This is a genomic window from Pseudomonas sp. TWI929 (assembly GCF_039673335.1).
Taxonomy (GTDB): Bacteria; Pseudomonadota; Gammaproteobacteria; order Pseudomonadales; family Pseudomonadaceae; genus Aquipseudomonas.
In genome coordinates this window covers 57,495-114,832 of sequence record NZ_JBDJLK010000004.1, presented here as the reverse complement: position 1 = coordinate 114,832, position 57,338 = coordinate 57,495, and the positions used below count along the sequence as shown (strand labels likewise).

The 57,338-nt window shown below is 58.7% G+C and carries 52 protein-coding genes, 1 tRNA gene and 1 pseudogene (2 of these 54 cut by a window edge); 30 read left to right on the top strand and 24 right to left on the bottom strand.

All coding sequences use genetic code 11. The features are described 5' to 3' along the window. From ABE456_RS03635 to ABE456_RS03620, 4 genes are all read right to left on the bottom strand, one after another. Window positions 1-436, bottom strand: partial view of a copper chaperone PCu(A)C gene (locus ABE456_RS03635; RefSeq protein WP_346642742.1) — the 5' portion only. 38 nt of this gene lie to the left of the window's left edge; 436 of the gene's 474 nt are visible here — the first part of the coding sequence; its start codon is at window positions 434-436; the stop codon falls past the left edge of the window. Between the two features lie 15 nt (window positions 437-451). Continuing rightward, the gene (locus ABE456_RS03630; protein ID WP_346642741.1) at window positions 452-1,447 is read right to left on the bottom strand and encodes an SCO family protein; all 996 of its coding nucleotides are present in this window, start codon (window positions 1,445-1,447) and stop codon (window positions 452-454) included. Window positions 1,448-1,555: 108 nt separating this feature from the next. Further along, entirely contained in the window at window positions 1,556-4,972 is a 3,417-nt protein-coding gene (locus ABE456_RS03625) for an Ig-like domain-containing protein (RefSeq protein ID WP_346642740.1), read from the bottom strand. A gap of 590 nt (window positions 4,973-5,562) precedes the next feature. Continuing rightward, window positions 5,563-6,237 (bottom strand): GntR family transcriptional regulator, encoded by a 675-nt coding sequence (locus ABE456_RS03620; protein WP_346642739.1) that lies wholly within the window; start codon window positions 6,235-6,237, stop codon window positions 5,563-5,565. Window positions 6,238-6,460: 223 nt separating this feature from the next. On the opposite strand from ABE456_RS03620, the gene ABE456_RS03615 reads away from it, so the two are divergent. The 6 genes from ABE456_RS03615 (at window position 6,461) to ABE456_RS03590 (ending at window position 12,520) form a co-directional block, all read left to right on the top strand. Beyond that, window positions 6,461-7,264: a shikimate dehydrogenase gene (locus tag ABE456_RS03615; protein WP_346642738.1), complete on the top strand. Its 804-nt coding sequence runs from the start codon at window positions 6,461-6,463 to the stop codon at window positions 7,262-7,264. 36 nt (window positions 7,265-7,300) lie between these two features. Beyond that, a complete protein-coding gene (locus ABE456_RS03610) occupies window positions 7,301-7,993 on the top strand; it encodes an SDR family oxidoreductase (protein WP_346642737.1) in 693 nt (230 codons plus the stop codon). A gap of 143 nt (window positions 7,994-8,136) precedes the next feature. Continuing rightward, on the top strand, window positions 8,137-9,228 hold the full coding sequence (locus ABE456_RS03605) for a glycerol dehydrogenase (protein WP_346642736.1): 1,092 nt from the start codon (window positions 8,137-8,139) through the stop codon (window positions 9,226-9,228). 48 nt (window positions 9,229-9,276) lie between these two features. Then, window positions 9,277-10,164: a transketolase gene (locus ABE456_RS03600; protein ID WP_346642735.1), complete on the top strand. Its 888-nt coding sequence runs from the start codon at window positions 9,277-9,279 to the stop codon at window positions 10,162-10,164. A 2-nt stretch (window positions 10,165-10,166) separates the two neighbouring features. After that, window positions 10,167-11,147 carry a transketolase C-terminal domain-containing protein gene (locus ABE456_RS03595; protein WP_346642734.1) on the top strand — a complete coding sequence of 327 codons (981 nt, stop codon included), beginning with the start codon at window positions 10,167-10,169 and terminating at the stop codon, window positions 11,145-11,147. A gap of 65 nt (window positions 11,148-11,212) precedes the next feature. Next, window positions 11,213-12,520 carry an MFS transporter gene (locus ABE456_RS03590; protein ID WP_346642733.1) on the top strand — a complete coding sequence of 436 codons (1,308 nt, stop codon included), beginning with the start codon at window positions 11,213-11,215 and terminating at the stop codon, window positions 12,518-12,520. Between the two features lie 467 nt (window positions 12,521-12,987). Here the strand turns inward: ABE456_RS03590 and ABE456_RS03585 are convergent, their stop codons facing one another. After that, entirely contained in the window at window positions 12,988-13,155 is a 168-nt protein-coding gene (locus tag ABE456_RS03585) for a hypothetical protein (protein ID WP_346642732.1), read from the bottom strand. Window positions 13,156-13,791: 636 nt separating this feature from the next. Here ABE456_RS03585 and ABE456_RS03580 point away from each other — a divergent pair. The 8 genes from ABE456_RS03580 to ABE456_RS03545 all read left to right on the top strand — a co-directional run bounded on the left by ABE456_RS03580 (window position 13,792) and on the right by ABE456_RS03545 (window position 24,372). Then, window positions 13,792-14,721: a dynamin family protein gene (locus ABE456_RS03580; RefSeq protein WP_346642791.1), complete on the top strand. Its 930-nt coding sequence runs from the start codon at window positions 13,792-13,794 to the stop codon at window positions 14,719-14,721. Then, window positions 14,718-16,976 (top strand): dynamin family protein, encoded by a 2,259-nt coding sequence (locus tag ABE456_RS03575; protein ID WP_346642731.1) that lies wholly within the window; start codon window positions 14,718-14,720, stop codon window positions 16,974-16,976. Before ABE456_RS03580 ends, ABE456_RS03575 begins: the two co-directional genes overlap by 4 nt. Before the next feature lie 11 nt (window positions 16,977-16,987). Further along, window positions 16,988-17,920 carry a hypothetical protein gene (locus ABE456_RS03570; protein WP_346642730.1) on the top strand — a complete coding sequence of 311 codons (933 nt, stop codon included), beginning with the start codon at window positions 16,988-16,990 and terminating at the stop codon, window positions 17,918-17,920. Between the two features lie 4 nt (window positions 17,921-17,924). Continuing rightward, a complete protein-coding gene (locus ABE456_RS03565; RefSeq protein ID WP_346642729.1) occupies window positions 17,925-21,188 on the top strand; it encodes an ATP-binding protein in 3,264 nt (1,087 codons plus the stop codon). Beyond that, window positions 21,185-21,772, top strand: coding sequence for an HNH/ENDO VII family nuclease (locus ABE456_RS03560; RefSeq protein WP_346642728.1), 588 nt, complete (start codon window positions 21,185-21,187; stop codon window positions 21,770-21,772). Before ABE456_RS03565 ends, ABE456_RS03560 begins: the two co-directional genes overlap by 4 nt. A 12-nt stretch (window positions 21,773-21,784) precedes the next feature. Next, window positions 21,785-22,192, top strand: a complete 408-nt coding sequence (locus ABE456_RS03555) for an SMI1/KNR4 family protein (protein ID WP_346642727.1) — start codon at window positions 21,785-21,787, stop codon at window positions 22,190-22,192. 151 nt (window positions 22,193-22,343) lie between these two features. After that, entirely contained in the window at window positions 22,344-23,408 is a 1,065-nt protein-coding gene (locus tag ABE456_RS03550; protein ID WP_346642726.1) for a WYL domain-containing protein, read from the top strand. Window positions 23,409-23,736: 328 nt separating this feature from the next. Beyond that, the gene (locus tag ABE456_RS03545) at window positions 23,737-24,372 is read left to right on the top strand and encodes a hypothetical protein (protein ID WP_346642725.1); all 636 of its coding nucleotides are present in this window, start codon (window positions 23,737-23,739) and stop codon (window positions 24,370-24,372) included. A 25-nt stretch (window positions 24,373-24,397) separates the two neighbouring features. On the opposite strand, the gene ABE456_RS03540 is transcribed toward ABE456_RS03545, so the two are convergent. Continuing rightward, window positions 24,398-24,847, bottom strand: a complete 450-nt coding sequence (locus ABE456_RS03540; protein WP_346642724.1) for a hypothetical protein — start codon at window positions 24,845-24,847, stop codon at window positions 24,398-24,400. Between the two features lie 241 nt (window positions 24,848-25,088). Between ABE456_RS03540 and ABE456_RS03535 the strand changes: the two genes are divergently transcribed. Further along, complete coding sequence (locus ABE456_RS03535; RefSeq protein WP_346642723.1) at window positions 25,089-26,366, top strand: bifunctional O-acetylhomoserine aminocarboxypropyltransferase/cysteine synthase; 1,278 nt, start codon at window positions 25,089-25,091, stop codon at window positions 26,364-26,366. 64 nt (window positions 26,367-26,430) lie between these two features. Next, the gene (locus ABE456_RS03530) at window positions 26,431-27,195 is read left to right on the top strand and encodes a hypothetical protein (RefSeq protein WP_346642722.1); all 765 of its coding nucleotides are present in this window, start codon (window positions 26,431-26,433) and stop codon (window positions 27,193-27,195) included. Window positions 27,196-27,593: 398 nt separating this feature from the next. On the opposite strand, the gene ABE456_RS03525 is transcribed toward ABE456_RS03530, so the two are convergent. Genes ABE456_RS03525 through ABE456_RS03510 form a run of 4 tightly spaced genes read right to left on the bottom strand, consistent with a single transcriptional unit; the run spans window position 27,594 to window position 30,785 of the window. Further along, on the bottom strand, window positions 27,594-28,250 hold the full coding sequence (locus ABE456_RS03525) for a hypothetical protein (protein ID WP_346642721.1): 657 nt from the start codon (window positions 28,248-28,250) through the stop codon (window positions 27,594-27,596). A gap of 13 nt (window positions 28,251-28,263) precedes the next feature. Then, window positions 28,264-28,959, bottom strand: a complete 696-nt coding sequence (locus tag ABE456_RS03520) for a hypothetical protein (RefSeq protein WP_346642720.1) — start codon at window positions 28,957-28,959, stop codon at window positions 28,264-28,266. Between the two features lie 46 nt (window positions 28,960-29,005). Continuing rightward, complete coding sequence (locus ABE456_RS03515) at window positions 29,006-29,782, bottom strand: NAD-dependent deacylase (RefSeq protein WP_346642719.1); 777 nt, start codon at window positions 29,780-29,782, stop codon at window positions 29,006-29,008. After that, complete coding sequence (locus ABE456_RS03510; RefSeq protein ID WP_346642718.1) at window positions 29,769-30,785, bottom strand: WYL domain-containing protein; 1,017 nt, start codon at window positions 30,783-30,785, stop codon at window positions 29,769-29,771. Before ABE456_RS03510 ends, ABE456_RS03515 begins: the two co-directional genes overlap by 14 nt. A 58-nt stretch (window positions 30,786-30,843) precedes the next feature. Between ABE456_RS03510 and ABE456_RS03505 the strand changes: the two genes are divergently transcribed. From ABE456_RS03505 to ABE456_RS03485, 5 genes and pseudogenes are all read left to right on the top strand, one after another. Continuing rightward, window positions 30,844-31,671 carry a hypothetical protein gene (locus tag ABE456_RS03505; protein ID WP_346642717.1) on the top strand — a complete coding sequence of 276 codons (828 nt, stop codon included), beginning with the start codon at window positions 30,844-30,846 and terminating at the stop codon, window positions 31,669-31,671. After that, window positions 31,671-31,799 (top strand): annotated as a pseudogene (locus ABE456_RS03500) (ATP-binding protein); the annotation flags it as partial. The gene ABE456_RS03505 and the pseudogene ABE456_RS03500, both read left to right, overlap by 1 nt. Window positions 31,800-31,873: 74 nt before the next feature. Next, window positions 31,874-33,574: an FAD-dependent monooxygenase gene (locus ABE456_RS03495; protein WP_346642716.1), complete on the top strand. Its 1,701-nt coding sequence runs from the start codon at window positions 31,874-31,876 to the stop codon at window positions 33,572-33,574. Window positions 33,575-33,585: 11 nt separating this feature from the next. Beyond that, window positions 33,586-33,768, top strand: coding sequence for a DUF2783 domain-containing protein (locus tag ABE456_RS03490; protein ID WP_346642715.1), 183 nt, complete (start codon window positions 33,586-33,588; stop codon window positions 33,766-33,768). A 126-nt stretch (window positions 33,769-33,894) separates the two neighbouring features. Next, a complete protein-coding gene (locus tag ABE456_RS03485) occupies window positions 33,895-35,181 on the top strand; it encodes an MFS transporter (RefSeq protein WP_346642714.1) in 1,287 nt (428 codons plus the stop codon). A 246-nt stretch (window positions 35,182-35,427) separates the two neighbouring features. Here ABE456_RS03485 and ABE456_RS03480 read toward each other — a convergent pair whose 3' ends face one another. The 3 genes from ABE456_RS03480 to ABE456_RS03470 all read right to left on the bottom strand — a co-directional run bounded on the left by ABE456_RS03480 (window position 35,428) and on the right by ABE456_RS03470 (window position 38,385). Beyond that, complete coding sequence (locus tag ABE456_RS03480) at window positions 35,428-35,958, bottom strand: GNAT family N-acetyltransferase (RefSeq protein ID WP_346642713.1); 531 nt, start codon at window positions 35,956-35,958, stop codon at window positions 35,428-35,430. 130 nt (window positions 35,959-36,088) lie between these two features. Beyond that, the gene (locus ABE456_RS03475) at window positions 36,089-37,480 is read right to left on the bottom strand and encodes an amino acid permease (RefSeq protein WP_346642712.1); all 1,392 of its coding nucleotides are present in this window, start codon (window positions 37,478-37,480) and stop codon (window positions 36,089-36,091) included. 80 nt (window positions 37,481-37,560) lie between these two features. Continuing rightward, window positions 37,561-38,385 (bottom strand): phytanoyl-CoA dioxygenase family protein, encoded by an 825-nt coding sequence (locus ABE456_RS03470; RefSeq protein ID WP_346642711.1) that lies wholly within the window; start codon window positions 38,383-38,385, stop codon window positions 37,561-37,563. A gap of 248 nt (window positions 38,386-38,633) precedes the next feature. Here ABE456_RS03470 and ABE456_RS03465 point away from each other — a divergent pair, with 248 nt between their 5' ends. From ABE456_RS03465 to ABE456_RS03450, 4 genes are all read left to right on the top strand, one after another. Continuing rightward, on the top strand, window positions 38,634-39,542 hold the full coding sequence (locus ABE456_RS03465; RefSeq protein WP_346642710.1) for a LysR family transcriptional regulator: 909 nt from the start codon (window positions 38,634-38,636) through the stop codon (window positions 39,540-39,542). A 516-nt stretch (window positions 39,543-40,058) separates the two neighbouring features. Beyond that, entirely contained in the window at window positions 40,059-40,886 is an 828-nt protein-coding gene (locus ABE456_RS03460) for a helix-turn-helix transcriptional regulator (RefSeq protein WP_346642709.1), read from the top strand. Between the two features lie 981 nt (window positions 40,887-41,867). Beyond that, on the top strand, window positions 41,868-42,110 hold the full coding sequence (locus ABE456_RS03455; protein ID WP_346642708.1) for a hypothetical protein: 243 nt from the start codon (window positions 41,868-41,870) through the stop codon (window positions 42,108-42,110). A gap of 161 nt (window positions 42,111-42,271) precedes the next feature. Continuing rightward, window positions 42,272-42,541, top strand: coding sequence for a DUF3077 domain-containing protein (locus tag ABE456_RS03450; RefSeq protein WP_085600479.1), 270 nt, complete (start codon window positions 42,272-42,274; stop codon window positions 42,539-42,541). 229 nt (window positions 42,542-42,770) lie between these two features. Here the strand turns inward: ABE456_RS03450 and ABE456_RS03445 are convergent, their stop codons facing one another. Next, window positions 42,771-43,214: a very short patch repair endonuclease gene (locus ABE456_RS03445; protein WP_346642707.1), complete on the bottom strand. Its 444-nt coding sequence runs from the start codon at window positions 43,212-43,214 to the stop codon at window positions 42,771-42,773. A 677-nt stretch (window positions 43,215-43,891) separates the two neighbouring features. Here ABE456_RS03445 and ABE456_RS03440 point away from each other — a divergent pair. The 3 genes from ABE456_RS03440 (at window position 43,892) to ABE456_RS03430 (ending at window position 47,520) form a co-directional block, all read left to right on the top strand. Further along, window positions 43,892-44,803, top strand: a complete 912-nt coding sequence (locus tag ABE456_RS03440; protein ID WP_346642706.1) for a DUF3427 domain-containing protein — start codon at window positions 43,892-43,894, stop codon at window positions 44,801-44,803. 584 nt (window positions 44,804-45,387) lie between these two features. After that, complete coding sequence (locus tag ABE456_RS03435) at window positions 45,388-46,599, top strand: DNA cytosine methyltransferase (protein WP_346642705.1); 1,212 nt, start codon at window positions 45,388-45,390, stop codon at window positions 46,597-46,599. 9 nt (window positions 46,600-46,608) lie between these two features. Next, on the top strand, window positions 46,609-47,520 hold the full coding sequence (locus tag ABE456_RS03430; RefSeq protein WP_346642704.1) for an Eco29kI family restriction endonuclease: 912 nt from the start codon (window positions 46,609-46,611) through the stop codon (window positions 47,518-47,520). A 587-nt stretch (window positions 47,521-48,107) separates the two neighbouring features. On the opposite strand, the gene ABE456_RS03425 is transcribed toward ABE456_RS03430, so the two are convergent. From ABE456_RS03425 to thrS, 10 genes are all read right to left on the bottom strand, one after another. Next, on the bottom strand, window positions 48,108-48,497 hold the full coding sequence (locus tag ABE456_RS03425; protein WP_346642703.1) for a hypothetical protein: 390 nt from the start codon (window positions 48,495-48,497) through the stop codon (window positions 48,108-48,110). 549 nt (window positions 48,498-49,046) lie between these two features. Next, a tRNA-Pro gene (locus ABE456_RS03420) sits at window positions 49,047-49,123 on the bottom strand. A gap of 105 nt (window positions 49,124-49,228) precedes the next feature. Then, window positions 49,229-49,585, bottom strand: a complete 357-nt coding sequence (locus ABE456_RS03415; RefSeq protein ID WP_003250681.1) for a MerR family transcriptional regulator — start codon at window positions 49,583-49,585, stop codon at window positions 49,229-49,231. Next, on the bottom strand, window positions 49,566-49,868 hold the full coding sequence (gene ihfA, locus ABE456_RS03410; RefSeq protein WP_003250679.1) for an integration host factor subunit alpha: 303 nt from the start codon (window positions 49,866-49,868) through the stop codon (window positions 49,566-49,568). Before ihfA ends, ABE456_RS03415 begins: the two co-directional genes overlap by 20 nt. Window positions 49,869-49,872: 4 nt before the next feature. After that, entirely contained in the window at window positions 49,873-52,254 is a 2,382-nt protein-coding gene (gene pheT / locus ABE456_RS03405; RefSeq protein ID WP_346642702.1) for a phenylalanine--tRNA ligase subunit beta, read from the bottom strand. A 31-nt stretch (window positions 52,255-52,285) separates the two neighbouring features. Further along, window positions 52,286-53,302 carry a phenylalanine--tRNA ligase subunit alpha gene (gene pheS / locus ABE456_RS03400; RefSeq protein WP_003250674.1) on the bottom strand — a complete coding sequence of 339 codons (1,017 nt, stop codon included), beginning with the start codon at window positions 53,300-53,302 and terminating at the stop codon, window positions 52,286-52,288. Between the two features lie 109 nt (window positions 53,303-53,411). Continuing rightward, window positions 53,412-53,768 (bottom strand): 50S ribosomal protein L20, encoded by a 357-nt coding sequence (gene rplT, locus ABE456_RS03395; protein WP_003250671.1) that lies wholly within the window; start codon window positions 53,766-53,768, stop codon window positions 53,412-53,414. A 27-nt stretch (window positions 53,769-53,795) separates the two neighbouring features. Further along, entirely contained in the window at window positions 53,796-53,990 is a 195-nt protein-coding gene (gene rpmI / locus ABE456_RS03390) for a 50S ribosomal protein L35 (protein ID WP_003250667.1), read from the bottom strand. Between the two features lie 62 nt (window positions 53,991-54,052). Then, window positions 54,053-54,604, bottom strand: a complete 552-nt coding sequence (infC, locus tag ABE456_RS03385; RefSeq protein WP_346642701.1) for a translation initiation factor IF-3 — start codon at window positions 54,602-54,604, stop codon at window positions 54,053-54,055. After that, window positions 54,604-56,526, bottom strand: a complete 1,923-nt coding sequence (gene thrS, locus ABE456_RS03380; RefSeq protein WP_346642700.1) for a threonine--tRNA ligase — start codon at window positions 56,524-56,526, stop codon at window positions 54,604-54,606. The genes infC and thrS overlap by 1 nt, the downstream gene beginning before the upstream one ends. 338 nt (window positions 56,527-56,864) lie before the next feature. Between thrS and ABE456_RS03375 the strand changes: the two genes are divergently transcribed. Beyond that, window positions 56,865-57,170 carry a hypothetical protein gene (locus tag ABE456_RS03375; RefSeq protein ID WP_110743934.1) on the top strand — a complete coding sequence of 102 codons (306 nt, stop codon included), beginning with the start codon at window positions 56,865-56,867 and terminating at the stop codon, window positions 57,168-57,170. A gap of 162 nt (window positions 57,171-57,332) precedes the next feature. Beyond that, a protein-coding gene (locus ABE456_RS03370) for a cold-shock protein (protein WP_003250656.1) crosses the window boundary here: on the top strand, window positions 57,333-57,338 show its 5' portion. It continues 207 nt past the right edge of the window; the window shows 6 of its 213 coding nt (coding positions 1-6); it begins with the start codon at window positions 57,333-57,335; its stop codon lies beyond the right edge, outside the window.

The window sequence follows — 57,338 nt, the reverse complement described above, 5'->3', positions numbered from 1 at the left end:
CGGTCGGCAGAACGCGGACCTGCACTTCTACCTTACCGGCCTTCTCGAACTCCAACGTCAGCGCAAACTGCTCGCCGGCTTTCAGGGGCTCCTCCATCCCGGACAACATCACATGGTTGGCGCCGGGTTGGAACGTCACCTCGGTATGCGCTGGGATCTCCAAGGCAGTCACATGCGTCATGTTCATCAGGCCATCGCTGACGCCTTGGGTATGCAGCTTGCTGACTTGCGCACGCGGGCTGCTGACTGCAATCAGTCGATCGCCATCATCCCCCAGGTTGGTCACGCTGAAATAGGCCGAACCGCCCGGAAGGCCTGCCGGCAGTTCTCGTGACCACGGCTGGCTGACCAGCAACTCGCCGGCTTTGTATTCATTGGCAAAGCTCAGCGCGCTACAGGCGCAGAGAACAGAAAAAGCCATGAGACGGGCAATCATGGGTGCACTCCTTTGTCAGTTGCTTGTTTGCGAGTTGTTGTTCAGCGCAGGCGGCTGCAAACGCTCGGCCTGCTCATCCAGGTAGGTCAACAAGGCGGCAATCTCAACGTCACCCAAGCGCAGGTTGGGCATGGCCAAGCGGTTGTATTGCTCGTACAGCTGCATGGCCAAAGGGTCCTTTTCTGCCAACATGACATTAGGCTCCTTGATCCAGCGGGCAAGCCAGGCCGGGTCCCGTTGCCGTGTCACGCCGAGCAAGTCGGGGCCGATGCTGCGCATCCCGGCATGCTCGGTATCGCCGAGTGTGTGGCAGGAGGAACAGCGGGTGCGGTAGATCTGCTCGCCGACGCTGGGCGGGCGAATGCTTGGGGCGTCGGCATTGCCGTTGGTGTTGGTACTGGCCAGCTTCCAGTTGTGCAGGCTTTTACCCAGCCGGTCTGCCAGTACATAGGGGTTCTCCATGGGAGAGGTTTTCATCCAGCGGCCCGTACTTTGATTACCAATGATCAGGCTGAGGTTATGGTCCTTGGTTTCACCATCATCGACGCCCTTCATGAACAAGCCGAGCTTTTGCCGCAACAACGTGATGTCGTCCTTGTTGCCGGTCAGAAACTGCCAGCCCGGCCCAACCTTGAATTGCTGCGCATAGCGCTTGAGTGCTTCTGGGGTGTCGGTTTCCGGGTCGATACTGATCGAATAGAAGAACACGTCGCGCCCCACACGGTCGCCAAGCAGCTTCTGCACCTGGCGCAGGCGTGCGGTTTCCAGTGGGCATGAGTCTGTACAGGTGGTGAAGATGAAGTTGATAGCCACCACCTTGTCCTTGATCAGGTCATCAAAGAAATGCACCTGCTGGCCATCCTGATTAATCAGCAGGGTATTGGGGAAGTAGTCTTTCCCCCACTGCTGAGCCAGGCCGTTGTCGTTGCTGGCCGCCACCGACCACTGCACGCTAAGCAGCGTAAGCAGCAGCAACCAGCCGTTGAAAGTGCTCCAGGTTTTCCGGGCCATGCTTATCACCCTTGCAAATTGATGATGCGCACCGCGCCACGCCAGTGCGCCTGCTACCGGCCTCCCGCCCAGGCCGGAGTGCCCGGCTGGGCGGGAGGCGACGTGGGTTCAACGTACGGTCACTGGCGCGATGATCACCTTGCCATCGAGTGGCTTGATCGCCACCGTCGGGTTCGCCGAAGGCCCATTACCGGTAGTGGTAACCGACAACCGCCATTGACCACCGCTCAACACTGCCGCAGTACCCAGGCTCAACGGCCCGCTGGTACTCGAAGCCGTGACATCGAGAATGTCGCCTCTTTTCAGCGAGCTGGTACCTGCCAGGTCCCAGGTGTAACGGCTGTTGCTGCGCGGCGTGACGACGGCGCTGGTCACCTTGAGGTTGTGGTCCACTTCCACGACAGCCGGCGTGACTGCAACCGTGACGTTGGCGGCCAACTTCGAAACAGCCCCTCGTGCATCCTTGACCTTGTATTCAAACACCGCGCTGTACGGCTCGCTGACCGTGGCTGGCGGGGTAAAGGTCACCTGGGTGCCGTCGGTGCTGACGCTGCCTTGGCCCGAGTCCGGTTGCCCGAGGCTCACGACCGAGAGCGGCAGGTCGCCATCCGGGTCGCTGTCGTTGGCCAATACCTTGAGTGTGATCGGCTTGCCGGCGGCAGTAGTGCCGCTGTCACTCATGGCCACGGGCAGTTGGTTGTCTTTGTCATCCTCACCCGGGCCCTGGCCATTTTCGTCGCGGAAGTTGGGCAACGCTGCAGAGCTGATGTACTCAACGCCGTCCCAGGTGGGCATGGGCGATGGCATCAACTCGAACTGGCCAGGGTGCTCAAGGTCGAAACGCAGCAACATGGAACTGTCTTCATGCTGGGTGTTGTGGCAATGCTCCATGAACGTGCCGGCGAATTCACGGAAGCGAATGGCAATTTCCAGCTCCCCGGAACTGTCCACTTCCGGCCCTACCCGATAGAGGTCCTTGCGTGCCCATTTCTCCCACGCCGGTGGTGCCTTGCCATCGCGGTTGAGGATGATGCCTTCCTCGAAGTGCACGTGCACCGGATGGCTCCAGCCGTTGCCACCGTTCTTGATCTTCCACACTTCAAGGGTGCCATCGCCGCCGTAACCCGCGTCAGTCGGGCCGGTGGACAGTTGAGGGGCGGCCGTGATGCGCCGGGGGTCCATGGAGTAGCCAAAGCCGCCGTCGGTCTTGATGGTCCAGGGCGCGGTGTCGGTGCCGTCCGAGCGGCCGAACTCGAAGCTGCGGTGGCGGGCCTGCTTGAGCTTGGCCTGCATGTTCGGATCGTTACGATCAATGGTGAGCGGGATCATGCTTTTGCCAGCGGCCTTGCCAGGCTTGGCCGGTTCATAGGCCACCGGGTCCATGCTCAGGTCCTGGCCGCTGTAAGCCTTGACGTTGAACTGCAGGAACTTGCCGATCAGAGGATCACCGTCTCGCCACCTGGGGCCCTTGCTCGTCTGATCGATTACGGCCTTGTATTTCTCGGAAAGCACATCGGCCAGTGACACGGCATCGTCGCTCGGCCCCTTGCCAGTGTCGTGCTCCATGAGGTTGACGAAGAAGATCTTGTCGCCCGTCTTGATCCCATGCTTGGAGAAATTGATGATGACGTCATAGCGCTCGGCGATGGCCATGGTGGGCATGATGCCGTTGTCATCCTTGAGGTCGCCGTTGCCGTTGAGGTCCAGGCTGCCGTCGAACGGAATCGCATGCTCCATGATATTGCCGTCGTTGGCGATCATGTGGAACGGCACCCGGTCGTAGGACACCCCCGAGCCTTTGGGGCCAGGGAACTCGCCAGCACTGCCGCGAATTTCGCGCACCACGGCAATCTTGAAGTAGCGCGACACCGAGCCATTGAGTATGCGCAGGCGATAGCTGCGGGCGCGTACATCGAAGTAGGGTTTGTACAGCCAGTTGACCATCATCTGGTCACCGATAAAGCCGTCGATGTTGAACGGGTTGAACCACAACTGGCCGCTCTGGTCCCAGGCCTTGTCAGCCAGGGTCAGGTTGACGTCATAGTCGCGGTTGCCCCATGGCAGCGCCGAACCGCTGGGCAGGCGCAGGTTTACGCCATCCTCGAACGCTTCGTTGCCACGGTCGAGGGCGCTGTAGTAGTTCATCATCGCCGCGTTGCCCTTGTAGACGTTGTGGGCGGTGAAGTCGAGCATGTGATCGTGGAACCAGTGGGTGCTCATGGTCTCGCGCCAGTCGCCGCGCACCTTGATGCTGCCGTTCTCGCAGGCCTTGAGCCCTGGGTTGCTGTCGTTGACCCACAACGTTTCCCCTGGGCTGCAAGGGAACGCAGCCCGGCGGTCCTGCGCCGTGGTGTTGATGGTGTCATAACCGGCCAGTTGCACGGGCCAGCGGTAGTCGTAGTACTGCCCCGGGAAGAAGAACGCATTGGTGTAGCCATCGCTCTCGGCCGGGTTATGGCCGTTGTGTTCATGCGTGCTGAGCGTATGCAGGCCAAAGCCACCATTGGCTGCCGGGTCGATCGGCAGGGCGTTGTAGTGACGCATCAATATCGGTTGGCCGTAACGGGCCATCAACAGCTTGGGTGGCAGCGTGCCGTCGAACGTCCACAGGGAGTTGTGGTTCTGGATTGGCATGTTGGGGTGGAAACGGATGCCAATGCCTTTGGCCGTGCCTTCAGTGGCCGCAATACCTGCAGTGTTGTGATAGAGCCCGCCAGGGCCGAACTCGCCCTTGGCGTAGCCGTGCATCTGTTTGCTGTCGCGCAGCCCTTGGTTGACCCGCGCACCGGCTTGCGCCGTCTTGATTGCGGCCTGGGGGTAGAACTCGTTCCAACGCTGGTGCGACCAGCCTTTTCCTGGCGGACGGCCCTCTGCGGGGGAGCCCACGGGATGACGGTTGAGGAAGGCTTCGATTTGCACCTTCCAAGGGTTGCGATCCAGCACGTTGGAATATTGCGTCGGGAACGGCAACAGCCCGGGTTGGCGCAGGAAGGCCTCCAGAGCCGCACCCGAGGGGCCACTGCGCGCGACACTGTTGGGGTCTTGCTCGGGGGCAGGCCCCACAGTGGGTACAGGGAATGGAATTGTGCCGGCTTCAACGGTAGGGTCGAGTTTTTCCGGGCCGAATTCCTCGTAAAGCAGCATTTGCTGGGTAAACGGCTGGGCGCCAAACAGCGGGCTGGGCTGGCCATTGGTTGGGTAGTTGAATGAGGTTTGTTGCGCCGGGGGCAGGGCGTTCTCTTTGCGTGGTGTGGTCCGGTCGCCGTATTCACCGTTGGGAAGCGCAAGCGCACCGTGGTTACCTTCAGGCAGCGACTTCAGTGCATCCAGCGCAGCCTGTGCAGCCTGCGGGTCAGCGGGCAAGCGGGTGAACGCCGAAGGGTCGCTTGGCGATGGCGGGCTGACGTCGTCGATTGGCGCAGCTGCAACGTGGCTGGCACCAAGTGCCACCAGCAGCGCTGACGCAATACCTGAGAGTCGGAACACGTCAATCGTTGATCGGCGCTGAATAGATGGGTAGTGCATACGCTCACCTCGCTCATTCCCTGACTGACGGGCGCCGGCCCGCCACTAACACTGGCTATTCGCCACTTAGTTTCGGGAGAGAGCAAAAGTTGCGCCAAGCTGTAATGCGTGGGTGCTGTGCCAATAAATACACTGTCTTTCAGGAAGTTGAGTTTTTTCTCAAGGCTTAATCCAGCAGAAAAAAACTTTAATTGGGTTAGTTAACCCCTTTCTGGGGAATGAAAACCCACAGCGCAATTGAGCTTAGTTTGACAAAGTAGGTTTAGCTGCACCTTCCCTCCTGAGAAATCAGCGCCTTAGCACAAGCCGTTCACACTCATGGCATGGGGAACTCAACCTAGAAACATTTGTTTACAGTTTTTCCAGAGACCTTCCTTACACAGCCGATGGGTTTGCTTACTGCTACAGAGATAGCACTGCCCCTGGTGATTACCCCTTTTACGGTGCGGAAAACCGCACTGCGCCACTTGTTGAAAAACTGCTTACTTCGGTCAGAACAAGTTGATCGGGTACCCTCAGGCGAGAACCGTTGACTCAAGAAGCACAATGGCCGGGGAGCCTAGGTAAGCCACCTGCCGAGCTTTCCGGCCTTAAACCTGCAATGACTTGCGCTCAAGCCACTCCAGCATCAGCTCGCCCCAGGCGATGTCTGCTTGCAGCGCAGCCTTGGCCTTGGCCGAGTCCCGCTTACGCAATGCCTCGAGCACTTCGAAGTGCTTGTGCTTGGCACTGGCCAGTTCGGCCTTGGGCACTTCGGCGTGGAAGGTGCTGAGCAGCGGCCCCATCATCACCCACATGTTTTCCAGGGTCTTGAAGATCACCGGCGTGCGCGCCGCTGCGATCAGGCCGAAATGAAACTCGCGGTTGAGCAACGAAGCCTTCTTGTAATCGACGCTGACCGCCGCCTGGAATGCGGCCTGCACTTCCTCAAGATGGGCCAGTTCGGCATCGGAGATGCGTTCGGCCGCAAGGCCTGCGGCTTCGCCTTCCAGCAGATGGCGAATCAGCTGGATCTCGCGCAGTTGGTTGACCGTCAGCTCCGGAACATAGATTGAGGTGGCGGCTTTCATGTCCAGCGCATGGTCGCTGACCAGGCGGAAGATCGCTTCGCGCACCGGCGTGATCGACACACCAAACTCTTCGGCCAATGCGCTGATGCGCAGGCGGTCCCCAGGTTGGTACTGACCGTCCATCAATGCCGTGCGGATGATGCTGTAGACCCGCTCGCTCAGGTTGCCTTTATCCAGCGGCTTGTGAACTGTCACGCTGATTCTCTCTTGTCTTATGAATGGCCCGGTACCCGCCGGGGTGCGGCTGGGCGATAAGGCATGATACATCATCATGGCGTCCTCGACAGTACAGGGGTTTCTATGCCTATTAAAAACATGATATATCATATTTTAAACCAGCGACTGATGGCACGTACCGAGACCCTGCAACACTCCGCCATCGCCGATGACGCCCCAGCCACCTCATAGGAAGTCCATCATGCCAATCACCGGCGCCACCCAAGTGGTGGTTCACCTGACCTACCCGGCCAAGCACTTGCGTACCCCCTCCTTCTTCAACCCGCTGCTCGAACGCCTGGGCCATGACGCCGTGCTGGTGCCCTGGGAGGTGTCGCCCACCAACCTAGCCAGCGCCTGGGCCGGTTTGCGCGGCATCGAGAACCTTGCCGGGGTGATCGTCACCGTGCCGCACAAACTGGAAGCCGCCGAACTGTGCGACGAACTACAAGGCGTGGCCGCGTCGCTCAACGTATGCAACGTCGCCCGACGCCTGCCCGACGGCCGCTTCAGCGGGCGCATGCTCGATGGCGAGGGCTTTGTCCGCGGCCTGAAAAACCAGGGCCACTCGCTGTCAGGCAAACGCGTACTGCTGCTTGGCGCCGGTGGTGCTGCCACAGGCATCGCCCATGCCCTGCTGGGCGAGCCGCTGGAGTGCCTGGTCATAGCCAACCGCTCCCAAGCCAAGGCCGAGGAACTCGCGGCCCTGTTGCGCACCTTGCTGCCTGGGCGCCAGGTAGCAGCAGGCGCGGCCGACGGGCGCGGTTTCGATGTAGTGATCAATGCCACGGCGCTGGGGCTCAAGGCCGACGACCCATTGCCGCTGCCAGCGCAGACACTCGACAGCGGCACATTGGTCGCCGAAGTGGTGATGAGCCCGGATGTCACTGCCCTGCTGGAAGCGGCCGAGGGCCGTGGCTGCCAAACCCACAAGGGCGTGCACATGATCACCGGCCAGGTCGAACTGCTGGCCGGCTTCCTGTTCGGCCCGGCCAAGCGGCACTGAGCACCGCATCGAGCTTTTCCCACAATGGAGCAACCCATGAACAAGATCGCAATCATCACCGGCGGCGGCTCGGGCATCGGCCTGGCCACCGCACGCCGCCTGCTCGCCGATGGCCATGAAGTTCACACCCTGGGCCTGGGCGAGCCTGAACAACCTGTCGAAGGCATTCATTACCAGGAGCTGGACGTCACCGACGATGGCGCAGTGGCGGATTTCTTCGGCCGCTTCGAGCGCATCGATGCCCTGGTCAATGCCGCCGGGGTCATCGACCACCATCGCGAATGGCAACTCGATGGGTTCAGTCGCGTGCTCGACGTCAACCTGACCGCCGTGATGCGCATCAGCAACGCCGCGCTGCCGGGGCTCAAGCGGGCCCGTGGCGCGGTGGTCAACTTTGCCTCGATGTGGGGCATCTTCGGCTCGGCCAAGACACCGGCCTATGCGTCGAGCAAGGCCGCCATCGGCGAGCTGACCCGCTGCCAGGCCGTGGCCTGGGCCGCCGACGGTGTGCGCGCCAACGCCGTGGCGCCGGGCTGGATCCTCACCCAGCTGTCACGCCGCGCCTATGAGGACCCAAGCCGCTCGGCCGGGATCCTCTCGCGCATACCAATGCAGGCCTGGGGCCAGCCGGAAGACGTGGCAGACGTCATCGCCTTCCTGGTTTCCGACAATGCCCGCTACGTCACCGGCACCACCCTGGCGGTGGACGGTGGTTACTCCATCGCCTGATTCCACCCTCTGAACCGATCGATGGCCGTCAGCGAAACGGTGAAGGCGCTTGACGGCCAACACGCATGATATATCATGCATCACACATGACCGAGATCGTCCACGACCTCGTATAACAATAAACCGTCACACAGAGGTACCGCATGAATCTGGTTTTCGGATCACCCGGCCGCTACGTGCAAGGCCCCGATGTACTCGACGAAGCAGGCCAGTACCTGGCCCACTGTGGCCGCCGCGCCGTGGTAGTCATCGACAGCTTCGTGATCGGCCTGGTCAAGGAACGCCTGGACGCCACCTGCGCCCGTAGCGATGTGCAATTGCACTACATCACCTTCGATGGCGAGATCACCGCCCAGGGGATCGCCGCCCTGCGCCAGTCTGCTGAGCGCTTTGCCTTCGACATGGTGGTGGCGGTAGGTGGTGGCAAGTCCATCGATGCCGGCAAGGCCCTGGCCAACTCCAGCGGCGCCGCGCTAGTGAGCATGCCCACCGTCGCCTCCAATGACGCCCCCACGTCGAAGAACTATGTGGTCTACGACGAGCACCATCAGCTCAGCGAAGTCGGCCACCTGCTCAGCAGCCCGCGCTACGTGCTGGTCGACACACGCCTGATTGCCCAGGCCCCCCGCCCCTTCCTGCTGGCCGGCATCGCCGACGCCCTGACCAAGAAGTTCGAAGCCGAGCAATGCCTCAAGGCTGGCGGCGTCAACATGTTCGGCGCCCGCCCCTCGCTGGCCGGCGTGACCCTGGCTCGGGAATGCTATGCCGTGCTGCGCGAGCATGCCGAGGAAGGCCTGGCGCTGGCCGGCAGCGGCCAGGTGAACGCCGCCTTCGAGCGCCTGATCGAAGCCGTGCTGCTGATGAGCGGCCTGGGCTTCGAGAGCGGCGGGCTGTCCATCGCCCACGCCATGACCCGTGGCTTGTCCAAGGTGCCGGGCGCCCGCGACCAGGTTCACGGCTGGCAAGTCGCCTATGGCCTGCTGGTGCAGCTGGTGCTGGAGGACCGCGAGGCGGCGTTCATGGCCGAACTGCTGGCTTTCTATCGGCGCATCGGCCTGCCTTGCAGCCTGGCCGAGCTGGGCGTCAACCCACCCGACCAGGCCACCTTGCGCCAGGTCGCCGAGCCGACCCTGCAAGCCCCCCATGCACGCAACTTCCTGCGTGCCAACGGCCAGCCCCTACAGTGCGACGACCTGATCGAGGCCATGCGCGCGCTGGAATCGCTGACCCGCTGAATTCCCCTGGCAACACCCACCCTGCGATGCCTGCATTTGGAGGTAGAGATGGCTACACCCCGTAAAACCCTCGAGACCTGGAAGGCCAGCGATTTCGTGCCCAGTGCCGAGACTGTCGCCCACCTGCGTGAACGAGCGAAATTCGTTCGCCTGGAAACCATCCGCCTGATCGAGATCGCCAAGACCGGCCACTACACCTCGGTGTTCTCTGCCGCCGAGCTATTCTCGGCGCTGTACTACGACGTGATGAACCTGCGCCCGGAAGAGCCCAATTGGCCCGAGCGCGACCGTTTTCTGATGGGCAAGGGCCATGCCGCCGTCGGCCAGTTCCCGATCCTGGCCGACCTCGGCATGTTCCCCAAGGATTGGCTGGACGACTACACCCGCCTGGGCAGCCCACTGGGCGACCACCCCGACATGCGCAAGGTGCCGGGCATCGATTTTTCATCCGGCTCCATAGGCCATGCTCTTTCCGGCGGCCTGGGCATGTGTCTGGCGCAACGTTTCACCGGTCACAGCTATGACGTGTTCGTCATGCTCGGTGACGGCGAAATGCAAGAAGGCCAGGTCTGGGAAGCGGCCATGAGCGCGGCCCACCACAAGGCCAGCCGCCTGATCGCCATCGTCGACCGTAACGGCTTCCAGCTCGACGGCCAGGTCGACGACGTGATCGGTATCGAGCCTCTGGATGAAAAATGGCGCGCCTTCGGCTGGGAAGTACACGTCATCGACGGCCACGACATCCGCGAGGTGACCACCACCCTGCGCCGCATCAAGGCCGATGAAAACCGCGACAAGCCAGTGTGCATTATCGCCAAGACCGTCAAGGGCAAGGGTGTTTCCTACATGGAGACCGAGCCGGGCTGGCACCTGGGTTACCTGGACCCAGAAGACGCCCAACGCGCCATCGCTGAAATCGAAGCCAAGGAGATCTGACCATGAACGCCCCCCAGTCCCCCAACTCCTGGCAATACCGTGGCCTGAACGCCATGAACCCCGGGCTGTCCTACCTCTCTGACGGCCTGATCGAGCTGACCCGCGAAGGCTACCCGGTCATGGCCGGCTCCGCCGACCTGCAGTACTCCAACGGCCTGAACAAGTTCGCCACGGCGTTCCCCGACCGCTACATCCAGTTCGGCATCTCCGAGCAGAACATGGTCACCGCCGCTGCCGGCCTGGCCACCTGCGGGGTGATGCCGTTCGTGGCCACATTCGCCTCATTCCTGGGCCTGCTGTGCTGCGAGCAGATCCGCATGGACGTAGCCTATTCCGCCCAACCTGTACGCCTGATCGGCCATCACACCGGCATTTCCCTGGGTTTCTACGGCACTTCGCACCATGCCACCGAAGACATCGCCACCATGCGTTCGATCGCCGACCTGGCGGTGGTCTCGCCCTCCGACGGCCCGCAGCTGGTGGCCGCGATCAAGGCATCGGCCACCTACGACAAGCCGGTATACTTTCGTATCGGTCGTGGCCGCGACCCGATCATCTACGAACACGGCACCACCTTCGAATTCGGCAAGGCCACCGAGCACTGCCAGGGTGAAGAGCTGACCATCATCGCCTGTGGCATCACCGTGCACCCGGCGCTGGAAGCAGCGCGCAAGCTCAATGCCGAGGGCCGCTCGGTGGGTGTGATCGACATGGCCTCGATCAAGCCGATCGACCGCGAAGCGATTCTGGCTGCCGCAGCACGCAGCAAGCGGATGATGACGGTAGAGGAACACAACGTACTCGGCGGACTGGGCGCGGCAGTGGCCGAAGTGCTGGCCGACGAAGGCGTCGGCGTCAAGCTCAAGCGCCATGGCATCTATGACGAGTACAGCCTGATCGCACCGCCCACTCACTTGTACCAGCACTACAAGCTCGATGCCCCCGGTATCGAAGAGGTAGCCCGCGCGCACTTGGCGAGCTGACCCGTTACGCCGTACGGGCAGCGCCAACCCCGGCGCTGCCCGCCTCTTCCGCTCGGAGCCTAACAATGAACAATATGACCGAGACCCTGCCCGCCAGCGCGGCCCATGCCGCCCCCGGCGCAGTCAACCTGCGTCGCAAATCGCTGCTCGCCACCGGAGTCGGTAACCTGCTGGAGTGGTTCGACTGGACCCTCTACACCGTCGCCTCGGTGTATATCGCCGCCGCCCTGTTCGACAAGAGCAACCCAACCTCGGCACTACTCGCCACCTTAGCGGTGTTCGCCGCCGGTTTCCTGCTGCGGCCATTGGGCGGCATCGTGTTCGGTATCCTCGCCGACCGCCTGGGGCGGCGCTCCGTGCTGCTCAGCACCATGTTGCTGATGGCCGGCGCCAGCCTGCTGATCGCCTTCATACCTTCTTACGAGGCCATCGGCAGCTGGGCTTCGGCATTGCTGCTGGCCGCACGCCTGGTGCAGGGCTTCGCCCACGGTGGCGAAACCACCACCTCGTATGCGTACATTGCCGAAATCGCTCCAGCGAAACGCCGGGGGCTGTGGTCGAGCACCGTGTTCTTCGCGGTGGGCAGCGGCTCGTTGCTGGCAACCTTCTACATGGCCCTGCTGACTTCGCTGCTGAGCACCGAAGAAATGCAGCAATGGGGCTGGCGCATTCCCTTCGCCACCGGCGGCCTGTTGGCAGTGTTCGCCCTGTGGCTGCGGCGCAACATGATGGAAAGCGAGCACAGCCCCAGCGCCAGCACCTCGACCGGGCAAGCTCCATGGAGCCGTGGCCAAGTGCTGCAGCACGGTGTACGGCTGTTTCTGTACGAAGCCGGTGCGACCCTGACCTACTACACCTGGGTGACCTCGGCCTCGATCTATGCCATGAGCGTCAAAGGCATGGACCCGCACAGCGCATTCATGATGAGCTGCGTCGCCCAGGTCATCTACCTGGCGTTCCTGCCGGTGTGCGGCTGGTTGTCGGACCACTGGGGGCGCAAAGTCTGTGCGTTGATCTCGCTGCTGGGCATCGCCGCTACGCTGTTCCCGCTGTGGGGGCTTATCTCTAGCGAGCCGTGGACGTTGATGGTGGCGCAAACTGCCGGCCTGATGCTGGTGGCGTTCATTACCGGATGCAAACCAGCATCCATTTCCGAGCAAATCCCCACCCGCTACCGCACCCGAATGTTCGGTGTATGCATCTCGCTGGGGGTGGCCGTATTCGGTGGCACAGCATCGTACCTGACCACCTGGCTGTACACCGAGCAAATCGGCTGGGTGTTCAACGTCTACCTGATCGTGGTCGCATTAATCGCCAGCGCGGTGGTGTTGCTCTGGAAGAACAACCACGGCATCCCGATCGAACAGGTTTGAAGGCGACGTTCAGTAACGATCCATTCTCAAGCAAATCCGCAGCTACTCCTGCAGTGGCGTCGTGTTTGGCGCGACGCTCGCCGTGGCAGGGTTGTGGTACTTCGATCTGATCTGACCCACCCACCAGTACCCGAGCCCTGAAAGGGCTCGCGGCTGAATCGTGCCGCCAGGCCGGTAACCGCTTGGCTATCGAGTGTGGGGTTGCTTATGAACTTCCAAGCGCTGCACATCCCTGGCAAACCATATCCCCACGCCGATTACCATGAGGCATATGAACACAACATCCCAGTCCCTGTGCTCGATGGCTGACACGATGGCCATGAACTGCAGAGCGGCAACCCACCACAGAAACGGCCTGATTTTTGAGTAGCGCATAGCTCACCTCAACGCCCCCAGCTATCAATAGTTTAGCCGAGGCCAGGCGTAGTGCAGCCCGGCCGGGGCAGTGCGTTCCATCGCGGGTCAGCTTAGCGAGGGCCGCCGCCCTGATGGCCACCAAAGCCACCGCCACCACCACCGCCGTGGCCACCACCATGACCACCGCCACCACCCGGCGGCATGAACATCCAGCAACCCGACAAGGCGGATACCAACGCCGCAACCAAGGCTGCGCGGAAAAGGTGTTTCGACTTCATTGCAACGCTCCACAAGGCTAGATCTGCTGCCCACCGTTGGCCGGTTCGGCAGCGGGCGGATTCTAGAGCTGCGGTGTGATGGCATAGGGAAACTTTGCATATCTTTACAGTCGGCCCAGGTGCAATGGAGCAGGAGCCAACCAGGACGCAAGTAGGGTCCTCAACCCAGTGTTAGACGGCACTCTCAGACCTTGGTAGGGCTCAAGTTTCTCTCAAGTTTCTCTGCTTGACGTCGATAGCTCGGATGATGCGATACTGCCATCGATAGCAAAATGCTACCAGCTGACACAAGGACGTTACTTTGCCTCTGCACAAAGCTATTTCCTCATTCAGCCTGCCCGTACTCGGCAGCCGCTGGATGCAGCCACAAGCCCCCACTGTGCAAAACCTGCCCGGTACGCCCCCTCAATGACCTGAACAGTCGCATGGAGCTTGCGACTCATCCTGTCGCGTCTTCGTGCAAACCTGTTTTCAGCGAACACGAGCGAGCGCTCCCGCCTTCGGCAGCACTCTGCTTACCGCAGTGGAAGCCACTAGTTCAACAGGACCGCAAGACACATGAAGCATTCAAGAAGGTCAGCTGGCCGTTCTGGAAAATCAAGGCCTCGCCAGGCAAGCAGCTCCCCTTTCGATGTATTGGTACTGGCGACCATGAGTGCAGGCAAGACATCCTTCATCAATGCCCTGATTGGGCAGGAGCTGCTGCACACCGCCAACGAAGCCACCACTGCCTGCATGACCCGCGTCGAACACCGCCAGGGCGCGCGTGCCTTCGATGGCGCCTGTTACTCGCACGCAGATCAGGAGCTGGCACGCCTCAAGGACACCTCAGCTGAAACCCTTCGTGACTGGAATGCCAACAGTGACGTAAAGCGGATCAGCTTGAAAGGCAGCTTCAAGATCGTGCCCAGCCCCGCACCTGGGTTGGTGTTGCATGACACGCCCGGCCCGAACAACAGCCAGGACCCCAAGCATGCTGAGCTGATGCTGGAAGCGATCCGTACCATTTCCTTCAAGGCGCTTTGCTATGTGCTGAACGCCAGCCAATTGGGCACGCAGGACGATCGCGCGCTACTTGAGCAGATACGGGATGAACTCGCGTCCAGGCCTGGCCACCCGATTTATTTCATTCTGAACAAGGTCGACCTGCTCGACCCTGATATGGGTGAAACCATTGATGAGTATGTCGCTAAATCCCACCGCTACCTCACGGCCGTCGGCTTTGAGCAACCAATCATCATCCCGACCATGGCCAACCTCGCACTGTATGCCCGCAAAGCCCTCAAGGCCCAGGCCTTGACCCGCTCACAGCGCCTGAGGCTTCACCAGGCGCTTGCCGACCTGCAAGACAACAAGCGCTCGCTACTGCATGCCACGGTGGTGCCAGACACCATCAAGAAAGGCGTGTTCAAGGCGCTGAACAGCCTGGAGCGGCAACGCCAGCTCAATGCGCTGGACGAGCAGGCCTGCGAAAAAAACGATTTGCAGCAACTGGTGGCCATCAGCGGTTTGAAAACCGTTGAAGCCCTGATCAAACACCAACGTCAGTCGATCAAGAACCCATGAACCGCATCCATATCACGCACAACCCCTTCACCGTCGAAACGACTTTCTCGATCAACGACCAGGCTCCGGCAGAAGGCTGCAAGCTGTCGAGCTACAAGGAGTCGCGCCTGCAACTGTGGGTAGAGAAGCTGTTTGACGAATTGAGCGACCTGTTCAATGGCGACAATCGCTTCCATGTTGCGTTCACCGGTGTGGAGTCTGACTTCCTGGATATCCAGGAAGCCGCCAACGTGGCCATCGCCAATGGCATGGAAGTGGAATTGCAGTGGCACCAGACCGTGCCGACCGAACAGCGCCTGGAACAGATTCGCGCCCTCATGAGCGAGGCTCGCGAACACCCTCAGTTCGATCAGTTCATCAAGGACAATGAACAGATTCGCATATCCATCCACGAGGCGTTCAACCGCGATTTCGACGTGTATGTAGTAGCGACCATGTCCTCGGGCAAGTCGACACTGATCAACGCCATGTTGGGCCGTGACCTTCTCCCGGCCGCGAACGAAGCGACTACCGCGACCATTGCACGGATCACTGATAATGATCAGATGACCGACCGCTTTGCAGCCAAGCGTTACAACCGCAACGAAGTTGAGGTGGACATGTCAGACGATGTCGACCTGGAATGCCTCAAGGAGTGGAATCAGCTAGAAGACACCCAGCTGATCGATATCGAGGGCAACATCGTAGCGATCCGCGAGCGTGAAGACGTGCGCCTGGTGCTGACCGACACCCCCGGCCCCAACAACAGCCAGGACGAAGAGCACCAACTTAAGACCATGAGCTTCATCCAGGACTCCAAGCGCAACCCGCTTATCCTGTATGTGCTGAATGCCACCCAGTTGGGCACCAACGATGACCGCAACCTGCTTGGCCTGGTCGCAGAAACCATGCGCAAGGGTGGTAAGCAGAGCAAGGACCGCTTCATTTTCGTGATCAACAAGATGGACGTGTTCGACCCCGAGAACGGCGAGAACATTCCGTCCGTTCTGGAGAGGGTGAACCAGTACCTGACCAGCAATGGCATCCAGAACCCGCTGATTTATCCGGTATCTGCCAACCTGACGCGCCTGATTCGCAAACCGAACGACCTGCATACCCGCAAGGAACGCAACGAACACAAGTCCATGGCAGACATGTTCAGCGAAGAGCCGAGCATGAACATGCTGCAGTACATGCCGATCACGTCCCGCGTGCGTCGTTCGCTGCAGGACAAGCATTACTCCCCACTGCTGCTCGCCAGCGGCTTGCCGGCAGTCGAGGCGATGATCGATGAGTACATCGACAAATACAACCTGCCGCATCGCCTCAAGCGTGCATACGAAGCGCTGGGCCATGCCATCCGGGTGGGCTTGAACGAGACAGCGCTGATCGAACAATTGCAACAGGATGAAAGGACACTGGCGCATCTGAACGAAGAAATCATGGGGCTGCAGCAGCGCCAGGAGAAAGGCTTCGATACGGCGGCCTACAAGGACAGGTTGGAACGTGAGGGTAAGGCGCTGCCCCGAGACACAGAGCTTGAGTTGGCCAGGCTGGAGGCCTTTATTGGGCCAGTTATCAAGAACATGAGCGTAAACTTCATGCAAAATGATGTTCGGGTGAGCATCGCTGAAGCGCGCGTTCAGGAAGCTGAAGAACTCTTGCAGTTCCATCATCGCAAACTGGTAAACCAGTACGAAGCTGTTTTCGACTCCAGCCAGGAGCTCATTCGACAAGATTTGCATGCCGAGTACCAGCGCTATATCGCTGAGATATTCCAAGGCACAGAGAGCTTGAACCTGCCAATTTTCGATGGGCTCAAAAAGGCGGCTTCTAATATTTCGTTCAATCTCTCCGTACAGCAGGGCGATATCCAGGAGAAGCGTGTTGTCATTGGTACCCGGGAAGTCAGTGACAGCACTTGGTGGAACCCCTTCTCCTGGGGCTCGACCAGAACGGTGCGTGATTACGGCACCGAAAACTATGTCGACCTAGAGAAACTCTGGAAGGAGCGCGGCATTCGGATTCAGTCTGAGTTCACTCGACTGGTCGATAGCGCGCGCCAAGAGATAGAGGCAGGGAAAGATCGCCTGATCGAACAATACGTCGCATTCATGACCCGAGAGTTTGATCTGAAATTTGCCGAACTGCTCACGTCCTTGAGCACGAAAACCACAGACCGAAACGCCCGTGAAGTGGCCGTTGCCGAAGCCAAGGCCTTGCGTACGTGGATCGACAATTTCAAAAACAAGCTCGACAGCACATTGGCTATCTAAGGAGGCCCCGCATGACTACCGATATGCTTGCCAAAACCCGTAAGAGTTATCTGCTGTCGCTCAAGGATCCCCAAGCCAGTACGGCTCTGCTCAATGACCTGCTTGATAATGCCGAGAAACAGTCTGCAGCGCTGCTGGTCGCCTTCGAGCCAGGCACTGGCAAGAATGCGCTTGATCCAGACAAGCTGAGTTGGAGTGCAGATTACTTCAGCCGCCACATCTTGCTTGCCCAAGAAAACTTCGCTCGAGAGCGAATCGAGCATCTACTCGCTGTTCGAGAGCACCTGCGCAATTCAGGTGTGAAAGGTTTCGCGCCTACTGAAAGTTCTTCAACTTCCCAACACCAGAGTGCCGCCCACGTGACGTCGAACTATGAGCCATCCGCCAGCCTCAAGAAATTCGTGGATGAAGGCGAACTGCTCACTATCCGGACCGCGTTGCGAGTGGAACTGGATGACAACCGTCTGACCGCAGCAGAACTTCGTGCTGCTCTGGCCTGGGCGTCCAACCACGTGCCTGGGCTTCTGGAAGCCTATTCTGAAAAATCTTTCGCCCGCGAAATGGAAGCTGACCAGAAGCTCTGGACGAGCGAGTACTATGAACTCCAGGTCGTCTACCTCAAGACCAACTACGCCAAAGAGCGCTTCCTGCACCTCATCGAAGTCCGTGAGCTATTGCGCCAGCAAGGCGTAGAAGGTTTCGCCCCCGTACAACCCAAACCACGAGCCAGTGCCAACGCCAGCGAAGCCGCGTCAGCCGCGTACCGTGCCCAACCGCAGAACTCCCGGTCACAACAGTCACAACAGTCACAGCGCGCGCACCAGCCACACCAATCGCAAACCCGTGCTTCGGACAACGGCCGCAACCCGGTCTTCAAAGCCGCCCTGCTCATCGGCGGTGCGTTGGCTGCCCTGGTGGTGTTCCTGACAGCGTTAGTGAAGTAACCCCATGGCCGCCACGACCCTGACCCCTCTGGCAATCCGCGAAATCCACGAAAACGCCACCCTCACCCTGGCAGCCGGCCGGGCGCTGATCAACCGCAGCTACCTGAGCGAACTGGAGCAGTACCCAGTCATCACTTCGCAGCAGCGCATCAGCCTCAACCGTGCCAGCGACATGCGGGTATTCCGTGTCGAGCGCATTGTCCAGAACAACAAGCAGTCGGTGCTGGAGAGCACCACTGCTGCCTACACGGCCCTGGGCGCCGCTGGCTACACGGTGTTCCTGTTCCTGCGTTCCAATGGCATCGAGACCGAGCTGTTCATTGGCACCCGCGGCGAACCCGGCAAGATGCTTGGCCAGAACTCCGGCGAACTGCTGCGTGAAACCTTCAAAGGCCACTTCCCTGGTAGCGCACTGCAACCGCTGAGTGTGCAGGACGCCAATGCGCTGCTCGACAAGCTGGACAGCGAAAAGGAAAACCCCTCGGCCAGCATCACTGCGGTGACCGGCGTACCTGCGCTGTCGACCGAAAACCGCGACCACTTCATGCAGGGCCTGGAGCGTTTCATCGATGCTGCAGAGCGCCGCGAGTACCAGGCACTGATCCTGGCCGAGCCGGTGTCTTCGCAGAAGCTGGACATGATCCGCATCGGTTACGAACAGGTTGCAACCCAGCTTTCGCCCCTGGCAAAGCAGCAACTCTCCTATGGCGAGCAAGAAAGTGACAGTATTGGCCTGAGCATCAGCCAGGGCCTGAGCACGTCGCTTGGCCACAGCCTGGGCCTGACCGAGACACGCGGCACCAGCCACACGACCGGCACGTCCACCAGCGAAACCAACGGCACCTCTGAAAGCTTCAGCTCGCAAACGGGTGCGTCGAAAGCGGCCGCAATTGCAGGCAGTGCCATCGGCGCGCTTACGGGGTCTTTCCTGAGCCCGCTTGGCGCCATGGTAGGTGCACAGGTGGGCTCCGCGATCGCTTCCGCGTTCAATGAAACACGCAGCACCGGCAGCAGCCACTCGATAACCCAAGGCACCAGCGAAAGCCATGGCACGTCGCGGAGCAGCTCCAGCGCCCGCACACAATCGACTACTCACACCACAAGCACCACCGATAGCCAGTCGGTCAACCGTACCAGCGGCAACAACTGCCAGTTGTCCATCGAATCCGTGGACAAAACCATCGAGCAACTGCTGGGCAGAATCGACCACCACCTGCAACGCATCGACGAGGCCAAGACCTACGGCGGCTGGAACTCTGCCGCCTACTTCATCGGTGACAGCAGCGCTTCGTCCGAATCGCTGGCAAGCATCTTCCTGGGCCTGGTACGCGGCAGCAAATCCAGCCACGAAGACTTTGCCCTCACCACCTGGAAATCCCGCAGCAAGTCTGCAGTGCTGGACTGGCTCACCCGCCTCAGCCACCCCGAACTCAAGCCGGCGTTCGCTGGCCGCTTGCCGGTCCCGTTCGTGACCCCGGCGACCTTGATTTCCGGCAAGGAGATGGCAATTCAACTGAGCCTGCCACGTCGCTCCACCTCGACAGTGTCGGTGGTCGAAACCCAGGCGTTCGGCCGCAAGGTGCAGCGCCTGGACGGCCTGCCCCCCAAGCGTACTGGCGCCAGGCACCTCGCCCTGGGCAACATCCGCCATCTTTGGGAGAACTTGCCGCAGACCATCGAACTGGACATGGACCAGTTGGCCAGCCATGTATTCATCAGCGGATCCACCGGTGCGGGCAAGAGCAACACGCTCTACGAGATGCTCGACCAGGTCAGTGCCGCCGGCGTGCCGTTCCTTGTGATCGAGCCAGCCAAAGGCGAGTACAAGCATGTGTTCGGTCAACGCACCGACGTGACCGTACTCGGTACCCACCCGGCCCACAGCGCCCTGCTGCGCATCAACCCGTTCCGCTTCCCGGCAGCGATCCATGTGCTCGAGCATGTCGACCGCCTGGTGGAGATTTTCAACGTCTGCTGGCCCATGTACGCCGCAATGCCCGCAGTGCTCAAGGACGCTATCCTGCAAGCCTACCAGCGCTGTGGCTGGGACCTGGAAAGTTCGAGCAACCGCTACAACGAAGACATCTTCCCCACCTTCGTCGACTTGCTGGAGACGCTGCTGGAAGTGATCGAGGCGTCGGCCTATTCCCAGGAGCTCAAAGGCAACTACATTGGCTCGCTGTCGACCCGGATCCGATCACTGACCAATGGCCTCAACGGTCAACTGTTCGTGGCGGACGAAATCGACAACACCGTGCTGTTCGACAGCAATGTGATCGTCGACCTCAGCCGCATCGGCTCTTCGGAGACCAAGGCGCTGATCATGGGTATCCTGGTGATGCGCCTGAGCGAGCACCGCATGGCCCACGGCGGCATGAACCAGCCCCTGCGCCACGTCACTGTGCTCGAAGAAGCCCACAACATCCTCAAGCGCAGCCCGGAAGGCGGCGCCGAAGGGGCGGGCCTGGTGGCCAAGTCGGTAGAGATGCTGACCAACGCCATTGCAGAGATGCGCACCTATGGCGAAGGTTTCATCATCGCCGACCAGTCGCCCCATGCAGTCGACATCGCCGCGATCCGCAATACCAATACCAAGATCATCATGCGCCTGCCCGATGAAACCGATCGCCGCCTGATCGGTAAATCCGTGGCGCTGAATGACGAGAAACTGGATGAGATTGCACGCCTGCCCAAGGGTGTAGCCATCGTCTACCAGAACGACTGGCTTGAGCCCGTGATGTGCCAGGTTCGCAAATTCAAGGGTGAAGAAACGCCATACCAGTACCAGCCACAAGCCACTGCAGGTGTAGCCCGCAGCGACTTCAACGGCCAACTGCTGAAACTGCTACTCAGCCAGCGCATTGCCACGCCAGTGCAGGTTGACTGCGACCTGCTGCAGCGCGGCCTGTGTGCACTACCATTACCTGCTCGCACTCGCATCAGCCTGTTGCAAGTTGTTAAGCAATACCGCGACCAGCAGGTACCTGCCATCTGGCGCGCGGAAGCCTTCGAGCGCCTGGCACGGTTGGTGGTGGATGCGCTGAGTTGCCGCCGGCAGGTCAACCAGATCATCCAGGAGGCCAATGACTATGCGCACCTTGACCAACTGCTTGATGGTTTACTTGAACAGTCTGCCAGCGGGCTTTCGGCCGAACTGGCGCTCGCTACTCAACAATGCCTGATGAAAGACTACAGCCAGCAGCACGAAAGCCACCTCGAGATCTACGCGATGTGGCATGCACACCATGAAAAAGGAAGCGTCCGGTGAACTTCGAGAACTTTGCCATCGATAAGGCCGACAGCCCTTCTCGCCTCGCGCTGCTCGCCAGGGAAACGCCCGACAAATGCCTGATCATCGCCGAGCTGGACCGTCCGATCGTGCTGACCCAGGAAAACCGCCTGGAGTTGCCTGTAATGAGCCAAGAGACCCGCGAGCGTCTTGAGAAGCTTGGCTTGCCCAAGGAAGTGCTGGACGTCATCAACAGCGAAGCCGAAGCGCGCATCTACGAAGAAGCCAACCTTGAGCCCGCCCAGGTCAACGGCAAGGATGCACTGATCCGCACCGACATCGATTACGATCAGGAAGATGCATTCGGCCGCACCAACCTGGAACGCATGAAGCTCGGCCTCGCCCCCCTCGATGCCGACGGCAGGCCGATCGAACTGCATCACATTGGCCAGAAGCAGGACTCCCCCCTGGCCGAACTCACGCGTGATGAGCACAGGGGTAATGGCAATGACAACGTATTGCACAACAAACTGAAAGAATCAGAAATCGCACGCGACGATTTCGACAAGGAACGCAAGGAATACTGGAAGGCGCGAGCCGAACAGATCGAGAGCCAACGGTAAACGAGTGCCCACATGAATACACTGGAAAAACTGGTCGAAGAGCAACAGGCGGCTACCCGCCCTGCGACCCAGGCAAGCATCGATACCCTTGAGTCGAACCTGGGCTTTGCACTGGGCAACGAGTACCGAGAGTACCTGCAGCGCTTCGGCGTGATTGCCCATGATGCCTATGAAACTTACGGCCTCGGGGTACCGGACGATTACTACCTGCACGTGCTCAATGCCTACAAGGACCTGGCCTCCGACGCCAGCTACCCGGCAGCTGCAGTGCCATTGCTGGAGCTGGGCGACGGGCAATACTACCTGTACGACACCCAGCACCAGCGAGTCGTGCTGTGGGCCACCCCCAACGGTGGTGTGGTTCGCACCCTGGACGGCAACCTGGAAGCATTCCTGGTCAAGCACGTTTTCCAAGGCTGATGCCCGTCAAGAGCCCCGCCAGTTGGCGGGGCATCTTGTAGCTGCCTCGCCCACCGCACTGCCCATCCCTCACATGCCCACGTACCCAACGACGGTCTTGAGCCATCACCCCGGTCCGCTTGCCGCCCATGCCTCGCCAAGGAAGCCCCAATTGCCCCAGATCAGCTCCCGCGACACCATCAGCCGCCAATGGGAACTGCTGCACAAGCTGCCCACCCGAGGCCCCGGAATCACCAGCAATGAACTGCTGGAAAAAATGCTGGATACGGGCTACCGCATCACCAAACGCACGGTCGAACGCGACCTGGTCGAGCTCTCGCGGGTGTTCCCGTTGACTTGCAACGACCGTGGCAAACCCTTCGGTTGGCACTGGGCTCCGGGGGCAAGCATCGACCTGCCAGGCATGAACATCAGCGAAGCGCTGAGCCTGACGCTTATCGAAGACACCATTCGCCCGCTGCTGCCCAACGGAATGCTCCAGGCATTGCAGGGCCGCTTCCAGCATGCGCGCAAGAAGCTTGCAAACATGGCCGATGAAAACCTGGCGGCCCGCTGGATGAGCAAGGTTGCCAGCGTGCGCCCAGAGCTCAACCTGCAGGCACCAAGCGTTTGCGCCGAAACCCTGGAGACGATTCAACTGGCACTGCTGGAGGAGCGACAGCTCGCCTGCCGTTACTACTCGGCGCATGGCAACAAGACCAGTGAACTGACCCTCAACCCCCTGGCCCTGGTGCAACGTGGCGTTGCCACTTACCTGATAGCAACCGCCGGCCATTACGCAGACCTGCGCCAATATGCCGTACATCGTTTCCTGAGCGTCGAGATACTGGCGAGCACATGTGAAGGTGCTTCTCAGTTCGACCTTGCCCAGTACCTGGCCAGCGATGCCTTGCAATTTGGTGGCCCGCAAAAGATCAAGTTGCAAGCGTGGGTCAGCGAAAACCTGGCCCGCCTGCTGCGGGAAACGCCACTGGCAGATGACATGCTGCTGGAGGCCGCGGACGGTGGATACCGCCTGACCGCGACTGTCAGCGACAGCTGGCAACTGAACTGGTGGCTTCTATCGCAAGGCGACGGCGTGGTGGTCGAACAGCCTGTGGAGTTGCGCCAGAAGCTGCTCGAAACACTGCGTGGGGCATTGCAGCGCTATGAAGGGGAGCCAGTGCGGGCGGATGGCTCTGCGGAAATACCTGCCAACGCAGGCTCGATGAACTGAGAGGGCTGCTCAACTTGCCCATGAAGCGACTGACGGAGGCGAGCTTCCCTGACTATTCCGGGGTTGTATTCAGCGCGTACATTCCAGCGCAGAACATGTCGCCGGCGCAGAAGGAGGCGCTTTATCGTCAGTATGTCGACATACTGGCTCGGTGAGCATGGGCTCCACCGGCAAGATCACCTGGTCTGCCCGTTGGGACAAGCTCCTCTTAGCGCCTGATTGAGCCGCACCCGAAGCCGAAGTGTTTCGCGACCACAGTTATCGACATGGCACCGAAGTAGCCCACCTCAAATTTGCGTCGCAGCCACGATCAAGGATCCAATACACCATGAGCACTCTATTCAAAGGTCCGCTCTTCGACTACGTTCTGGCCAATGAGCCGTTGAAGTCAGCCAGTTACTTCACGCACGGATCAAGTACTATGCTTTATCAGGCTGAGAACCGGCTGTATCGTTTGACCCGCGAAGGATGCGGGCACAATTTCATAGCCGAGCAGTCAGCAAAACTTAACCCACACGTTACGAACATTCTGCATGACTACGGCCCAGTCGCGCCATCGGACGAAGACGACGATTGCTTCTATTGGCTGGCTGAGGTTGAGGTCCTGCATCCTATCCCTCTTGGCAGCAAGCTCGCCGCAGACATCAGCTTGATCCTGGCGCAACTGATTGAAGACGATGAGAGCCAACTGCATGGCGAGGCTTTGGTTGAGTTTGGAGAACGCTGTTCCCAGCTCGCTGATCACCATGACGAGTACTCAGGCATGTTAAAAGCCTGGGAAACGGCCGCACGTTTTGCTGATCAACACGAAGCAGCAGTTGACGTAAGACTCGACAACATGATGGTCAGGCCATCAACGGGGGAGTTGGTATTGACTGATCCAATGTGCGATACCTATTTCCCCATCACGGAAGTCCAAAAACAGAAAATGGCCCATATTTACAGCAGGACTTCCCAGCAATAGCGGCCAGCAACGAGGCATGCGCAACTCAAAGCTGTTGCTGGGCTAGCCTGAGCTTTTCGGTAATATCTATCGCCTGCGGATGAGCCAGCCCGGTCGCAAATGGAATACGTTTGAATTGCTGCAGCCGAGATAGACTGATGGCAGCATGATGAGGAAGCAGGAAGCCGCCAACAACCTCAATATCCGGGTCGAAAAGGATTCCCAGCAGGTAGTCGAAGCCACCCTCCTTCTTGTCAGAGAGCTCAATGCGAGTTTCATGTCTACCGCTCCGCGGCAAGCATCTGGATCTCACTTCAATTCTGCCCAGTTGCGGACACAGGATGTCAAAACCCTTCTCAACACTACTTTTGTTGCGACTTGCACAAAGCGCCCTGGCCGCAAGCAATTCAGCGTAACCGCCAGTATCTCGGATGCCATGGGCCTCGAGCGCTTCCCTGTAGCGCAGCATAGTTTTGAGCAACTGAGTGATTTCCATGAATTGCAGTACCCGTCCCGTCTTCTCAAATGGCATTCAACGTTGATGCTGATGCGGTTGCCTAACTTCGGTCTTTTTACCCTCTCCTCTCCTCATTGGGCCAGCGATTTCGAGTGCCCAATCGGTTTCAACCAGCCGGTGTGCGACACCGCTCAAAGGCACACCACCATGACATCCTTGACCCACGCTCTCCCCCCGCAGCATGCTTGAACGCTTCCACCCACGCTCAAGGAACGACTGCATGAAGCTGGAAACTCTCGCCATCCACGCGGGCTTCAGCCCCGACCCGACCACCAGGGCGGTGGCCGTACCCATCTACCAGACCACCTCCTTCGCCTTCGACGACACCCAGCACGGCGCCGACCTGTTCGACCTGAAGGTGGCGGGCAATATCTACTCGCGCATCATGAACCCCACCAACGACGTGCTCGAGCAGCGCATGGCCGCCCTCGAGGGCGGGGTCGGCGCGCTGGCGGTGGCTTCGGGCATGGCGGCCATCACCTACGCCATCCAGACCGTCGCCGAGGCCGGCGACAACATCGTCTCGGTGGCCAAGCTGTACGGCGGCACCTACAACCTGCTGGCCCACACCCTGCCGCGCATGGGTATCCACACCCGTTTCGCCGCCCATGATGACATTGCTGCTCTCGAAGCGCTGATCGATGAACGCACCAAAGCGGTGTTCTGCGAGTCCATTGGCAACCCCGCCGGCAACATCGTCGATATCGCCGCACTGGCCGAGGCCGCCCACCGCCACGGTGTGCCGCTGATCGTCGACAACACCGTGGCCACCCCGGTACTGTGCCGGCCGTTCGAGCACGGCGCCGATATCGTCGTGCACTCGCTGACCAAGTACATCGGCGGCCACGGCACCAGTATCGGCGGCATCGTCATCGACTCCGGCAAGTTCCCTTGGGCCGACAACAAAGACCGCTTCGCCCTGCTCAACACCCCCGACCCGTCCTACCACGGCGTCACCTATACCGAAGCCTTCGGGCCCGCCGCCTTCATCGGCCGCTGCCGCGTGGTGCCATTGCGCAACACTGGCGCCGCGCTGTCGCCGTTCAATGCCTTCCTGATCCTGCAAGGCCTGGAAACCCTGGCCCTACGCATGGAGCGCCACACCGAGAACGCGCAGAAGGTCGCCCGCTACCTGCAAGCCCACGAGCAGGTGGCCTGGGTGAAATACGCTGGGTTGCCCGACCACCCCGAGCATGAACTGGCCCAGCGCTACACCGGCGGCAAGCCGGCGTCGATCCTGTCGTTCGGCATCAAGGGCGGCCAGGCGGCCGGCGCACGCTTCATCGATGCGTTGCAGCTGGTGGTGCGCCTGGTGAACATTGGCGACGCCAAGTCGCTGGCCTGCCACCCCGCCTCCACCACCCACCGCCAGCTCAACGACGAGGAACTGGAGAAGGCCGGCGTGCCACGGGACATGGTGCGCCTGTCTATCGGCATCGAGCACAGCGACGACATCATCGCCGACCTGGCCCAGGCCCTGGAGGCCAGCCGCGGTTGATACACCCGCGCCCCACCCAATGCCGACGGCGGGCGCACCTTCTGCAAACCTGGATAGCCCCGCAATGACCCTGCTCTACCTGAAACTCATCGTCACCCCCCTGCTGATGTGGGCCATCTCCCTTGCCTCGCGGCGCTGGGGCGGCCTGCTGGGTGGGCTGCTGTCCGGCCTGCCGATTACCTCGGCGCTGGTGATGTCTTTCCTGTGCCTGGAACAGGGCACGGCCTTTGCGCTAGGCGCGGTGCCCGGCGCGCTGGGCGGCCTGGCGGCGGTGCAGGCCACCTACACCTTCTACCTGTTCGCCACGCGCAGGCTGGGCATCGGCCCGGCCGTGCTGCTGGCGATATTGTTCTATGGCCTGGCCGCCTACGCCTTTACCCACTGGGGCAGCCTGTACCTATCGATTGCCGTGGCGCTGGTTTTGATCGGCGTGCTGATACGCGCCAGCGGCCGTGAGCCCAGGCCCGACACCCTGGCCCGGCCCCGGCACCGGTACTGGGAGATCCCCCTGCGCATGGTGTCTGCCACTTCCCTGTTGATGATCACCACCAGCCTGGCCAGCTGGCTGGGCCCGGCAACCAGCGGGATGCTGGCGCCGATTCCAGTGATTGCCTGGCCGCTGGTGGTGTTCGCCCATGTGCAAGGCGGGCGGGCCGGGATGGCGGCGATGGTGCGGGGCAATGCGATTGGCGCGGTGGGGGTGATTGCGTTTTACCTGGTGTTGGCGGGGTTGCTCGAAACCTGGGGCGTTGGCGTTACCATCGGGCTGGCCATGCTCAGCGCTGTGGTGCTGACCGTTGGGCTGGCCACTGTGTTGCGGCGGCGTTGATACGCCAGCGCGCCTGTTTGAGCTGCGCAACTTCACTGGGGCTGCTGCGCAGCTCATCGCTGGCAAGCCACCCACCTCGACCGCATCAGCCTCAAGCCATGTGCAGTACCTGTGGGAGCAACGGTCTTGCTCAAAATCCAAAATCTTGCGCGGTCCCTGTGGGAGCGGCCTTGTGTCGCGAAAGGGCTGCAAAGCAGCCCCAGGGTTTCAGCACAGATGCACAAATTGCCGGGGCTGCTTTGCAGCCCTTTCGCGACACAAGGCCGCTCCCACAAGGGCCAGCGCAAGGCCACTAGATTAATGCAAGACCATTGCTCCCACCTCGAGCGCATTGGCATCGAACCATGTGCGATCCCTGTGAGGCTTTAGGCTGCCCCGACACTTTCAAACCTTCGATGCTATCGGACCACCTGGTAGAAGCCCGCCATGCCATCTTTCACCGACCAACTTACGGCGTTTGGCACATCGTCGAGTGCAGCTTCGCCATCATCCACGTTGGCCAGCAACATTCTGACCGGTGCACAGACCTGGCTGCGGATGTCGTCCAGATTATTTAAGGCAGCCAGCGGCAAACTGTATGTCCATTGCTCCACTGCCCCCTCTTCCGCTTCCCAGCGAAAAAGCCGCGCGCTAGCGTCCTGCAAGCGGGCCATGGACTTTGCAGAGATGCCGGACATCTCGAAGCCCATGTAACATTCAGACCGGACATTCGTCGGCGCATCCCACAGGTTGATATGAAGCAGAGGCTCCGGGCTGAACCCACCCTCGGCGTCATCACACAGGAAGCTCATCTGGAATGCCAGATGCACTGTGGCCTCAGGCTTGCCCTTCGCTGCAAGCGGCACTGTCCAGGCGGCGGCACTGAAAACCCAGCCAGTTGCGTCAGTCCTGTAGCTGCTCGACCACTCACCTGGTTCATAGCTTGAATGCACCGCCCCCTGGCGGAACAGTTCACCGAGCTCCTGCTTGATCAGCTTAGCCAGCGCTTCGCACTCCACACCAACTTTGGACACGTAGGCGACAGCGGCGGAAATGGCTTTACCGGTTTCACTCATTTGCAATGCACTCTCAAGACTTGGCAGGCGCAGGCTGCGCAAAAAAAACATGATCAGACGCGGCTGGGAGTTGCGGCTTTGCGATGTGTTCGAAGCCGCTGAAGGGTTCAACGGCCAGCAGTTGCAAACACAAACGTACCTGCTCGCTCCAACGCCGTAACTCAAGCCCTGGCCCGGTACGGATCGCGGACACGGCAGTGAGAACGTCAAACCACGAGCGCATGATCAACTTGCCGTTCCACACGTCCCGACGGTTCAAGGCGTTACTGGCTTCACTGGTTTCCAGGCCGATGAACAGGTGTAGCGCACGGCTTTGCTCATCAGTGTCGAGGTAGTGCTGCCACTGGTCGTGCAGCTGTTCCTTGCCGCTCAAGGGCGCACGCCATTTGAATTCCACCAGCAAGATACGGGTATGAGCGCCCCAACTCAGCTCTACTCGAAGGTCTGGCTCGATTCGCCCGTTGCGCGGCCAGAAGTGCATCTCTGCGCGGGTAGGCGCCTCAGTGGGCAGTGCGTGCTCCGGATTGCGCAGTTGCACCAACGCACACCAGAACGCGGCGATAGCCGCGGGGGATAGAAATGCCAGCGGGCCCATCAGGGTGGAGGTCATCTCGTCCTCTTCGGCCACCCTGAGCTCGGTGGTTTCATCCCTATGGCCAAGATAGCGCCGATAGAGCCTGGATTTGTTGTGGCTGAACGCATGCAGCATGAAGCCTCCTTACGTCTTGCTGTTTTGCTCTGTATTCCGGTCAGGTTCAAAGGTCGGCGCTGGCACCAAAAGCCGCGCGAAGTAACCTGGGCAGCCATTCACCTGCTCGACCGGTCAAGCTCGTGGCAACCGCTGTATCGACCGGCTCAGTGTTTACGTGAACAACATGAGCGCCGTGTTCACAAGCGATCTCGGGGATACGTGCGGCCGGGTACACCACACCGGATGTTCCAATCGACAGCAACAAGTCTGCGTTTCTGGCAGCTTTGAATGCAGACCGTAATTCGGCCTCGGGTAACTCTTCGCCGAACCAGACCACGCCAGGGCGAACCCTCCCGTTGCAATGACAGCAACGAGGCGGCTCAAGGCGACTTGCACTGGTTTCTGGCGAGGGGCACTTCGGCAACGCGTGCGGGCGCGCACAAGCGAAGCAGCGTGCCATGTGCAGGCTTCCATGCAGGTGGATCACCTCTTTACTGCCTGCGCGCTCATGCAGGTCATCAACATTCTGAGTTACCAGCACCAGCTCCGGCACATGCCGTACCAAGGCGGCAATAGCGACATGCGCCGCATTAGGGTGGGCTTGGGCGAGCAGGGCCCTGCGCCATTCGTACCAACCCCAGACCAAGGCCGGATCGTTACGAAAAGCGGTTGGGGTCGCGAGCTGGGCGGGGTCGAACTGCGCCCAGAAACCGCTCAGCTGGTCGCGAAACGTCGGGATGCCGCTTTCTGCCGAAACCCCTGCGCCGGTGAACACCACTACCCTGCGTGCATTGGCCAGCCACTCCACGGCGTTGGCAAATGCAGTTTCATTCGTCTTCATAAAGCTCGACTCCTCTGCGCAAACGCTGTAGCAAGCGTTTCTTCAACGCCTCCGGTGCGGTGACGGCAATAGAGCCGGTGTGAGAAAGCAGCCACCACTCCAGTTCCCAACTATCGGCCACGGTTGCGCGGATCCAGCCACCTTGCTCACTGGACATGGTCTCCATGGTTTCGCTCAGGGGCGTCTCGCGCAACAAGCGCAAAAGCCCATCGTTCACCCAGGCTTCAAGGGTGATCATCGTCGCGGCGTTATCGCCAAACTGCATGGCCCCTGAAGTGGCGTAAGCCTTAAGGTCGAAGTCGCATGGCGCCTTGGCGGAGGTAGGCGTGAGCGCCGCGTCGCTGATGCGATGAAGCGCGAATTGGCGTACGTCCTCATAGGGTTCTGCCAGCGCGATCAGGTAGGTGACTTCGCCACGTTGCACCAGGCCTAACGGGTTGAGGATGAGTTGACTCTGCTGGTTGCGGTGCGCCGAGTAATAGCTACAGGTCAACTGCCGGTTCTCGATCAACGCTTGTTGCACCGTTGCCAGGCAGCCAGCGTCAATGTGCGGTTTCAGCAACGGCAGGTTAGCTGGCACGCTGGCCACTTTCTGCGGCCACTGGCTGGCTGGCGACTGCCGGGCCAGCGCGTTCAGCTTGCTGCTTGCCTGCTCGAAGCGAGGCTGTAGTGCGCCCAGCATGAAAGCCGGGATCAACGGCTTGAGCGTCTCCTGGGCCAGGGTAAGGGTCAGGGCGTCCAGCACACTCACCGCCGATGCCTGAAAGCTCGAGGGCGGTGCCCAACTGAAGCCGTAGGGCACGCTCTTGTCGTTCTTGCGAATGGCAAACACCGTGGCCAGGTCTTCCAGGTCCCGCTCGACTGTGCGCTTGGTCGTGGGGAAGCCCGCTGCTGCCAGGCGCTCCTGCAACGCCCTTGCCGTGATGCCACTACCGGACGTAGGCAGCAACTGCAACATCTCCCACTGACGGCTTAGGGTGTTTCTTCCTGAATTGGACGGCACGGCGATTCCTTGGCGAGTAGTGGCTGGCTATCGGCATTTTCCACGATATCGAGACCAAATGGGTCGCGTGCAATCGCGACCCATCAAGGCCTGGCGCCAGCCGAAGATGGTGCCCTCGCGCTGCGGAACCGATCAGGCGCTTTTGCTCAGCCAGCCGAGGTTGCGACCTGAAGGGTTCAGCGCGTGGCAAGCCAACCAACGCATCTTACGCCCCAGAGAGAGAACGGCACCTATGTTTGAACTGACCGACAGCGCCCTTGTTCATGGCTATATCAATATCCTGATTACGGATTTTGTCACCGGGTACAAAGCGCTTTGTGTTTCAGAGGATGCTCCCATCGAGCGCTTTGCCTATCCGCGTATCGATATCCACATTCTCGTTGATGCACCGAGGAAATTCTGTGTCGCAAATGATGCTGACACCAGTGTCTTTTTCATTGATGCCAAAGCCAAAGACCGGCCCTTGGGCGAAAACCAATTCCAGGTGATCTTCGATGGTGCCGCAGACGACCAGGCCGGGTTCTATCAATGGGCCTGTGAGTGCATCGATTTCTTTAAAGTCATGCAATTCAATCAGGGCATGGTGTGTGTCGATTATGCCGATTTCCTTACCGCGCTGGCTTGTTGCAAAGGCAACACCTTGCGCTTTGAAAAGCTGACCTACGATCACCATGCGACACCACCCTATGACAAGCACCAGGGCCCGCCCTACAGGGTGATTTACGGATGCCTTGATGGTGGGCTTGATCTCTCACTCAGCCACTACACGCAGTTCTCAGCGGTTCTGGAAGCCAGCAATCCGCAGCTTGTGATGATGAAAACGGCAATGAAACTTACCAAGTCTTCGGTGTATTCCATGATGCTGCTGGGCGAGGCTGTTGACTGAACCTTGCGAAGGCCTTGAATGATGCATTTCCCGGTAGTCACCTGGAAAGCAATGCGCCACCGGGCGGGCTGTTCAGAGTACGGCTGCACCAGCATGGCCTTTTACAATGCAATTGTCCCCTACAGGGGACATCGCTCTGCGCTGCCTCAAGTACAGTCATTTGCACACCTGAATACCTACAAGAATAAGGATGTGCATAGCCATGCATCAGCCCTACAGCGAGCCGCGCCGCTCCCTCTACTTCAACTACCAGGTCTTCCCCGCCCACACCGCCAGCGTTGGCGCCGCCCAGCCTGAACGCAAGCCTGTCGTGGTGGTTGGTGCCGGCCCGATCGGCCTGACCACAGCCCTGGACCTCGCTCGCCAAGGCATAGCGTGTGTGCTGCTGGCGGCGGAGCGGCAGGTGAGCGAAGGCAGCCGGGCGATCGTATTCACCCGCCGCTCGATGGAAATCTTGCAGCAGGTGGGTGTCGCCGAGCGGGTCTGCGAGCTTGGCTTGCCGTGGAGCTGCGGCAACTCGTTCTACCGCAACCAGCGGGTGTTCCGTATGGAAAACCCGCACGACCCAGACGACCGCTACGCGCCCATGACCAACCTGCAACAGCCCTACCTGGAGCAGTTTCTGGCCGAGGCCGCCGAGGCCAACCCGTTGATCGAGCTGCGCTGGGGCAACCGCGTTACCGGTTTGGCGCAACATGACGACTTCGCCCGGTTGAGCATCGATACCCCTGCCGGTAGCTATGAGCTGGATGCTGACTGGGTGGTAGCGGCTGACGGCGCCCGCTCGACACTGCGCACGCTGCTGGACCTGAAGCTTGAGGGCACCGCCTACGAAGGCCGCTTCGTGATCGCCGACATCAAGATTGACCTGGGCCTGCCTACCGAGCGCCTTGCCTACTTCGACCCGGCCTGGAACCCGGGCAACACCGTGCTGATGCACCGCGAACCGGGTGATATCTGGCGCATTGACTACCAACTGCCACCAGACGAAACCCCGGAACAGGCGCTGCAGCCCGAGTCCTTGCGCGAGCGTATCAATGCCCAGTTGAAGATGCTCTGCGTAGAAGACCCGCAGTGGGAAATGGACTGGAGCTCGGTCTATTCGGCCCGCGCCCTGACCCTGCCGGACTACATTCACCAGCGCGTGATATTCGCCGGGGACGCCGCGCACCTGCTGCCGATTTTCGGCGTGCGTGGCGCCAACACCGGGTTCCAGGATTGCCATGGCCTGGTGTGGAAACTGGCCCTTACCCTCAAGGGCCTGGCCGGCCCCAAGCTGCTGCCGTCCTATTCCAGCGAGCGCGTGAGTGCCGCACGGGAAATCATCAGCGAGGCCGGCAAGAGTACCCGCTTCATGGCGCCACCCACCGCTGGTTACCGCTTGGTGCGCGATGCGGTGTTGTCGCTGTCGCTTACCCAGGCGTTCGTCCGCCCGCTGTACCACTGGCGCACCTCGCGGCCACACGACTACGCCGACTCGGTGCTCAACTGTGCAGCTGACGACAACCAGCGTTTTGCCGCTGGGCCGCGTAACGGCGCACCGCTGCTGAACATTCGGCTGGGCGCAGACGACTACCTGTTCGACCACCTGGGTGCCAGCTTCTACCTGCTCTACTTCACCGACAGTGACTGCATCCCAAGCGACGTGGTCGAGCAGGCGAATGCCATTCGCAGCAGCGGCGTGCCCTTGCAGATCATCGCGATTGCCCAAGGCGGCCAGGCCGCCATCAGCGGAGCAGACCAGCTGATTAACGACGCCAGCGGCCATATCGCCGCCAAGTATGGCATCAGCCGCAACGGCGCCTACCTGGTGCGCCCAGACCAGCACATCTGCGCCCGCTGGCTGCAGGTTTCTGCCGCACAACTGCACACCGCCGTCGACACCGCCCTGGGCAAGAACTGAGAGATACCGCCATGCACACCCTTACCGCAGCAGACCTGGAAGTGGTTTACGACCTATTGGCCGACGCTTTGGACCAGGCCACACCGGCCAAGGCCGAGCTGTTCCTGACCAAGCTGGCACTGCTCAGTGCCCAAGCACTTGGCGATGCCCAGGCCTTTACCGACCTGACCCAGGCGGCACTACAAGACCTGTAGTACCTGCAGTTGCCATAGCACCGGAGCCGGTGCCGCTGAAACCAATAATAATCAGGCGCCCACATGCATCAGAACACTGCCCCCATTACAACGATAAAAACCGCCAGCAGCCCCCAGCAAGCCGTGATGCGCAAAGTCTCCAGGCGCCTGCTGGGCTTTCTGTTCCTGTGCTTTGTGCTGTCGTTTCTCGACCGCATCAACATCGGCTTTGCCGGCCTGACCATGATGGGCGACCTGGGCCTGAGCAGCACCCAGTTCGGCATGGCCACCACGCTGTTCTACATCGCCTATATCGCCTGTGGTATCCCCAGCAACATAGCCTTGGCCAGGGTTGGTGCACGCAGATGGATTGGCAGCCTGATGATTGCCTGGGGCCTGGCCTCGACCGCAACCCTGTTCGCCACCGATGCCAGCAGCCTGTACCTGCTGCGGATTCTGGTCGGGATTACCGAAGCGGGTTTTCTGCCCGGTGTGCTGTTGTACCTGACGTTCTGGTTCCCTGCGGCGTACCGGGCACGCGCAAATGCCCTGTTCATGATCGCCATGCCGTTTACTGCGGGCTTCGGTTCGGCGCTCTCGGGGTTGATACTGAGCCTGGATGGGGTGTGGGGCTTGCACGGCTGGCAGTGGCTGTTCCTGCTTGAAGGCATGCCTTCGGTGGCCATGGGCTTTGTGGTTTTCGGCTACTTGAACGACACGCCGCGCCAGGCCCACTGGCTGAGCGCGGAAGACAAGCAACAGCTGCAGCAGGCCCTGGCTGCAGATAAACCGCTTGCAACCCGTACTGAAGAGGATGAACCCGGCAGCCTGTTGCGCGAAATGCTCTCGCCTACCGTGCTGCTGTTCAGCCTGGTGTACTTCTGCCTGGTGAACACATTGGCGATGATTGCCGTGTGGACGCCGTTAATCATCAAGAGCATCAGTGCTGCCGACAGCAGTAACAGCACCATCGGCTTTCTGGCGATGATTCCGCAGGTGTGCACCATCATCGGCATGGTGGTGTGGGGCCTGCATTCCGACCGTAGCCAGGAACGCAAATGGCACCTGGTGCTGCCCATGCTGGTGGCTGCTGCCGGCTGGCTGTTTGCTGCGTATGCCGGTAACCCGTTGGTGCAGCTGTGCGGTATCTGCATGGCTGCCACCGGGTCGTATACCGCCATGTCGATTTTCTGGACTACACCGGACCAGGCGCTGTCGTTCGCGGCGCGGGCGATTGGCATTGCGGTGATCAATGCGTTCGGCAATATCGGCTCGGCGTTGAACCCGCTGGTGGTTGGCTGGTTGAAGGACCTGACCATGAGTTTTACTGCCGGGATTGTCTATGCCACGGTGTTGCTGGTGGTGGGGGCGCTGTTGAGCTTTCTGTTGCCCCTGCCATCGCCCACCTCAAAGCAGGCAATACACCGGCCTTGAGTACTGTGATGATCCTGTGGGAGCGGGCGTGCCCGCGAACACCGGCGTAGCCGGTGCCATGCACCGCGTTGGCTTCTTCGCGGGCTTGCCCGCTCCCACAGGTACTGCATCTGCCTTGAAGGCAGTGGTGATCCGTGTAGGAGCGGGTTCATCGAGGCGTCGAACCGCCGCGAACACCGGCGCAGCCGGTGCCATGCACCGCGTCGGATGCTTGGCGAGATTACCCGCGAACACGATTCAGAACGGCTATAGACCGTGAATGTTGCTCTCGCGATACGACCCCAGATTCAACTCCATCGCTTGCGACATCAACACTGAACCCTCGCGCAAAAGCTCCGGTATGCCGACAGGCTGGAACCCACTCGCCTTGTACAAGCGCATGGCCGGGCTGTCTGCGACTGTCACACCTAAACGGACACGTTGCGCACCATAGCCTCTAGCCCAACTGAGAGCACGCTCAAGCAACGCGCGACCAACGCCGAAGCCGCGAGCATCGGGCGCCACCCACATCTGGAAAATCTCGACCACATCCGCCTCTACGTCCGACGCCTTGCACCACACCAAACCACAAATCTCGTTGCGCTTAACAGCAAAGAAAGCTTGCGCACTCTTGGACGAAGCAACAGCTGCTATACGCGCCTCCCACTCATCATCTTCCCTGGCTGACTCAAGTTCATAGGTACTTGCAAAGGCATCCTGTGACTCACGCAGAGCCTTCAAACGCAATTCCCGATAAGGCCGCCAATCACCAGCTGTTATAGGACGAACAATCACCATGGCACTTCCACTTTGCCTCGTATCAGCGAAAGCTAATGATCTTAGCCTATCAAAACCGGAGTATTGCCATCAGGTAAGGCTAGAGGCACGTCTCGGCAGTCCTTTGCCGGACGGCTATTAGCTCAATACCTCAAGCGCTGGCAGACACTTGCCGTGGCGCACGCACACCCCACAACCAGTAACCCACAGACAGCAGTACCAACCAGCCAACCCCGACATACATGGCTGTGCGGCTAGCCGGGAACCAACCGAGCACACCAAAAATGAACACCATGAAAGCAATCGCGCAAGCCGGCCCTACCGGCCACAGTGGCACGCGATAATCCAGTGCCGCCACCTCCTCCTTGCTCATGCCCCGCCGCATGGCCACTTGCGACAGCAGGATCATCAACCAAACCCAGACAATGGAGAACGTGACCACCGCAGCGAGCACCAGGAACAAGTCTTCCGGCACCAGATAGTTCAATACCACGCCCAAAAGCAGCGCCACACCCATCACCGCAACTGTCATCCACGGCACACCGAAACGCGACAGTGATGCAAAGCCAGCCGGCGCCTGGCCGTTCTGCGCCATGCCGTACATCATCCGCCCAGCGCTGAAGATATCGCTATTGATCGCCGAAACAGCCGCAGAAATCACCACAATGTTCAACACCGTTGCCGCTGAACTGATGCCAAGGCCACTGAAGATCTGCACGAACGGGCTACCGTGGCTGCCAATACTGGTCCACGGGTAAATGGCCATGAGCACGAACAAGGTAAGGATGTAGAACAACAGAATGCGCAGAGGCACTGAGTTGATAGCCTTCGGCAGCACACGCTTTGGGTCCTTCGCCTCGCCTGCAGTGATGCCGATCATCTCGACCCCACCAAAGGCGAACATCACAACGGTGAACGAAGCAATCATCCCGCCGATGCCATTAGGGAAGAACCCGCCGTGGCTCCAGAGATTCGAAATTCCGGCAACAGTGCCTGCACCACTATCCAACTGGATACCCAGTAACAGCACAGCCCCGCCCGCCACAATCATGGCAACGATAGCGGTCACCTTCAGCAACGAAAGCCAGAACTCCATTTCCCCGAACACTTTCACGCTACACAGGTTCAGCGCCCCGATAAACAACACGATGCCAAGCACCCAGATCCACGAAGGTGTGTCGGGGAACCACAGCCCCATATAAACGCCAAACGCCGTCACGTCTGCCAGGCACACCACCAACATCGAGAACGCGTAGCTCCAACCTGTCAAAAAGCCAAAGTAACGCCCCAGGTACTGGCTGGCATAGTGCCCGAACGACCCGGACACCGGGTTATGTACCGCCATTTCGCCAAGGGCGCGCATCATCATGTAAATGGCCGCGCCCCCTATCAGGTAGGCAAGCAACACCGAAGGCCCTGCCAGTTTTATGGCCGATGCCGAGCCATAAAACAGCCCTGTACCGATAGCAGAACCTAACGCCATGAAACGAATATGCCGGGTAGTGAGACCCCGCTTGAGCTGGTGTGAGGATTGAGCGTTCATAGATACCTTCTTGATTTTATTATCAGGTCCGCACAACGCAGATGCCGTGCGGTTTCATCAGGCACGCACTCTTTCAATCATCAAGCCCTGGGCCACAGCACCGGGAACAGTTCATGGTTCATTGGGGCACCGCTGGCCAGTTGGGTTTCGAGCCCGGGAAACTGTGGCGAGGTTTGCCACTGGCGCGGTGCGTGAGTAATGTCGTCGCCCAGGAAACGCACCGAGAAGGCACGGCGCCGGCGCTTGCCGCCAACGCCGCCAGAGGCGTGCAAGGTCAGCATGTGGAAGAACACCGCGTCGCCTGGGGAGAGTTCCCAGCCAAGGATGTTCCAGGCGCTGCGGTCGGCCTCGATATCCGGCAAGTCCGCCAGGCTGCCTTCGGGGAACCATTTGGCCTGGCTATCAAGGAAACTGCGTGGCATCAGCCACGGCCCAAGGTGCGAGCCGCCGACAAATTCAAGGGTGGACTCCCGCGCGACGGGGTCGATGGGCATCCACATGCTGCAGTTCTGCCGCCCATCGATGTTGTAATAGGGCTGGTCCTGATGCCAGGGCGTGCGTTGCCGGGTATTGGGCTCCTTGACCAGCAGGTGGTCGTGATAAAGCCGCGCTGTTTCGCTGTTCATCAGTTGAGCAGCAACGCTACCCACGCGGCTTTCGAAGATGAACTGGCGATAGGCTGAAATATCGCCCCAATTGCAGAAGTCTTCGAAGAACCAACCCGGGTCATCTGGCCGGCTGGCCACTTTGGCGCGCTCGCTGGGGGCTTTCAGGTTCTGTTCGATGCCGGTTTCGAGCAGCGCTACTTCTTCCGGTGTGAACAAATTACGAACGCAAACGGCACCATCACGCTGGAACGCCTCGATGGTTTCATCGCTTAATTGAAATTCGACGGACTGTTTCATAAAGCACCCTTTAGTCTTTTTATTGGGGCCGGCGCGCACACACTTTTATGTTTTTTTTGCGCCATAAAGCTGCGTCGCGATACGAAAACTATCGCTGTCTCTGCAAGTAAAAAACACGGCAAAAAACCTGGTGCACGGCCTATAACGCTTAACAAGTTCCAAGCGAAACAAGCAAGGTGCAAAGCGAGTATTGCTTTTTGGCACCAATAGGAAAAGAATATATTTCCTAATTTTGAGTATAGGAAAAGATGATAGGGTTCTCCTTCAGGCAGCTCGAGTACTTCGTCGCCGTGGCCGAGCATGGCAGCATCAGCGCTGCAGCGAGAGCCCGGCACGTTTCACAGCCATCGGTTTCGGTGGCGATCGCGCAGCTTGAAGAGGCACTGAATGAGCGGCTTTTCCGCCGCCAGGTCAGCCGCGGGCTAGAGCTGACGTCAGCGGGCACGCGGCTACTGGCCCAGGCACGCGACATCATTGGCATGGCCATCGCCATGAACCAGAAGGCCGATACCACGCAAGGTTCACTGCGCGGCAACCTATCGCTTATCTGCTTTCAAGACCTGGGCCCTTACTACGCACCGCGGCTGCTATCGACCTTTCGCAAGCAGTATCCCGATGTAGAGGTAACGCTGTTCGAGACCGACCTGGCAGGCGTACACCGCCACCTGAGCGCCGGTAAAGCCGAGCTGGCGCTGACTTACGACATAGGCCTTGACCCCTCGCTGCCGCGCCAGGTGCTTGCCGAGTTGAAACCGTACGCGCTCATCGCCACAGACCATCGGCTGGCCCAGCTGCCAGCGATACCGCTGCATGAGCTGGCGCAAGAATGTTTGATTCTTGAAGACATTGCACAAACCCGTGAGTATTTTCTCTCACTGTTCTGGGCGCATAACCTGCAGCCGCGTACTCAGCAATTTACCCAGACCTTCGAGATGCAAAGGGGCCTGGTCGCGCATGGCTACGGCGTTGCCCTGTCATGCACCCGCCCCGCCGGCGACCACTGCTACGACGGTACCCCGCTGTTGTGCCGGCCATTGTTGGAGGAGGTATCACCGCAAAAGGTGGTGCTGGCCCAGTCAGGTGCGATGCACCCATCGCCAGTAGCGGAGGCGTTCAAGAGCTGGGTTGCTCGGGAGATTGCTGGCGTGCCAAGTTGAACTTGCCCACATAGCCACAGGTTTTCGCAATCACTGTGGGAGCGGGCATGCCCGCGAAGAACCCAACACGGTGCATGGCACCGGCTCCGCCGGTGTTCGCGGCTAAAGCCGCTCCCACAGGTACAGCGTGCTCCCGAAAGCTGCGCGAAACCTGTGGGAGCGGGTTCACCCGCGAAGAACCCAACACAGTGTATGGCACCGGCTCCGCCGGTGTTCGCAGCCAAATCCCAATGCCAACCCAATCCCACAGCCACAGCGCATGGCTTGAATTCGGCGCGATCGAGGTAGGAGCTGGCTTGCCGGCGATGTGCCGCAACGCGGCCCTAAACCACCTAACTGACTGCCCCAGTCCAAGCCCGCCCCTCACAAGGATCGCGCCCGCCCTCCAAAAATGCGCAAGCCAGTCATTCCCCCAAGCTACGCCCCCCACCCACAAATTGGTTATCCTGCCCACAGCCCACCACCCAGTGGCCACCTAAAACAATAAATCCTGCCTTGCCCCCAGGGAGTAACAGCATGGAATTCTGGCCATTACGCCCCTCCACCACCGACTTGCGCCTACCCATCGAGCAAACCGCCGCCCTGCTCTCCCGTACCCGCGAAAGCCACGGCAAGCTGCTGGCCGCCGACATGCTGAAACTGGTCAGCGCCCAGGTCCCCCTGGCCCAATGCACCCTCTTCGCCTACAGCCCCAACCGCAGCCCGCAAGTCATCTCCTTCGCCGACCGCGCCCGCATGCTCGAGCTACCCAGAATCTCCAGCAACTACGCCGAACGCTTCTACAGCATGGACGGCAACCAACAGGCGATGACCAAACACCCTACCCTGCCAACCACCGACCGCATCATGGTGCAACGCCAAGCCATCGAAGACATCGCCCACCGCGACTACCGCCGCATCTGCTACGAGCTGCCGCAAATCTCCGAACGCGTCGCCCTGCTCACCCACTGCGAAGGCAACCGCTGGCTCTCGGTAAACTTCTACCGCGGCCGAGAACACGGCCGCTTCACCCCCAACGAGATCAATGTGATCGAAACAGCCGCCCCGCTGATCGTGCAAATCTCCCGCCTGCACTACCGCGCCTACCTCGAAGCCAATGAAATGCCGGCCCTGCTCAGTGAACGGGTTGTCAGCCTGTACCCGGAACTGACCCGGCGTGACCAGGAGCTGCTGCAACTGATGCTGGCCGGCTGTGAGGTCGAGGCCATCAGCGCGAGCATGGGCATTCAGCTGTCGAGTGCGGCCACGTACATCAAGCGGCTGTATCGCAAGCTGGGTATTTCCGGGCAGCGTGAGTTGTTGGCGCTGGCTACCCAGCGCAAATGGTCGAGCCAGGTTCACTGACGCGGGCAAACTGTTGGCCGCCGACATTTCACATGAGAGGCTGGTTAACGAACCAAACGAAAAAGCTTCGTGGTGACCTACCCATGGAGCATGCGCCCCCCGTGTAGGAGCAGCCTTGTGTCGCGAAAGGACCGCAGAGCGGTCCCAGCTCTCGTTCTCTACCTAATGCTGGAAACTGAAGAAAAAGTCGGCAAATTCGCCTGAACTCAAGATTCTGTGAGCCCACTCAAGAAAATCTTGGCGCTCACGATCAAACAGAATGAAAGATGCATGCGGGCAGCCGGATATTCGCTACTCCACTACAGGCTGCTGATAACTGCGGTAGCGCTCAACCGCCCGGTCAGGTGCAATGCTCCGCCAGCCATCTTCAGCGCATTCCATTTCCGTAAAATGCGCTAGTTCACGGCTGCATCAGCGGCTCGATACCGATCCATTTCTTCACCGGGTGATAACACAGCTGCAGCGGCGGAATCTCTACCTTGCGCCCCTGCGCCTGCAGGCTGCCCAGGTGTCTGGATGCGAGAGGGACAGTTTCGGGGGCTGGGGACTGAAGTCCATGGTGACCGTTTGACATCATCGGGACATAGCTGGATACAGGGATAAGCGGGTGGTTAGCTTTTTGAGAGCGTTGAAGCGCTTGCGGAGCAGCGAGCGCAGCAGAATTTGACGGCGAACACGGTGAAAAAATCAGAAATAAGAACTTCCTTGTAGGGCATTTCCCAAAGATACTCCCTGCGCCTGTTTTTCGTTGCACATGGTCAATGCGGATTTTAGTCTCGGTTCGTCGCTGCCAATTCAGCGACCGGTTTTGACGGACCGATGACGCTGTCCTCATGTGCACACTTTTATGGTGGCTGTACGTGCGGGCACCCTGTGGTGCGCCGAGTGCCAACGTCTCGGTCCGTCAACCCGCGTACAGCTGCCACCCCATTGCTTGACGGCATGGAGTGGTGGTTTCTCCTTCTACGTTGGAGTTCCACCATGCTCAAGATCGTTCCGGATCCACCCCACAAAACCCTCTGCCTTGAAGACACCTTGATCCAAGCCACGGACTACGCGCTATGTGCGGCGACCGTTGTGCATCAGGCAATGCTGCTGCAGCCTAGATCGCCTGCGTCGATCCTGATGATGACTTCGATGCATGAACTGGAGACGCTGCGAGCTTTGCTTGAGTCCGCGTTGGTTCAGCTACAGATGCCTACTGAGCCTACAACCTCGCACTGAGGCCTAACTGATTGTGTCGCTTGGGCTCGCCCCATCACCGGCAAGCCAGGCCCCGACAGTGAACTGACCTACGTCACAGGCCTTGGCGCTTGTGAGCGGCTGCGGGGAATTGCTGGCGAAGGCGTTAGCCCAGGTCCTAGAGATTTCGGGGAGATTGAACAATGTCTACAGAAGAAACCAAATTCACCGTCGGCAAAACCACCTTCTACCAAGGTGAAAACCAGACCCATCCCCTCTTCCGCATCGAAGCCGGCATCCCATGTCAGAGCGCCCGTGAGCAGGCCTCAGAGCTGATGGGTTATGCACGGGATATGACCTTAGACGGCTTGATGGAAGATAAACCGCAGCTAATCTGGGCCTCGCATTACCTCTGCGCTTTGGCCAAAGCGCTGATGGATGATGCCGAATTGGGTATGATGAAAAACCCTTGAAAAGCCCCACCCTGCAGGATCAACACCGCCCTGTGGGAGCGGCCTTGTGTCGCGAAAGGGCCGCAAAGCGGCCCCAGCAATCCAAACTTCAGCGCAACCTTCAGGAGAGTGGAAGGATGCCTCAGGACCACATCGCTGACAGTAGCCCTAGCAGTGGATGCTGCGATCAACTTTTCGAGGCTGCACCCCAGGTCATGACGGAAGGCAGTCGATCGACTGCTGTCCGTCACTATCTATTCGAGACGTCACCGAGAAAGGCCAACTCCCGCTCTTGAAGCTCCTGATGCAATCCGCCCAGGCACCCAGCGCCTTGCTTGATTTCGCACTCCCAAACGATCATGACCTTCCAGCCCAAGGCCTCCAGCGCCTGAACATTCTCAAGGTCCCTCTCAACATTCCTGGAAAATTTTGCCGCCCAGAATTCGCTCCGCGTCTTAGGTAAAACAGCGTATCGACATCCCGCATGACGATGCCAAAAACATCCGTGTACAAATATGCAAGTCCGTAGTTTGGGCATTACGATATCGGGCTTGCCAGGAAGGTCCTTGCGGTGCAGGCGGAATCGGTAGCCCAGGGCATGAAGGAAACGGCGCAGCGCGATCTCAGGCTGAGTATTTTTGCCGGTTACCGCAGCCATTATCCGAGATCTGGTCGGTTGATCTACAACATCCACTTTCGATTACCTTTGGCAGATGTAGCTCCTGAATTATAACCTGCTCGATACGCTGCAAGGGCCAGTTCATATCAGCCAGTATTGTCGCCGCCATGTGTGCGAACACCATTAACGCTTGCAAGCAGAGCCCGACCGGCTCCAACCCCACGCTCGCGGATCTACCCACATCTGAAAAACCTCCCCGACAACTGGTCGGTTTCTGAAGATTTACACCACTCCAACCCAGAAGGCTCGGCGTGCTGAAACGCACGAACAGCCTGGGCGCATCTAGTAGGCTGTGACAGCCGAGATACGAGGTACCCAATCGTCATCGTTTCTAGTTGCCTGATACTCTAAAAACTTACGAATGCGTCTTGTGACTCTCACTCGGCCCTTAAACGCATGCCCCGACAAAGCCCCTTTCACTTGCAGCTATGGCGCGAACGAACACGATGCTACCTCCAGTTTTTTTCCTCGCGTCAACCAGAGGGCTGACGTGCAGGGACTGTGCACTTCTCACCCCGTAGAAAGCAATCTCCCCCATAGCCTCGCTCATTATGGTTTAGGCCCAGCCGCAGCACGGAATTTTCCTACGCTCTTTCACATTTTTTCTGAAGGAAGTAAGGTATCGAACTTCTCTAATAGAGGCGAAAGCTGGTCCTACCTCTTCGCCTGAGCTACACGCATGGAAGCCTCCCATGACCGCACCCAGCACTCCAACGCCAAACACAACACCTAACGAACTTTTCGCATCCAAACGACTGGAGTTAGGCAGCATCTATACGCGAAATGATCTAAGGACTCTTTTCAACGTACAAGCTGCCTCTCTTAAAAATGGTATATTCCGACCAAATGGGTATAAGTCGGTGTGGCTGTTCATTACCGAACATAAAACATCTGATAGAACGCAATACGTTGACGCACTGGCAGGTGAAATCCTCTATATGCAAGGCCAGCGTCAGGGACGAACCGATGCGCTCATATTGAATCACCGTCAGCGGGGTCTGGAATTACTGCTTTTTTATCGAAAATCAAAAAAAGAACACCCGCACGCTGGCTTTAGATACGAAGGTATCTTCACCTATCAGAGCCACTCCGGCAGTGCTCCTACCTCTTTTGTCTTAGCTCGCAATCCGGCTGAGGTCCAAGACGCACTTTTAGCCAAGGTTGAGCAGCAGCTGGGTTCTCAGGGTGAGTTCAATCCTAAAAACCTCATTGATGCGCGAACACGCACGCAGGCGTCCATCGTTCTTCGACGCGGGCAGTCTGAGTTTAGAAAGCAATTATTAAGGGCTTATCAGGGTCGCTGCGCAGTAACAGCCTGCTCATTACATCAGGTACTTGAAGCCGCCCATATCCACCCCTACTTAGGCGATGAAACAAACGTGGTATCCAATGGCCTCTTGCTCAAAGCCGACATGCATACATTGTTTGACTTGGGTTTGTGGTGGATTAACCCGGTTAGTTCGCGAATCGAAATTTCAGAGCTACTAAGGGACAGCGAGTACGTATCGATTGAAGGGCAATCAATTTACTTACCAGAGGACGAGTTAGACCACCCAAGTCGCGCAGCACTCGAATTTAGATTTAATACAATTATCAATCGCTGATCGCTTGCGCTCGCTTAACGATGGGACATTTCCAATGCGGAGTCGCTTGCAACCGGCAGCATTCGCCGAAAAGTCAGTTTCGCGCAATAAGCGGCTCAACGTGTTGGTACTATTGGAGCTCCTTGTCTTCACGCTAACCCTAGCGAAAGCCTCGATAGACTATGTACCTCCAACCAACATGCCTTACCGATGCTACCGTCGAAGTTCATGCGAACCTTCTAACTCAACAGAGTCACCATACCAGACCATCAAGAGGATTTTTTACGCCCCCAGAGTACTGATCAATGCGTCGTGGCAGCCTGCAGCTACGATCATGAGCTTGGCCTCTCCAGACAACCAATGAGCATGAGGCGGGTTCGCATCTCAAAAACTCGCTGACACGCCGACCGCCGTAGCTGACCTTCGGTATGGCAAGGATGGTGCAGAGCGGGTTGGTCCGGCGATTTCCTGTTACGAAGCTCTCGGCCTTCGTTAATGTCAGTTGACCCTGGAGAAGCGCGGTTAGGGTAGAATCCCATCTGAAATCGGTGGGCTACGGCTGCAACCGTAGCCCACCCACCGCATCCACCTAGTCAGAGGTGTACATGGCAACAGCGAGTTTCCCACGCAATACGTTACAAGGCGAGCAAATCCCACCGCTCCAATCCATTGAGCTCTTTGCTGGCGCTGGAGGCCTGGGCATGGGGTTTTCGGGGTGTGGTGTGCAGCACCAGGCGGTGGTCGAGTGGAGTAAGCATGCTTGCGAGACGCTCCGCATCAACAAGCGCTATGGAGTAAAGCCGATCGCACATTGGGCTGATGTGACGGAAGGGGATGTTCGCCACTTTGACTTTTCGGGCTTCGCGGGCCTGGACCTCATCACCGGCGGACCACCTTGCCAGCCCTTTTCTATGGGCGGAAAGCATCGTGGCTTCCTGGACGAGCGTGATATGTTTCCGCAAGCCGTACGAGCTATCCGTGAGGTTCGGCCCAAAGCTTTCGTTTTCGAGAACGTAAAGGGCTTGACTCGGGCGTCATTCTACAACTACTTCAATTATATTCAACTGCAGCTGGAATACCCTAGTTTGCAGGCGCGCGTCGGTGAGGAGTGGCTGGAGCATCTTGGCCGTCTTGAGCAGCATAAGACCGCCGGCGGGCATAGCGAATATCACGTAGTGGCTCGTCTGGTTAATGCTGCAGATTACGGTGTGCCGCAAAAACGGGAACGCGTTTTCTTTGTGGGGTTCAGGGCAGATATTCATCGCCCCTGGACTTTCCCAAGCAAAACTCACAGCAGCGACGCCCTGCTGAGAGACCAGTGGGTAACAGGTGATTACTGGGAGCGGCACAAAGTCGCCAAGCGTTCACGCCCGGAATGCCCAATCACTAACAGCAAGAAAATGTTGGCCCTCAGAGACTCTGAGGAGTTGTATCTCCCGTGGCAGACTGTGAGGGATGCTATCAATGACCTACCTGATCCTGAACAGCATCCAACACTCCTATTTCAAGCGCATAAATTCCAACCTGGTGCTAGAAGCTATCCTGGTCACACTGGAAGCCCCCTGGATGAGCCGGCCAAAGCGCTGAAAGCTGGAGATCATGGTGTCCCTGGTGGTGAGAATATGCTCCGCCGAGTCGATGGCTCTATCAGATATTTTACTGTTAGAGAGTGCGCTCGCATTCAAACCTTCCCTGACGAGTTTGTATTCGAAGGCTCATGGGGAGAAATTATGCGCCAACTTGGAAATGCGGTACCAGTTAAATTAGCACAGCATGTCGCCGATGCGGTGTGTAACCAATTAAGAGCTGTTGCATAAGGAGGCAGAGTGGCGAAGGAAACAGCGGGGCTACAGGAATTGCTTGTTCAACTATCTAAGCTTACAACAAAGCTAGCGGCGACCAAGCCTGAGGGTAGCATACGGAATGTTGCCAAAGCGCGGCAGACTTTGAGCAAATATGCTGAGCAATTGGCTGAGGTAGCGGCAGGCTTTGACCCCATCCTGCGACCAGCGTCTATTTTTGATCCTTCGGCCCCCCAAACAGCCGGCCGAATAGTAGCGCTCACGTTAGTTTCTCAAGAATTGCACGACCTGGCGTCCGTTCCTAATTTTTACGGCGCAGGGGTTTATGCTATTTACTATAAAGGCAAATTTGAGCCCTACGCCAAACTTGTTGACTCAGACCACCCTATATATGTAGGAAAGGCTGATCCCGCAACCCCCTCCGCCAAAGACGCTATCGCTCAAGGTACAAAACTGTCAATTCGCATGTATGAGCATGCTAAAAGCATTAAAAAAGCCAATACCACGCTCGACATCAATGATTTCAAGTGTCGTTTTTTGGTAGTTCAATCAGGATTTCAAAAAGCGGCCGAAGACTACTTAATAAACCTATTCAAACCCATCTGGAACTCTGAGACCAAGATATGTTTTGGCCTGGGGAAACATGGGGACAGCTCCGAAACGCGGGACAATAAGCGCTCCCCTTGGGACACTATGCATCCTGGTAGGTCCTGGGCTGACAAAAGCACGAAAGATCAAAAAAGCATCACGCAGATTATCGCTGAAGTTGATCGACACTTATCCTTAAACCCACCTTACAAAGATATTCATCAGCTGCTAAATCGTTTCATAGAAGATATGCGGCAATTAAACCCTGAAAAATTCAAAGATGAACGCGATGAGGAGTTTGTAATTTCAGATGCAAGGGCAAATTATGGTAATCTGACAATTACTTAACACCTGACAGAGTCAGGTCAAATCAACATAGAAAAACGAGAGCGAAGTACATTATGCGAGATGCGCTCTCGACTTTCTAATCACGAAGAAGCACTGCGGCGCCATACTTTCAAGAGCATCTTAGACATGCAACTCTAAAGACTGCTCTCCAATTATAGAAATTTCACGCCGCCAAAAGAACCAGTGCGGTTGAAAATGTTCTAATGCGTATTTTGGCTTACCACTGCCATCAACAAATACTTTTTAGCGAAACCAATTTCGCCAAATCTTTACTGATTAGCCAGCATAAAAAGCAACACCCTAACCTGTAAAAAGCATCAAAGCTAACCATCTAGATCCAAATATTAAAAAATCACCTGAAATTCTATCCCAAACACACTACAAGCGAATCCTTGCGCCCTGAAAAGCCTACCGAATAGCAGTCGCAAGCTTAATCCGCTCACCTAAAAAATTAACCTGCCCCCACCTTCGCGATACTATTGGCTAGATCTACAGACACCGATTGATAATAACTCAACCCCTTTACACTTCAGACGACAGAAGAATAAGTATTAAATACTACAACACTGTCAGCTTCAAACCAGCCATCACTTTTCGCTGTATTTGCATTTCGCACGTAAGGTTTCAACTGATTTATTATAGAACGCATTCTCTACATCAATATCCGCACGCACCCGAACTGCACTATCGAGATACTTTTCCTGGTAGGAGCTTATAAGGCTGGGATCAGTAGCTTTCGCCTCGATCTCCAAAAGTTTTCCCTGGATAGCGAAAACTCTTTTATCGTGAGCTTCAGCCAAAGATGGTAATCCATCAATGGTGCATTCTAGGGCTGCTGAGCGACCTACCGATTTCGATTGATCCTCTCCGGAAAGTAAAAATTTTGCAACCGGGACACCAGTTAGCAAACCTGTCAACAGCAGACTGCAACCAAAAATAAGAGGATGACTCTCGAAACGTTCCTTAATAGAACTCAAAAAACCTCCTGCTTCATATATGCACTTGATTGCGGGAAAAACAAAAGCAAAATAGCACGTCGATTACAATCTCAGCCAATACTAAAGAACTCCCACACTCTGATGCCTGAACGATGGAACGGACACGCACGTTATTACACAACCTGCTGCCCGACACTAGCCCAGGACTTTCCTCACCTATTACCGCACAGTTTAACGCCTAAATCTAAATCCAATTAGAACTTGAAATACAGGATTAAGGGAGACCCCGAGAGCGCCAACTAACTAATCCAAGGAAATTTCCATGCATAAAAACAAACATCATAAAAAATTAATCACAAGCCCCTAAATTCACTTAAGGCAGTCGCCAATTCAAACAGTCATCTCTAAACCAAGCCAGCACACTCGCTACATTAAACAATCGCATGGAGATTTTTAAGTGACTTTTTAGCAAACTAACAATCAAGTTTACGAGAACCAGGCTGAGCCAAAGTAGAAACTATTACACCAAAAGCAAATAGGCATAAAAAAATCCAGACACTCGTAAGTGGCTGGATTTTTAGGGATTTTTGGTCGGGACGGAGTGATTCGAACACTCGACCCCTTGCACCCCATGCAAGTGCGCTACCGGGCTGCGCTACGCCCCGACTACATTCTCAAAACCTCTGAGAACGTTGAAGAATGTACCCTAAGCCCCTGATAAATGAAAGCTTTTTCTCAAAAAATTTTCCACTCATCAGAAAAACCCAGGCTCACTTCTTCAACACCACCAGCACATCCTCCAACTCAACAATCATCTGCCGAATCAGCTGCTTGTACTGGCTAGATTCATCCTTAGCCTCATCACTGGAGAGCCGCAACCGGGCCCCGCCAATGGTGAACCCCTGGTCATACAGCAGCGCACGAATCTGGCGGATCATCAGCACGTCTTGGCGCTGGTAATACCGCCGGTTCCCCCGCCGCTTCACAGGGTTAAGCTGGTCGAACTCCTGCTCCCAATACCGCAGCACATGTGGCTTTACGGCACACAACTCGCTCACCTCACCAATGGTGAAGTAGCGTTTGCCCGGTATGGGGGGCAGTTCGTCGTTATGGCTTGGTTCCAGCATAGGCCTCAACCCGGGCCTTCAACTTCTGCCCTGGACGAAAGGTGACGACGCGCCGTGCAGTGATCGGGATCTCTTCCCCAGTCTTGGGGTTGCGGCCCGGCCGCTGGCGTTTGTCGCGAAGGTCGAAGTTGCCGAAACCGGACAGCTTGACCTGCTCGTTCTCTTCAAGTGCGTGCCGAATTTCTTCGAAAAACAGCTCGACCAGCTCTTTGGCCTCACGCTTGTTAAGCCCCAGCTCCTCGTACAGCCTTTCGGCCATCTCAGCTTTCGTCAGAGCACCCATGCCGTTATTTCCTTAACGTGGTGTTCAACCTTTGTTCGAGCGAGGTGAGGATGTTTTGCAGGGTAGTGTTCACCTCATCGTCATTAAGAGTGCGCGATGGATGCTGCCAGGTCAAGCCAACGGCAAGGCTTTTTCTATCAGGATCAATGCCTTTACCTTGGTAGACATCAAACAGCCTGAGGTCTGTGAGCCATTCGCCTGCATTGTCACGAATTAATTCAAGCACCGCGCTAGAAGCTACATCACGTCCTGCGATCAACGCCAGGTCACGACGGGTTTCCGGGAACTTGGACAATTCGCTGAATTTCGGCAGGCGGCCTTCGACCACGTCACCCAGCACCAGCTCGAACAGGAACACCGGGCGGTCCAGGTCCAGGGCTTTGGCCAGCTCTGGGTGGATGGCGCCAAGGTAGCCGACCAGTTTGCCGTCGCGTTCGATGGCGGCGGTTTGGCCTGGGTGCAGGGCTGGGTGTTTGCCGGCGCTGAAGGTGAAGTCGTTCAGTGCACCGGAGTAGCCCAGCAGGGCTTCCACGTCGGCTTTAACGTCGAAGAAGTCGACGCCGTCGCGGCCGTTGGCCCAGCCTTCTGGCAGGCGGCTGCCGGTGACAACGCCGGCAATCATCGGCTGCTGCTTCAGGTCACCCAGTTGGCCAACGAAGCGCAGGCCACTTTCGAACATGCGCACGCGGTCTTGCTGGCGGTTCAGGTTGTGCTGCAGTGCCTTGACCAGGCCCGGCCACAGCGAGGCACGCATGGCGGCCATGTCGCTGGAGATGGGGTTTGCCAGCAGCAGTGGCTCTACGCCCGGGCTGAACAGTTCGAACAGTTTCGGGTCGATGAAGCTGTAGGTGATGGCTTCCTGGTAGCCGCGGGCAACCAGCAGGCGGCGCAGGGTCGGCAGGTCACCGCGGGTTTCCGGCTTGCCCTGTGGCGCCAGGCGGGCTTGCGGGTAGCGAACCGGCAGGTTGTTGTAGCCGTACAGGCGGGCCAGCTCTTCGATCAGGTCCACTTCCAGGCTGATGTCGAAGCGGTGGCTTGGGACGGTGACGGTCCACTCCCCTGCCCCGTTGCTGGTGGTGGTCAGTTCCAGGGCGTTAAGCAGCTGCTCGACCTGGGCTGGGGCCATTTCCATGCCGAGCATCTGGGTGATGCGTTCGGCGCGCAGGGTAACCGGGGCCACTTGCGGGAGGTGCTGTTGGCTGACGGCTTCGACGATCGGGCCGGCTTCGCCGCCGACGGTGTCCAGCAGCAACTGGGTGGCGCGCTCCATGGCTTCGCGGGCCAGCTGCGAGTCAACGCCGCGCTCGTAGCGGTGCGAGGCATCGGTGTGCAGGCCGTAGGAACGGGCTTTACCAGCGACGGAAATCGGCTCGAAGAAGGCGCTTTCCAGGAACAGGTCGCGGGTTTTTTCGGTGTTTACACCGCTGTGCTCGCCACCCATGACGCCGGCGATGGCCAGGGCGCGGGTGTGGTCGGCGATTACCAGGGTGTCGGCGCGCAGAGCTACTTCCTGGCCGTCGAGCAGGACGAGTTTTTCGCCCTCTTCGGCCATGCGTACGCGGATGCCGCCGTTGATTTCTGCCAGGTCGAAGGCGTGCATCGGCTGGCCGAGTTCGAGCATCACGTAGTTGGTGATGTCGACGGCAGCGTCGATGCTGCGTACGTCGCTGCGGCGCAGGCGCTCGACCATCCACAGTGGGGTCGGCTTGCTCAAGTCGACGTTACGGATAACGCGGCCGAGGTAGCGTGGGCAGGCAGCCGGGGCGCTGACTTCTACCGGGCGCACTTCGTCGTGGGCAGGTTGTACAGCCGGTACGACCGGGCGGGTGACCGGGGTGTCGTACAGGGCGCTGACGTCGCGGGCCAGGCCGGCGATGGACAGGCAGTCACCGCGGTTCGGCGTAAGGCCGATTTCGATGCTGGCGTCGTCCAGGCTCAGGTAGGTGCGAATGTTTTCGCCTACCGGGGCGTCGGCAGCCAGTTCCAGCAGGCCGTCGTTTTCTTCGCTGATTTCCAGCTCGGCCGCCGAGCACAGCATGCCGAAGGACTCGACGCCGCGCAGCTTGGCCTTCTTGATCTTGAAGTCGCCAGACAGCTCGGCGCCGATCATGGCGAACGGGATCTTGATGCCTGGGCGGGCGTTAGGCGCGCCGCACACGACCTGGAAGGTTTCCTGGCCGTTGGTTACCTGGCACACGCGCAGCTTGTCGGCGTCCGGGTGTTGTTCGGTGGCGAGGATTTCGCCCACGACGATGCCGCTGAACTGGCCGGCAGCGGGGGTAACGCTGTCGACTTCGAGGCCGGCCATGGACAGGCGGGCGACCAGTTCGTCACGAGAGACTTGCGGGTTTACCCAACCGCGCAGCCACTGTTCACTGAATTTCATGCTGTTCTCCTGAAAGTTGCGTCGATTGGGCCTAGCGGAATTGCGCCAGGAACCGCAGGTCGTTGTCGAAGAACAGACGCAAATCGTTGACGCCATAGCGCAGCATGGCCAGGCGCTCGGCACCCATGCCGAAGGCGAAGCCCTGGAACTCTTCAGGGTCGATGCCAGACATGCGCAGCACGTTCGGGTGCACCATGCCGCAGCCCATCACTTCCAGCCAGCCGGTTTGCTTGCACACGCGGCAGCCGTTGCCGGAACACATCACGCACTGGATGTCGACTTCGGCGGACGGCTCGGTGAAGGGGAAGAACGATGGGCGGAAACGTACCGCCAGTTCTTTTTCGAAGAACACGCGCAGGAATTCTTCGATGGTGCCCTTGAGGTCGGCGAAGTTGATATCGCGATCGATCAGCAGGCCTTCGACCTGGTGGAACATCGGCGAGTGGGTGATATCCGAGTCGCAGCGGTATACGCGGCCCGGGCAAACAATGCGGATTGGCGGCTGGGTGGACTCCATGGTCCGCACCTGCACCGGCGAGGTGTGGGTACGCAGCAGCATGTTGGCATTGAAGTAGAAGGTGTCATGCATCGCGCGGGCCGGGTGGTGGCCTGGGATGTTGAGCGCTTCGAAGTTGTGGTAGTCGTCTTCCACCTCTGGGCCTTCGGCAATGCCGTAGCCAATGTGGGTGAAGAACTGCTCGATGCGCTCGAGGGTACGGGTGATCGGGTGCAGGCCACCGGTGGCCTGGCCGCGGCCTGGCAGGGTGACGTCAATGCATTCGGCAGCCAGGCGAGCGCTGAGCTCGGCCTCTTCAAAGGCGGCCTTGCGGGCATTGAGCACAACGGTAACGCGCTCTTTGGCGTCGTTGATCAGCGCGCCGACTTTCGGCCGCTCTTCGGCTGGCAGGTTGCCCAGGGTCTTCATCACCTGGGTCAGCTCGCCCTTCTTGCCGAGATAATTAACCCGGATCTGTTCCAGGGCATTGATGTCTTCAGCGCGCTCCACGGCCTCTAGGGCTTGGGAGACCAGCGCATCCAGGTTTTCCATGTACAGACTCCAGATACGAAAATAGGGGAAGAGCTTTGAAGGCTCTTCCCCTATCGATGACGTTCAATGCCCGACGGCGCTAGCGCCGCCGGGTGATTGTCGCGGGTACTTAAGCCAGAACGGCTTTAGCTTTCTCGACAATCGCAGCAAACGCCGCTTTTTCGTTCACTGCCAGATCGGCCAGAACCTTACGGTCGATTTCGATCGAAGCCTTTTTCAGGCCAGCAATCAGACGGCTGTAGGACAGACCGTTGGTGCGGGCACCGGCGTTGATACGAGCGATCCACAGTGCGCGGAACTGACGCTTCTTCTGACGACGGTCACGGTAGGCATATTGACCAGCCTTGATGACAGCCTGCTTGGCAACGCGGAATACGCGCGAGCGTGCACCGTAGTAGCCTTTAGCCAGTTTCAGAATTTTCTTGTGACGCTTACGAGCGATGACGCCACGCTTAACACGAGCCATGAGTAACTTCCTCTATCTAAACCAGAATTAACGTACGCGCAGCATGCGCTCGACTTTTGCCACGTCAGACGGGTGCAGCAGGCTGGCACCGCGCAGTTGACGCTTACGCTTGGTCGACATTTTGGTCAGGATGTGGCTCTTGAAAGCGTGCTTGTGCTTGAAGCCGGAAGCGGTCTTCAGGAAGCGCTTCGCAGCACCGCTCTTGGTTTTCATTTTTGGCATGTTGGAACTCCGCATTCGATAAAAATTACACAATAATCATCAGGCCTGCCGTGCCCGGGAGATTACTTCTTCTTTTTGGGGGCGATGACCATCATAAGCTGGCGTCCTTCCATCTTCGGATGCTGCTCAACGGCGCCGTATTCAGCCAGGTCAGCTTCAACCCGCTTCAACAGCTCCATGCCCAGCTCCTGGTGGGCCATCTCACGGCCGCGGAATCTCAGAGAGATCTTGGCCTTGTCCCCATCGGTAAGGAAACGTACCAGGTTGCGTAGTTTTACCTGGTAATCCCCTTCTTCCGTCCCTGGACGAAACTTGATTTCTTTAATCTGGATCTGCTTCTGGTTTTTCTTGGCTTCGTTGGCCTGCTTCTTCTTCTCGAAGAGGTGCTTGCCGTAGTCCATCACCTTGCAGACAGGCGGTACCGCGTCTGCAGAGATTTCCACCAGATCCAGCTTCGCTTCTTCAGCGATACGAAGCGCTTCATCAATCGAGACGATGCCAACCTGCTCGCCGTCTGCGCCAATTAACCGAACCTCGCGGGCCGAGATATTCTCGTTGATCGGGGCTTTCGGTGCCGCACGCTTATCGTTTCTCATTTCACGCTTAATAGTCATTACTCCGATTCTTGGCGACCACGCCGGGAAACCGCTTGTGTCAGAAGCTCGGCAAACTGCGCGACGGGCATCGAGCCCAGGTCAGCGCCTTCGCGAGTACGCACAGCGACGGTTTGCGTTTCGACTTCGCGGTCCCCTATAACCAAAAGGTACGGGACCTTGAGCAAAGTATGCTCGCGGATTTTAAAGCCGATCTTCTCATTTCTCAAGTCCGACTTGGCACGGAAACCGCTACCGTTCAGAGATTTCTCAACCTCAAGGGCGAAATCGGCCTGCTTGTCGGTGATGTTCATGATCACCGCCTGGGTCGGGGCCAGCCAGGCCGGGAACACGCCAGCGTAGTGCTCGATGAGCATGCCGATGAAGCGTTCGAACGAACCGAGGATGGCGCGGTGCAGCATTACCGGGCGCTTGCGGGCGTTATCTTCGGCGATATAGCTGGCATCCAGGCGCTCTGGCAGGTTCGGGTCGTACTGCAGGGTACCGCACTGCCAGTTACGGCCGAGGCAGTCGCGCAGGGTGAACTCGATTTTCGGGCCGTAGAAGGCGCCCTCGCCTGGCTGGTATTCCCACTCAAGGCCGGATTCGTTCAGGGCGTCGGCCAGTGCACCTTCGGCACGGTCCCACAGCTCTTCGGAACCTACGCGCTTGGCCGGGCGGGTCGACAGCTTCATGGCGATATCGCTGAAGCCGAAGTCCTTGTACACGTCCAGGGTCAGCTTGATGAAGTCGGCGGCCTCTTTCTTCACCTGTTCTTCGGTGCAGAAGATGTGCGCGTCGTCTTGTACAAAGCCACGCACGCGCATGATGCCGTGCAGGGCGCCAGACGGCTCGTTACGGTGGCAGGCACCGAACTCGGCCAGGCGCAGCGGCAGGTCGCGGTAGCTTTTCAGGCCCTGGTTGAACACCTGCACGTGGCACGGGCAGTTCATCGGTTTTACCGCGTAGTCACGGCTTTCCGACGAAGTGGTGAACATGTTCTCGGCGTAGTTGGACCAGTGGCCGGAACGCTCCCAGAGGATGCGGTCGACAACCTGCGGGGTCTTGATTTCCTGGTAGCCGTTTTCGCGCTGCACGCCACGCATGTACTGCTCGAGTACCTGGTAGACGGTCCAGCCGTTGGCGTGCCAGAACACCATGCCCGGGGCTTCTTCCTGCAGGTGGAACAGGTCGAGCTGCTTGCCGATCTTGCGGTGGTCGCGTTTTTCGGCTTCTTCGATGCGCTGGATGTAGGCAGCCAGCTGCTTCTTGTCAGCCCAGGCGGTGCCGTACACGCGCTGCAGCTGCTCGTTCTTGGCATCACCGCGCCAGTAGGCGCCGGACAGCTTGGTCAGCTTGAACGACTTGAGGAAGCGGGTGTTCGGCACGTGCGGGCCACGGCACATGTCGACATATTCTTCGTGGTAGTACAGGCCCATGGCCTGTTCATCCGGCATGTCTTCGACCAGGCGCAGCTTGTAGTCTTCGCCACGGGCCTTGAACACGTCGATGACTTCGGCGCGCGGGGTCACCTTCTTGACTACGTCGTAGTCTTTTTCGATCAGCTCCATCATGCGCTTTTCGATGGCGGCCATGTCTTCTGGGGTGAAGGGGCGCTCGTAGGCGATGTCGTAATAGAAGCCTTCGTCGATGACCGGGCCGATAACCATCTTGGCGGTCGGGTACAGCTGCTTCACGGCGTGGCCAACCAGGTGGGCGCACGAGTGACGGATGATCTCCAGTCCCTCTTCATCTTTAGGGGTGATGATCTGCAGGGTGGCGTCGTGGCTGATCAGGTCGCAAGCATCGACCAGTTTGCCGTCGACCTTGCCGGCCAGGGTGGCCTTGGCCAGGCCGGCGCCGATGGAAGCGGCAACGTCGGCTACGGATACGGCGTGATCAAACGAACGTTGACTGCCATCGGGAAGAGTAATAACGGGCATGGCGCCTCCTCTCCTAGTGGTGACCCCTACCAAAGGTCACGTGGGTTGGGATGAGCCAGTACAAGATCCGGCCTGCCTTCCGTCAACGGGAAGCCTGCCTCACAGTGGCAGAAGCCTTTCGGCTTGTCAGGGACGAACCAGAGTGACTGGAAAGAAATAAGATAGCTGCAGCCGGCAACAGCGCGGCCACAAGCGGAGCATGCTAGCACGCGGGTTGCACCCCAGGCAGAAATATTTGGAAATTGCTCTGTAACGGTGAACTAACGCGGAAAAAGTCCTATCAGACCTTGGGAAGCAACCTACTCTTGATGAGACCTTAACCCAAGGAGTATCTGGTTATGCGAGTTCCGTCTCTTCTGGCCCTGGCGGCCGCCGGTGCCCTGCTGCTGCCCGTGGCTGCGAACGCTGGCAACTTCCCACCCGGGAAGGAGGCCGGCTACATGGCCCAGTGCACGCAAGTGGCCAGCGGCCAGGGCGTTGACGCTGCGACCGCGAAAAAGCACTGCGACTGTGGCGCCCAAGCCATCAAGAAGAATTTCACCGACGCCGAGATTGCCGACCTGGACAGCCAGGATGGCGTGGACGCCAAGCTGATGCAGAAGGCGCAGACGGTGGTGAAACAGGCCTGCGCGCCTAAGAGCTGAAACCTTAAAGCCAGGGCAGACCAGCGATTCTTTGAGCTGGATCAATATCCTGCGAAGGTAAAAGGCGCTAGATGCGCAGAATTAGACTATGATGTGTCCCGTGCTGCGTAGCCTCGGCCACATTGCACCACTGAAAAAACTAAATGTTCTGGAGATTCACCCATGTCC

What these genes read in the sequence shown, in the direction of transcription:
- ABE456_RS03630 (WP_346642741.1), bottom strand. Translation starts at nt 1,447, where the DNA reads ATGGCCCGGAAAACCTGGAGCACTTTCAACGGCTGGTTGCTGCTGCTT.
- ABE456_RS03625 (WP_346642740.1), bottom strand. Translation starts at nt 4,972, where the DNA reads ATGCACTACCCATCTATTCAGCGCCGATCAACGATTGACGTGTTCCGA.
- ABE456_RS03615 (WP_346642738.1), top strand. Translation starts at nt 6,461, where the DNA reads ATGCCAATCACCGGCGCCACCCAAGTGGTGGTTCACCTGACCTACCCG.
- ABE456_RS03610 (WP_346642737.1), top strand. Translation starts at nt 7,301, where the DNA reads ATGAACAAGATCGCAATCATCACCGGCGGCGGCTCGGGCATCGGCCTG.
- ABE456_RS03605 (WP_346642736.1), top strand. Translation starts at nt 8,137, where the DNA reads ATGAATCTGGTTTTCGGATCACCCGGCCGCTACGTGCAAGGCCCCGAT.
- ABE456_RS03600 (WP_346642735.1), top strand. Translation starts at nt 9,277, where the DNA reads ATGGCTACACCCCGTAAAACCCTCGAGACCTGGAAGGCCAGCGATTTC.
- ABE456_RS03595 (WP_346642734.1), top strand. Translation starts at nt 10,167, where the DNA reads ATGAACGCCCCCCAGTCCCCCAACTCCTGGCAATACCGTGGCCTGAAC.
- ABE456_RS03590 (WP_346642733.1), top strand. Translation starts at nt 11,213, where the DNA reads ATGAACAATATGACCGAGACCCTGCCCGCCAGCGCGGCCCATGCCGCC.
- ABE456_RS03585 (WP_346642732.1), bottom strand. Translation starts at nt 13,155, where the DNA reads ATGAAGTCGAAACACCTTTTCCGCGCAGCCTTGGTTGCGGCGTTGGTA.
- ABE456_RS03575 (WP_346642731.1), top strand. Translation starts at nt 14,718, where the DNA reads ATGAACCGCATCCATATCACGCACAACCCCTTCACCGTCGAAACGACT.
- ABE456_RS03570 (WP_346642730.1), top strand. Translation starts at nt 16,988, where the DNA reads ATGACTACCGATATGCTTGCCAAAACCCGTAAGAGTTATCTGCTGTCG.
- ABE456_RS03565 (WP_346642729.1), top strand. Translation starts at nt 17,925, where the DNA reads ATGGCCGCCACGACCCTGACCCCTCTGGCAATCCGCGAAATCCACGAA.
- ABE456_RS03555 (WP_346642727.1), top strand. Translation starts at nt 21,785, where the DNA reads ATGAATACACTGGAAAAACTGGTCGAAGAGCAACAGGCGGCTACCCGC.
- ABE456_RS03545 (WP_346642725.1), top strand. Translation starts at nt 23,737, where the DNA reads ATGAGCACTCTATTCAAAGGTCCGCTCTTCGACTACGTTCTGGCCAAT.
- ABE456_RS03540 (WP_346642724.1), bottom strand. Translation starts at nt 24,847, where the DNA reads ATGGAAATCACTCAGTTGCTCAAAACTATGCTGCGCTACAGGGAAGCG.
- ABE456_RS03535 (WP_346642723.1), top strand. Translation starts at nt 25,089, where the DNA reads ATGAAGCTGGAAACTCTCGCCATCCACGCGGGCTTCAGCCCCGACCCG.
- ABE456_RS03530 (WP_346642722.1), top strand. Translation starts at nt 26,431, where the DNA reads ATGACCCTGCTCTACCTGAAACTCATCGTCACCCCCCTGCTGATGTGG.
- ABE456_RS03525 (WP_346642721.1), bottom strand. Translation starts at nt 28,250, where the DNA reads ATGAGTGAAACCGGTAAAGCCATTTCCGCCGCTGTCGCCTACGTGTCC.
- ABE456_RS03520 (WP_346642720.1), bottom strand. Translation starts at nt 28,959, where the DNA reads ATGCTGCATGCGTTCAGCCACAACAAATCCAGGCTCTATCGGCGCTAT.
- ABE456_RS03515 (WP_346642719.1), bottom strand. Translation starts at nt 29,782, where the DNA reads ATGAAGACGAATGAAACTGCATTTGCCAACGCCGTGGAGTGGCTGGCC.
- ABE456_RS03505 (WP_346642717.1), top strand. Translation starts at nt 30,844, where the DNA reads ATGGGTCGCGTGCAATCGCGACCCATCAAGGCCTGGCGCCAGCCGAAG.
- ABE456_RS03495 (WP_346642716.1), top strand. Translation starts at nt 31,874, where the DNA reads ATGCATCAGCCCTACAGCGAGCCGCGCCGCTCCCTCTACTTCAACTAC.
- ABE456_RS03490 (WP_346642715.1), top strand. Translation starts at nt 33,586, where the DNA reads ATGCACACCCTTACCGCAGCAGACCTGGAAGTGGTTTACGACCTATTG.
- ABE456_RS03485 (WP_346642714.1), top strand. Translation starts at nt 33,895, where the DNA reads ATGCGCAAAGTCTCCAGGCGCCTGCTGGGCTTTCTGTTCCTGTGCTTT.
- ABE456_RS03480 (WP_346642713.1), bottom strand. Translation starts at nt 35,958, where the DNA reads ATGGTGATTGTTCGTCCTATAACAGCTGGTGATTGGCGGCCTTATCGG.
- ABE456_RS03475 (WP_346642712.1), bottom strand. Translation starts at nt 37,480, where the DNA reads ATGAACGCTCAATCCTCACACCAGCTCAAGCGGGGTCTCACTACCCGG.
- ABE456_RS03470 (WP_346642711.1), bottom strand. Translation starts at nt 38,385, where the DNA reads ATGAAACAGTCCGTCGAATTTCAATTAAGCGATGAAACCATCGAGGCG.
- ABE456_RS03465 (WP_346642710.1), top strand. Translation starts at nt 38,634, where the DNA reads ATGATAGGGTTCTCCTTCAGGCAGCTCGAGTACTTCGTCGCCGTGGCC.
- ABE456_RS03460 (WP_346642709.1), top strand. Translation starts at nt 40,059, where the DNA reads ATGGAATTCTGGCCATTACGCCCCTCCACCACCGACTTGCGCCTACCC.
- ABE456_RS03455 (WP_346642708.1), top strand. Translation starts at nt 41,868, where the DNA reads ATGCTCAAGATCGTTCCGGATCCACCCCACAAAACCCTCTGCCTTGAA.
- ABE456_RS03450 (WP_085600479.1), top strand. Translation starts at nt 42,272, where the DNA reads ATGTCTACAGAAGAAACCAAATTCACCGTCGGCAAAACCACCTTCTAC.
- ABE456_RS03440 (WP_346642706.1), top strand. Translation starts at nt 43,892, where the DNA reads ATGACCGCACCCAGCACTCCAACGCCAAACACAACACCTAACGAACTT.
- ABE456_RS03435 (WP_346642705.1), top strand. Translation starts at nt 45,388, where the DNA reads ATGGCAACAGCGAGTTTCCCACGCAATACGTTACAAGGCGAGCAAATC.
- ABE456_RS03415 (WP_003250681.1), bottom strand. Translation starts at nt 49,585, where the DNA reads ATGCTGGAACCAAGCCATAACGACGAACTGCCCCCCATACCGGGCAAA.
- ihfA (WP_003250679.1), bottom strand. Translation starts at nt 49,868, where the DNA reads ATGGGTGCTCTGACGAAAGCTGAGATGGCCGAAAGGCTGTACGAGGAG.
- pheT (WP_346642702.1), bottom strand. Translation starts at nt 52,254, where the DNA reads ATGAAATTCAGTGAACAGTGGCTGCGCGGTTGGGTAAACCCGCAAGTC.
- pheS (WP_003250674.1), bottom strand. Translation starts at nt 53,302, where the DNA reads ATGGAAAACCTGGATGCGCTGGTCTCCCAAGCCCTAGAGGCCGTGGAG.
- rplT (WP_003250671.1), bottom strand. Translation starts at nt 53,768, where the DNA reads ATGGCTCGTGTTAAGCGTGGCGTCATCGCTCGTAAGCGTCACAAGAAA.
- rpmI (WP_003250667.1), bottom strand. Translation starts at nt 53,990, where the DNA reads ATGCCAAAAATGAAAACCAAGAGCGGTGCTGCGAAGCGCTTCCTGAAG.
- infC (WP_346642701.1), bottom strand. Translation starts at nt 54,604, where the DNA reads ATGACTATTAAGCGTGAAATGAGAAACGATAAGCGTGCGGCACCGAAA.
- thrS (WP_346642700.1), bottom strand. Translation starts at nt 56,526, where the DNA reads ATGCCCGTTATTACTCTTCCCGATGGCAGTCAACGTTCGTTTGATCAC.
- ABE456_RS03375 (WP_110743934.1), top strand. Translation starts at nt 56,865, where the DNA reads ATGCGAGTTCCGTCTCTTCTGGCCCTGGCGGCCGCCGGTGCCCTGCTG.